The following is a 50,278-nucleotide window of genomic DNA, read 5'->3' on the forward strand; positions in this document are numbered from 1 at the left end:
TCCGAATTCCTGCAGACCGGGGGAATCGATCAGATGGCTGTCGGCATCAAGGTGGTACAGCGCAGCATGGGTGGTGGTGTGGCGGCCGGCATCCAGCGCCTCGGAGATCTCACCGACACGGGCGGCGGCTTCCGGTAGCAGTGCATTGGTGATGGTGGATTTGCCCATGCCGGATTGTCCGACAAGAACACTGGTGTTGCCATGCAGCAGCGGGCGCAGTGCGTCGGCACCCTGTTTGGCACTGATGGTCACCAGTTGGTAGCCCAGTGCACGATACGGCTGCAGCTTTTGCAGCCAGGCATCGGTTTCCGGCAGGTCACTCTTGTTGACCACGATGATGGGTTCAATATCCGCGGCTTCTGCCGCCAGCAGGCAGCGGCCCAGCAGTTCTTCGCTGGGGCTGGGGACGGCGGCGGTGACAAAGAAAATACGCGTCACGTTGGCCGCGATCAGCTTGGTGCGCCAGTCGTCCTGGCGGTAGAGCAGGCTGTGGCGGTCATGGGTGCCCTCGATTACCGCCTGCTCGTTGTTGAGCACGGTGATGTCCACATTATCGCCACAGGCGTAATCCACGCGCTTGCCGCGGCTGGTGCAGTCGTAGGTGCGGTCACCGCTTTCCACGATGAAGCGGCGGCCATAGGAACGGATGATCTGACCGGCCTGCTTCATGCGCGGCCAACCAGTGCCTGGGTTTTCGCCGCGCAGATGAAATCGTTGAGGGTCAGGCCGCCGGCATCGTGGGTGGAGAAGCGCACCTCGGCGCGGTTGTAATGCACCGACATGTCCGGGTGGTGGTCTTCGGCGTGGGCGATCCACGCCAGCGCGTTAACAAAGGCCATGGTCTTGTAGTAGTCGGCAAAGCCGAAGGTCTTTACCAGTTCGATGCCGTCCAGCTGCCAGCCCGGCAGGTGGCCCAGCAATTCGGCAACGGTTTCCTGGCTGAGTGAATGTTGGCCGTGTTGTGGCTCGCAATGCATGTCGAGCAGGTTCATGGGTTGGTTCCTTGCAGGTGGGCGATACGCAGGCTCGCCGGTGGATGAGAGTCGTAAAACGCGGAATGCAGTGGGTCTGGGGTCAGGGTGCTGGCATTGTCACGATAGAGCTTGGTCAGCGCGCTGACCAGCGCGTCGGCATTGCTGTGGCGGGCGGCAAATTCATCCGCTTGGTACTCGTGGCGGCGCGACAGCATGCTGGACAGCGGGTGCAGCAAAAAAGTGAACACCGGCATGCACAACAGGAACAGTAGCAGGGCGGTGGCCGCAGTCATCTCGCTGCTGCCGAGGCCCAGGTAGAACGCAGGCTGGTACAGCAACTGCGCAAACAGCCACAGGAACAGCAGCGAGCTGGCAAACGTCAGCAGAATGCGACTGCGGATGTGACCATGATGGAAATGTCCCAGCTCGTGCGCCAGCACGGCTTCGATTTCCTCGGGCTCCAGCTGCTCCAGTAAGGTGTCAAAAAACACGATGCGCTTGGATTTGCCCAGCCCGGTGAAGTAGGCATTGCCGTGGCTGGAGCGGCGCGAGCCGTCCATCACGAACACACCGTTGCTGGCAAAGCCGCAGCGCGCCAGCAGCTGGGTGATACGCGCGAGCAGCTCGCTGTCGGCCAGCGGGGTAAAGCGGTTGAAGCGTGGCGCGATCAACGTAGGGTAGGCCCACACCATCAGCAGGCTGAAGCTGCACCAGGTCAGCCAGGTCCACAGCCAGAAGTAATCACCACCATGCTGGATCAGCCATAGCACCGCAGCCAGTATCGGCGTGCCGACCAGCAGCGACAGCAGCAACCCCTTGAGCAGATCGCTAATGAATAGTCGCGCATCGACCTTGCTGAAACCGAAACGGCGTTCGATGACAAAAGTGCTATACAGCGACAGCGGCAGCCCCACCATGCCCATGACCAAGGTGCACAGCCCGATGGTGCCCAGCTGTGCCAGCATGCCGTCCCCCAACAGGTTGGTCGCAAGACGACTGGCCAGCTCGATGCCGCCGCCGACGGTAAGCGTCAGCAGCAGCAAGCCATCCAGTAGGCTACCCACCATGCCGACACGCACGCGGGCGCAGGTATAGTCGGCGGCTTTCTGGTGCTGCTCCAGCGTAATGCTGGCTGTAAATGCGGCGGGTACGGCGCCGCGGTGGCGACGAATGTGACTGATATGGCGAGAAGCCAGCCACCAGCGCAGCCAGCTGCTCAGCAGCAGCGCCAATAGCAGACTCCAGGTAAATGCATTCATCAAGTTGTTTGCCCTGTCGCGGTCAAATCGCGGAAAATGGGCGCATTTTGAAAGACGCCGACTTATGCCGCAAGATCAAAACAACCTCATCTGGCTCGACATGGAAATGACGGGCCTTAATCCGGACAGCGATCGCATCATCGAAATCGCCATCATTGTCACCGACTCCCAGCTCAATACTGTGGCCGAATCGCCGGTTATTGCCGTGCATCAGCCGGACACGGTGCTGGACGCGATGGACGACTGGAACAAGAACACCCACGGCAAATCCGGTCTTATCGACCGCGTCAAGGCATCCACCGTGGACGAGGCCAAGGCCGTCGAGCTACTGCTGACCTTCCTGCAGGAGCACGTGCCGTCCGGCAAATCGCCGATGTGCGGCAATTCCATCTGTCAGGACCGCCGCTTCATGGCGCGCTGGATGCCGCAGCTGGAGACTTACTTCCATTATCGCAACCTGGATGTGTCCACGCTGAAGGAACTGTGCCGCCGCTGGAAGCCGGAAATTGCCAAGGGCGTGGTAAAGAAGGGCAAGCACGAGGCGCTGGCCGACATTCAGGAATCCATCGACGAGCTGCGTTACTACCGCGAGCATTTCCTCAAGGTATAAGCGCAGCACATGATCACTGAACGAACCCATCCCATCAACGAATCGCCGGTGTGGGCGCGCTTGCACCAGCACCAGCGCGCCACCCGTCACGTGCATATGCGCGAGCTGTTCGCGCAGGACCCGCTGCGCTTCGACCGCTATTCGCTGCAGCTCGATGGTCTGCTGCTGGATTACTCCAAGAACCGCATCACCGACCGCTCGCTGGAGTTACTGCTGGAGCTGGCCGATGCGGCCAACCTGGGGCAGTGGCTGCAGTGGATGCGTAGTGGCGAGCGTATCAATGTCAGCGAAGGGCGGGCGGTGCTGCACACTGCGCTGCGCCTGCCATCCGATGCCAGCCTGCCGCTGGGTGGCGTGGACGTGGTGCCGCAGGTACATACTGAGCTGGATCGCGTGTTTGCCTTTGCCGAGCGAGTACGCAGTGGTGACTGGCTCGGTTTTGATGGCCAGCGCATTCGCCGGGTGGTGAATATCGGCATCGGCGGCTCCGACCTGGGGCCGCTGATGGTGGCCGAGGCGCTGAAGCCGTATGCGCAGCCTGGGCTGACGGTGGACTTTGTGTCCAATGTTGATGGTCAGCATCTGGCGCAGGTGCTGGCGCAGTGTGACCCGGCCACTACGCTGTTCATCGTCGCCTCTAAATCGTTTGCCACGCCGGAGACGCTGCTCAATGCGCAGGCGGCACGGCGCTGGTTGGTGGCGGCGGCCGGAGAGGTAGCGGTGCCGCGGCATTTTGTCGCCGTGTCTACCAATGCTGCCGCGGTGCGGGCGTTCGGCATAGATACGGCCAATATGTTCGGCTTCTGGGACTGGGTGGGTGGGCGCTACTCGGTGTGGTCGGCCATCGGCTTGCCGGTGGTGCTGGCCATCGGTGCAGATCACTTTCGTGACTTTCTCGCCGGCGGCGCGCGCATGGATGCGCATTTCTTCGAAACGCCGTTCGAGCGCAACATGCCGGTGCTGCTGGGGCTGATCGGAATCTGGTACAACACCTTCTACGGCGCGCACACACACGCCATCATGCCCTACGACCACGGCCTACGCCGGCTGCCGGCGCATATCCAGCAGCTGGACATGGAATCGAACGGCAAGCGGGTGGGGCGTTGCGGTGAGCGCCTGGATTTCGATACCGGTCCGGTGATCTGGGGTGAGGAGGGTGTCAACAGCCAGCATGCCTTCTTCCAGCTGCTACATCAGGGCACGCGGCTGGTGCCGTGCGATTTCATCGTGGCGATGAATAGTCACTATCCGCTCGATGGTCAGCACCAGGTGCTGGTGGCCAACTGTCTGGCGCAGACCGAAGCGCTGATGCGCGGCAAAACCGAGGCCGAGGTGCTGCAGGAACTGGCAAATGTCCATGGCGACGAGCTGGATATGCTGCTGCCGCAAAAACTGTTCCCGGGCAATCAGCCATCCAACACCATCGCACTGGATCAAGTGACACCGTATACCCTGGGCATGCTGCTAGCGCTGTACGAGCATAAGGTATTCGTGCAGGGCGCCATCTGGGGGGTGAATTCCTTCGACCAATGGGGGGTGGAGTACGGCAAGCAACTGGCCGGCCGCCTGCAGGCAGAGATGGCCGCCGGCGGTGGTGGCGTGCACGATGCGTCCACTATGGGGCTGATGCGGCACTATCTGGAGCGCAAGCATGGATAAATGGCAATTGGCTGCCCAGCTTGGGGCGCAACTGCAGGCCTGCGGCCAACGTGTTACTACCGCGGAATCCTGCACTGGTGGCGGCGTGGCGGCGGCGATCACCGAGATCGCCGGTAGCTCCGCCTGGTTCGATATGGCGGTGGTCAGTTACAGCAATGAAGTGAAGCAGCGCGTGCTGGGGGTGCCGGAGGCTTTGCTGCAGCAGCATGGCGCCGTCAGCGAACCGGTGGCGGCCGCCATGGCGCAAGGAGCGCTCACGTTGGCCGCGGCGGACTGGGCGCTGGCGGTATCCGGCGTGGCCGGCCCAGCTGGCGGCACGGCAGAAAAACCGGTGGGCATGGTGTGTTTTGCCATTGCCGGCACCGTTCTTGCTAAACCGATGACATGGACGCAACACTTTGCCGGTGATCGCCACGCGGTGCGGGAGCAGTCCGTTTGTGCGTTGTTGTCGGCACTCTTGCAACAGTTGGCCGCGCACTGAGCCGGCGTGGCGTGGGTTGCACGGGCCTGTTCCATCGGCCGGTTTGGCAAGCGTAAAAATCCACTGATAACTTTTGGTGCTATGCGTATAATCACGCCCCTGCCTGAAATTTGCACAGTGCAAGGCGGCGTGCCGATCGGCTGCTGATGCAAATTCACTGCGCCTGAAGCCGTGTTGTGGCGATGCTTTGTCGTTACCATGGTCCGGCCAATTCAAACGATACGCACATTGGGAGAAACATCTCATGCAGATTGCCAAGAAACGGGGCTTCGCCATTGCCGCTGCTGCCATGATGGCCGCAGCTTCCTCCAGCTTCGCTTTTACTCCGGCGGTGGTTTACGACCAGGCCGGCAAATTTGACAAGAGCTTCAACGAAGCTGCCTACACTGGCGCTGAGCGCTTCAAGAAGAGCACTGGCGTGGCTTACCGCGAGGCGCAGATCGCCAACGAAGCGCAAAAAGAGCAGGTGCTGCGCAACCTGGCACGCAAGAACATCGACCTGATCGTTGCCGTGGGTTTCTCCTTCACTCAGGCGGTGCAGACCGTTGCTGCCGAGTTCCCGAAAGTGAAGTTTGCCATCGTCGATGACGTGGCGAAGGGTGCCAATGTGCAGTCGGTTCTGTTCAAGGAACAGGAAGGCTCTTACCTGGTAGGCATGGCAGCCGCGCTGGCCTCCAAGTCGCACAAGGTTGGTTTTGTCGGTGGCATGGATGTGCCGCTGATCCGCGCCTTCGGCTGCGGTTACACCCAGGGCGCGCGCGCGGCTGATGGCAAGGTGGAAGTGGTTTCCAACATGACTGGCACCACCCCGCAGGCCTTCAACGATCCGGCCCGTGGCGGCGAACTGGCGCGTAGCCAGTTTGACCGTGGGGTAGATGTGGTCTTCCACGCTGCCGGCGGTACCGGCATGGGCGTGCTGCAGGCAGCCAAGGACAAGAGCAAGCTGGGCATCGGCGTCGATTCCAACCAGAACCACCTGTTCCCGGGCTTCGTGCTGACTTCCATGCTCAAGCGCGTGGATAACGCCGTGTACGACCTGTTCATGGCCGGCAAGAACGGCACCTGGAAGCCGGGTATCGTCACCATGGGTCTGAAAGAAGGCGGTGTGGATTGGGCGCTGGATGCCAACAACCGCAAGCTGATCAGCAAAGACATGGAAAGCAAGATCAACCAGGCCAAGAAAGACATCATTTCTGGCAAGGTGAAGGTTGTTGACTATCGTGCGGCCAACAGCTGCCCGGTGAAGTAAGCCCAAAACGTCTGATTTCCAGATAGGTTGCGCGGCAAGCAGATTTCGGCCTGCTTGCCGCGCTTTCATGCGCTTGATTTTTGTAGCGCGTCATATCTGGACTGCATTTTGACCGAAAGCACACATATATGGCCGAACTAGCCATCGAACTCATTGGCGTCAACAAGCACTTTGGTGAAGTGCACGCCAACAAGAACATCAGCTTCGGAATCCGCAAGGGCTCCATTCACGGCATCATCGGTGAAAACGGGGCGGGCAAGTCCACCCTGATGAGCATCCTCTACGGCTACTATCAGGCGGATTCCGGTGCCATCAAGATCAACGGTACTGAGCAGCGCATCCGTTCCAGTCAGGACGCGATCGCCAAGGGTATCGGCATGGTGCATCAGCACTTCATGCTGGTAGACCCGTTTACCGTGCTGGAAAACATCGTACTGGGTGCCGAAGAGGGCATCAGCCTGGATAGCAGCCTGGCCGCTGCACGCAAACATCTGGCCGATCTGAATCGCGACTACGGCCTGCAGGTGGACCCGGATGCCGTCGTGGGCGAGCTGGGCGTGGGCAGTCAGCAGCGGGTGGAAATCCTCAAGGCGCTGTATCGCGGCGCCGATGTGCTGATCCTGGATGAACCGACCGCGGTGCTCACCCCGCAGGAGGCCGACGACCTGTTCCGCATCCTGCGTTTGCTGAAGCAGCAGGGCAAGACGGTGATCCTAATCACCCACAAGCTGCGCGAAGTGCTGGACATCACCGATGCCGTCACCGTGATGCGCGCGGGTGAAATCGTAGGTCAGGTGATCACGGCCGAGGTGAACAAGGAAGGCCTGGCCGATCTGATGGTTGGCCGCAAGGTCAACCTGCAATTGAACAAGACGCCAGCCAAGCCGGGCAAGGTGGTGCTGGCGGTCAGCGGGCTGAACCTTACCGACGAGCGTGGCGTAGCCTTGCTGAAGGACATCAATTTCGAACTGCGCGCCGGTGAAATCGTCGGCATCGCCGGCGTGTCCGGCAATGGCCAGTCCGAGTTGCTGGAAGTGCTGTCCGGCATGCGCGAAGCCAGCGCCGGCTCGGTGCGCTTTAATGGCACCGAGCTGACCACGCTGAAAACACACGAACCGAAAGCGGCGGCCTATCGCCAGCTGGGTATCGCCCACGTGCCGGAAGACCGTTCGCGCGAGGGGCTGGTGAAGGATTTTTCCACCTTCGAAAACGCCATCCTGGGTTATCACAACGATCCGTCCATCCGCCGCGGTGGCCTGTTCAACCGAAAAGCCATCGTCGAGCGTTGCCGTCGGTTCATCGAAGAGTTCGACGTTCGCCCAGCGCTGACGCATCGCCGCATCGGCCTGTTTTCCGGCGGCAACCAGCAGAAGGTTATCCTGGCGCGTGAAATCCACTGCAACCCGGAGCTGATGCTGATCGGTCAGCCGACACGTGGCGTGGATATTGGGGCGATCGAGTTCATTCACAAACGCCTGATGCAGCTGCGCGACGAAGGCAAGGCGCTGCTGCTGGTGTCGGTGGAATTGGACGAAATCATGGCGTTGAGCGACCGCATCATTGTCATGAATGCCGGCGCGATTTCCGGTGAGTTGCCGGCGGCGGAAGCCACCGCTACCTCGCTGGGTTTGTTGATGGGGGGGCATAAATGAGCCAGCCTGCCAATCTGCCGCGTTGGGCGGCACTGTGGCTGATGCCGGTTTTGAACCTGTTCGCGGCGCTACTGGTGTCCGGGCTGGTGATTGCACTGATCGGTGAGGATCCGGTCGAGTGTCTGAAACTGATGATCAACGGTGCGTTCGGTTACCCGGAAGGCATCGGCTACACCCTGTTCTATACCACCAGCTTCATCTTTACCGGTCTGGCGGTGGCGGCGGCGTTTCATGCCGGCCTGTTCAATATCGGCGGCGAAGGCCAGATGTACCTGGCCGGCCTGGGGGTGACGCTGGTATGCCTGCAGTTTGGCGGCTTGCCCGGCTGGCTGCTGATTCCACTGGCCATGTTGGCCGCAATGGTGTTTGGCGCCGGCTGGGCGTTTGTGCCGGCCTATCTGCAGGCCAAGCGTGGCAGCCACATCGTGGTGACCACCATTATGTTCAACTTCATCGCCAGCTCGCTGATGACCTGGCTGCTGGTGGACAAGCTGCGTATGGAAGGCTCGCAGACGCCTGCGACCGTGGAGTTTGCCAAGTCGGCGTGGGTGCCGATGCTGCACGAGCTGCTGGCGCCGCTGGGGTTTGCCCTGCCGAATACGCCGCTGAATGCCACTTTCTTCCTGGCCTTGCTGGCATTGGTGCTGTTCTACCTGGCGGTGTGGCATAGCCCGCAGGGTTTTGTCACCCGTACTGTCGGCCTTAACGAAAAGGCCGCGCGCTACGCCGGCATTCCGGTGGACAAGGTGATTATCGCGGTAATGTGCGTATCTGGTGCGCTGGCTGGGCTGGCGGCCATCAACGAGCTGCTGGGCTCCACCCACCGCATGAACATGGGCTTTACCAACGGCATCGGCTTTGCCGGCATCGCGGTGGCACTGATGGGGCGCAATCATCCGGTGGGCATCCTGCTGTCGGCGCTGCTGTTTGGCGCGTTGACCCAGGGCGGGCTGGATCTGTCGTTCGAGAAGCCGGTGATCACCCGCGAGATGATCATCTTCACCCAGGGCCTGATCATCCTGTTCTGCGGCGCGCTGGAAAACCTGTTCCAGACCCCGCTGTCGTTTGCGTTCAAACGCCTGCTGAAAAAGTAAGGAGACACTCATGGACATGTTTTTTAGTGTGCTGGATGCCACCTTGCGCGTCAGTACGCCGCTGGTGCTGGCGGCGCTGGCCGGCCTGTTCTCCGAGCGCTCCGGCATTGTCGATCTGGCGCTGGAGGGCAAGATGTTGGCCGCCGCATTTGCTGCTGCCTGCGTGGCCTATCTGGCGCAGTCGCCGTGGGCGGGTCTGGGGGCCGGTATCGTGGCCGGCATGCTGGTGGCGCTGCTGCACGGGGTGGTGTCGATCAGCTATAACGGCAACCAGCTGATTTCGGCGGTGGCGATCAACATGATGGTGTCCGGCGTGACGCCGGTGCTGGCGCTGGCCTGGTTCCAGCAGGGCGGCCGTACCCCGACGCTGGATGACGGCGCGCGCTTTACCGCGCTGCAGCTGCCGTTTGCCGACAGTATCGCGCAGAGTGCGTTGCTGAAAACCATCCTGGGTCACAACGTGCTGGTTTACATCGCGGTGGCGGTGATCTTCGTGGTGAGCTGGGTGGTGTACAAGAGCCGCTTTGGCCTGCGTCTGCGCGCGGTGGGTGAAAATCCGCATGCCGCTGATGCCGCCGGTATCAGTGTCAAGGCGGTGCGCTACATTGCCCAGCTGATCAGCGGCGCGCTGTGCGGCATCGCCGGTGCCTATCTGGTGCTGGCGCAGACTGGCGCCTTCATTCAGGACATGACCGCCGGCAAGGGTTATCTGGCGCTGGCGGCGCTGATCTTCGGCAAATGGCGGCCGTGGGCGGCGGTGTCTGGTTGTCTGCTGTTCGCGTTTACCGATGCTATCCAGATCCGTCTGCAGGGCGTGGCGCTGCCGGTGATCGGCAGCATTCCGGACGCCTTCATCCAGGCAATTCCGTATGTGCTGACCGTGGTGCTGCTGGCCGGCTTCATGGGGCGTGCGGTGGCACCGAAGGCGATTGGCATCCCATTCGTGAAGTCGCGCTGAGTTGCGGCCAACGTTGCTGCAAAAACGGCGCCCAAGGGCGCCGTTTTTTGTTGCCGGCTATTCTTCGCTCGACGACTTCTTGCGCGCACGCGGGTGGGCGCCGTCGTACACCTTGGCCAGGTGCTGGAAGTCCAGGCTGGTATAGATCTGGGTGGTGGCCAGGTTGGCATGCCCCAGCAGCTCCTGCACCGCGCGCAGGTCGCCGGACGATTGCAGCATGTGACTGGCAAACGAGTGGCGCAGCATGTGCGGATGCACGTGCTGCTCGCTACCGTTGCGCAGCGCCCAGGCTTCCAGCCGGCGCGCCAGCTGCCGGCTGCTGATACGACTGCCGCGGCGCGACAAGAACAGCGCCTCCTCACCGTCGGCCGGTTGCCGCAATGGCAGCCAACGCTGCAAGGCGACCACCGCCTGTTTGCCGATGGGCAGAATGCGCTCGCGGTTGCCCTTGCCCTGTACCTTGACCAGTGCTTCGAGCAGGTCGATATCGGCGAGATTCAGCGCCACGGTTTCCGCCAGACGCAGGCCGGAGGAGTACATCAGCTCGAAGATGGCCTGGTCACGGATGTCGTGCTGGTCTTCGGCCGGGCTGTCCAGCAGCTGCATGGCGCTGTCCACGCTCAGCACCTTGGGCAGACGCTTGCCGGCGCGCGGCGCCCGCAGGCCGGCGCAGGGGTTGGCCGCGACCCAGTCGCGGCGCACCATCCAGTCGTACAGGCTGCGCCAGGTGGACAGCATGCGCGCCAGGGTGCGCGGCGACAGTTCTTCGCGCCGTAGTTGCCCCAGCGCACGCTGAATCTGCGGGCCATCCACGTTGGCGGGTACGGTGTCCGCCAGTAGTTCGGCCAGCCGTGTCAGGTCGCGACGGTAGGCCAGCCGGGTGTGCTCGCTGCGTGCGGCCAACCTTAGCTGGTCATCGAAGGCGTCGATCAGCCCCTGCCAGTGCGCTTCCATCAGTTGCGACGAATCCGGGCCATCTGCATCAGGCGCTCGAACAGGTGCAGGTCCTGCTCGTTTTTCAGCAGCGCGCCAGCCAGCGGAGGCAATTGCTGTTGCTCGTGCTGCTGGCGCAACTCGTCCGCGCTAACGGTTTCGTGCTGCAGCAGCTTCAGCCAGTCCAGCAGCTCGGAGGTGGACGGCTTTTTCTTGAGTCCGGGCAGCTCGCGAATGCCGGTAAAGACTTCCAGCGCGCTTTTCACCAGTTCCTGCTGGATGTCGGGGTAGTGCACATCGATGATGGTTTGCAGCGTGCCGCGATCCGGAAAGCGGATGTAGTGGAAGAAGCAGCGGCGCAGAAAGGCGTCCGGTAGTTCTTTTTCGTTGTTGGAGGTAATGATGATGATGGGGCGCTGGCGGGCGCGCACGAATTCCTGGGTCTCGTGCACGAAGAACTCCATCTGGTCCAGCTCGCGCAGTAGGTCGTTGGGGAATTCGATGTCGGCCTTGTCGATTTCGTCGATCAGCAATACCGGCGCGCTGTCGGCCTCGAATGCCTGCCACAACTTGCCCTTGATGATGTAGTTGCGGATGTCGTGCACGCGCTCGCTGCCCAGTTGCGAGTCACGCAGGCGCGACACGGCATCGTATTCGTACAGGCCATGCTGCGCCTTGGTGCTGGACTTGATCGGCCAGATGATCAGCTCTTTGCCCAGTGCCCGTGCCAGCTCTTCTGCCAGCATGGTCTTGCCGGTGCCGGGCTCGCCCTTGATCAGCAGTGGGCGCTGCAGGGTGATGGCGGCGTTGACCGCCAGCATCAGGTCGTCGGTGGCAACGTATTGATCGGTGCCGCTAAAGCGAGGGTTCATGCGGGTTGGCCTTGTCTTGTTATGGTGTTGCGGTAATGCAAACAGCCGCCATCGGGCGGCTGTTGTCTGGCAGCTGGCTCAGCCTTTGCTGAGCTCGGCCTGCAGGTCATCCAGTGAGATGTGCCAGTGCGTCATCATGTGGCGCAGCAGCAGCATTTCGGAATCGCTGATTTCCTTGTCGGCCTTGCAGATGTCCAGCGCCAGGGCGCAGCACAGTACGTGCTTGTTGCGCTCGGTCACCGCATCCAGGATGTTGCTGATGCGCTCGCCGCTCAGCAGGTGGATGGTGCCGTCGTCCTCGGCCTCGTCGGAGATGTCGTCACAGTACTCCATCAAGACATTGATGAAGTCCTTGCGCGCCAGGCCGACCAGTTGGTAAACGTGCAGGCTCTCCAGCGTTTCAATCTCGCGGGGGTCCATGTTGCCGTCGGTAATCATGAACATGGCCAGAATGCGGGCAATGGCTTCCGGGCTGTTGGGCGCGTATTTTTTCATGGCGCGGCTCCTGTATGTTGTTCTTCGAAACGCAGGAGGAATCCTGCAGGAATGGGGGCAATCTTGCGGGCTTGATAGTCGAAGAAAACGATGCCTGTTTTCAATCTTGCCACTTCTTTACCGGTCGCACCATCGCTGACCAGGTAGAAAATATCACAGCCATACGGGTTGAAATCAATCAGCCCCAGCTGAAAGCGCAGGGTGTCGCCGTGGAAGGCTTCCGCGCGGTAAACCACTGCGGCATCAGTCATGATGATACCCCTGCCGTCGATGTCCAGTTCGGAAAAACCGTGTGCCTTGAGCAGGCGCAGACGTGCTTCGTGTGCCAGGCGCAAAATGGCATCGTTGCCGAGGTGGCCGCCATAGTTGATGTCGCCGATGTGTACCTGGATTTGCGTATCGAAAATAAATCGCGTCGGCAGGTCCAGTTTGATGCGTGCCATGGGGTTCTCGCATGCGGAAATTCTGAGCCCGGCCATACTGCCTATACAGTTAACGTTTATCAATGCCTTTGTGCTGTATTGCGCTAGACTGGGACTGTGTCATGGTCAGCAGGAAGCGAGGGGGATATGTATCAGCGAATTTTGGTACCGGTAGACGATAGCGCCACATCGGCGCTGGCGTTGATGGAAGCCTGCAAGCTGGCGAAGGAAGTGGGCGCGGCGATGAGGCTGGTGCACGTGGTGGACTTGGCGCAGTTTGGCTGGGGTGGCGCGGAATTTCTGGATGCTGCCGAACTGCAAGGCTCGATCAAGCAGGCAGGCGAGCAGGTATTGGCGGCCAGTCGCAGCAAGGTGGAGGCGCAAGGGTTGGCCGCAGAGTCTGCCATTCTGGAAAGCTGGGGTGATCGCATTGCCAGCGTGATCGTAGAAGATGCCAATAAGTGGGGCGCGGATCTGCTGGTGATGGGGACACATGGCCTAGGTGGCTTGATGCATCTGTTGATGGGTAGCGTGGCGGAAGGTGTGCTCAAACAGGCTGATGTGCCGGTGTTGCTGGTGCGCAACCCCACGACCGACTGACTGGCTGCGCGGTTAAAACCATAAAAAAACACCCGCGGTTGCGGGTGTTTTGTCTGCTGCCAGCGATCAGGCTTCGGTGCTGTCTGCCACCACGTCGCCCTGAGCTTCCATGCGGGCGCGTACGGCCTTGCGCAGGCTCTTGTACAGGTCCGGGTGGGTTTCTTTCAGGTATTCAACGATTTCGAAGTCTTCACGGCGAACTTTGGACAGATCGATTTGTTCGACATGCACCAGACGCAGCAGTTCACGTACCGGTTTTGGCATGTTGCGGCCACTTTCGTAGCGGCTGCCGCCAGATTGGGTAACACCGATACGGCTCCAGAATTCCTGCTGGTTCAGGCCCAGTTTGCGACGGATTTCCCGTGGGTTCGCAATTTTTTCAAACAGTTTCATGGCGTTCCTCGCTGCATGTTTGTTTTGAAATCGGAGGATTAAGTCCGAGTGACGATTCAAGTAAAACCAGTGGGCGCGGAGTCATTGCTCCAAGCCCTTGTGTAATGCATATGATAGCAGGATTTCAGTTTCGCAAAAACGAAAATGCTCATCGAATTATCGATAGATTTTGATCGACACTTGGGGCTTGCTCAGATTTTATGAAACGAGCAACTTGGGAACGACTGAGAGGGTAGGGGTGGCGAGCCTGAACCCCGGCACTTGCACTAAATAGCTGTGGCTGCTTCCTTCCGGACCTGACCAGGTTCACTACCGTACAATGCGGGGGGGCCCGCCATAGAGAGACCGAATAATACCCGTTGCCGCCGTGCTTGCCAAGCCTGCGGGGGATTTTCTTTGCCGGCAGCCGGCATGGCGGCGTTTGCAGCGGGCGGGCAATTGGTTATGCTGAGCTTCTGTCTTGTGCCTGCCGGGTTGCTGCCATGTCATCTGTTCCTTCTTCCGCTTCGCTTGCCATTCTGGCGCGCCTGCTGTCATTCGATACCACCAGCCGGGAATCCAACCTGGCCTTGATCGACTGGGTGGTGGACTACCTGGCCGGCCATGGCGTTGCGGCCAAGCTGACCCATAGTGATGACGGTAGCAAGGCCAATCTGTATGCCGCAATCGGCGATGCCTCGCTGCCGGCTATCATCCTGTCGGGGCACACCGACGTAGTGCCGGTAGATGGCCAAGTCTGGCAGTTCCCGACATTTGCGTTGACGCAGGCCGATGGCAAGGTTTACGGCCGTGGCAGTGCCGACATGAAAGGCTTTATCGCCTGCGTGCTGGCCCAGGTGCCGCAATGGGTCGCGCTGGCGCAGTCCCAGTGCTGGCATCGCAGCCTGGGGATTGCACTTTCTTATGATGAGGAAGTCGGTTGCCTGGGGGTTGGCCGTCTGATTGCAGACTTGCAGGCGCGGCAGGTGCCGGTAGCCGGCTGCATTATCGGCGAGCCTACCGGCATGCGTCCGGTGATCGCCCATAAGGGCATCGCCCATTATCGCTGCCGTGTGCAGGGGCGGGCGGCGCATTCCTCGCTTACGCCGCAAGGGGTGAATGCCATTGAATACGCCGCTCGGCTGATTACCCATATCCGCAAGCTGGCCGACACCGAGGCCTCGTTCGGCAACCGTCACCCCTTGTATGACGTGCCGTTTACCACACTGCAGACCGGGCTGATCACGGGTGGCAATGCGGCCAACATCGTGCCCAAGAGTTGCGAATTCGTGTTTGAGGTACGCTGGTTGCCGGGGGATCAGCATGAGCGCTTTGTCAGCTCCGTACGCGACTACGCGGTCAATCTGCTGCAGGAAATGCGTGAGGTGGCCCCGGAGGCCGATATCAGCTTTGAGCAACTGGTGAACTGCCCGCCATTCCAGTCAGAAGATGGCGGCGAGATTCGCGAACATGTTGCGGTCTTGTGCGGTTGCCAAGGGGGCGATGCGGTGGCCTATACCACCGAGGCCGGACGCTTCCATGAGGCGGGAATTGCCTGCGTGGTGTGCGGCCCAGGCTCCATTGTGCAAGCGCACCGGCCGGACGAGTTTGTCGAGCTATCACAACTGGCGGCTTGCGAAGCCTGGCTGGCGGCATTGCAGGCGCGCGTAATCGCCGCGGTTTAACATTTACAAACTGCTTTACGACACTTGTTGTGCGCTGCAGAATCCGCGTTCCCTTGCCATGCGCAAGGTGGTTGTCCTTGCCGCCACAAGCGGCAAAGGGCGGAGATCGGTTTTCTGTGGGACCTGTAAATGAGCAAACAGACACGACCCGCGTCCAATGAGGCGACGGGCAATTCGCGTGACGGTTTTACTTCCAGCTTTGGCGTGTTGGCCGCCACCCTGGGTTCGGCGGTCGGGCTGGGCAATATCTGGAAGTTTCCCTACGTAACCGGCGCCAATGGCGGCGCCGGTTTTCTGGTGGTGTATCTGCTGGCGACCTTGCTGGTGGGGCTGCCGGTAATGATCGCCGAGATCACCCTGGGCCGCAAAGCCCGTGCCGATGCGGTGACCACTCTACGCACGCTGGCGCCCGTCGGGCAATGGTGGTGGCTGGTGGGCTTGTCTGGCGTGGTGGCGGCCTTCCTCATCATGTCGTTCTACTCCGAAGTGGCGGCGTGGGTGTTTGCCTACGTATTTAAAGCCATGCGCGGCGACATTCTGTCCAGCGACCCCAAGGTGACATCCGCGGCATTCGGCGCGCTGATCAGCGACCCGTGGCAATCGCTGTTGTGGCAGTGGGGTGTGCTGCTGCTGATCGGCGGCATTCTGGTCTGCGGCGTGGCCAAGGGGATTGAGGCCGTCACCAAGAAACTGATGCCGTTGCTATTCATCCTGTTGCTGGTGATCTGCGCGCGCAGCCTGCTGCTGCCGGGCGCTGCCGCCGGCCTGTCTTTCCTGTTTACGCCGGACTGGAGCAAGCTCAGTGCCAGCGTGGTGCTGGTGGCCATGGGGCTGGCGTTCTTCAAGCTATCCATCGGCATGGGTACCATGATTACCTATGGCAGCTACTTCCGTGACCAGCAGAACGTACCTGCCACCACGGTGCGGGTAATGGCGGCCGACCTGTTTGTGTCGATGCTGGCCGGCATCGCCATTTTCCCGGCGGTGTTCAGCTTTGGCTTCCAGCCGGCGGCCGGGCCGTCGTTGCTGTTCATCACCATTCCGGCCGTGTTTGCCAGCATGCCGTTCGGCCACCTGTTCATGGTGCTGTTCTTCGTGTTGTCGGCGGTGGCCGCTACCGGTGCCATGCTGTCATTGCTGGAGGTGCCGGTGTCGGTGATGGTTGGCCGCTTTGGCATCAGCCGCCCGCGCGCCACGATGCTTAATCTGCTACTGCTGGCGCTGGTGGGGGCAAGCTGCGCGTTGTCCAACAACGTGCTGGCCGATGCCAAGCTGTTTGGCATGACTTTCTTTGACCTGTTCGACTACCTCAGCTCCAACATCCTGCTGCCATTGGGCGGCATCTGCATCTGCCTGTTCGTCGGCTGGGTGTGGGGTAAGGCGCAGTTGGCCGCAGCGCTGAGCAATCAGGGTGTGCTGGCCAATGGCAAGGTGGTGGCGGTAGTGTACCTGCTGTTGAAGTACATTACCCCGGTGCTGATTGCACTGGTGATGCTCAAGGGGCTGGGCTGGCTGTAAGACCGGCTTGTAACGGGAGGCGGAGATGAAACCGACAGCAAAGACGACAGGTTGGCTGGGGGCCGTGCTGTTGTTGTGCTTGCTGTTGTGGGCGGCCTGGCCCGGTTTCCGCCAGAACATGCTGTTTCCGCCGGACCGTGACGGTGACTTGATCCGTGATGATGTTGGCCAGAAGATCGCCACGCGTTTTGCGGCCAACCCGGCTGCCAATGCCGCCACCCGACAGCTGGCACGTGCCTGGCAGCTGTCCGCGCTACGCGACGAGGCCGACTGGCCGCAAACGCAACACCAAGTGCGGCGAGCGGTCAGTTGTGTGCTGAGCGATGCTGTGCTCGGGCGGGCGCACATGTCGGCGGAGACCATGTACCACTTCATGCATGAGTTGCATGCCGCAATGTTCGACACCCCGGCCAGACTGGCACGCTGGCAGCGCTTTGAGGTCGCCACCGTCGGCATGCCGCACGAAGACCTGCCGCTGAACCCCTGCGTGTTTGACCCGGCCGCACTGGCCGGCTAACGGAGCAAGTGATGCAACAAATTATCGCCATTACCGGACATGGGCAAACGCCCGTCATCGACTACCCCCGGCCGGAGCGACTGCTCGACGGCAATCCCCGTCGCGAGACCTGGAATGTTTTCGATAGCCATGATGGCGCGGTGGCGGCCGGAGTCTGGGCGTGCGAAACGGGCGCCTGGTGCATTGCCTTTGCTGACAACAAGGACGAGTTTTTCTGTGTGATCAGCGGCCGGGTAAGGCTGAGCAACCAGCAGGGCGAGGCATGGGAAGTCGGGCCCGGCGAGGCGGCGGTGATTCCCGGTGGTTTTTGCGGGGTATTTCAGGTGCTGGAGCCGGTGCGCAAGTATTACGTTATCGTCGAGCGCCCCGTCTGATCGGGGTGGTCTCTATCCGCAGCCACAAAGCATGCGGCCAACCTTCCCGTTGGGCAAGGTTGGCCGCATGCTTTTGGTGTCGCGTTAATCGGGTTCCGGGTCGTAGCGGGCGTCCGGGTCCACCGGCGGCGGGGCAAAGCCGTTGATGTCCTTTTCTTCGCGTGCCAGCAGCAGAATCAGCGCCGCGTTCAAGGTGCCAAACCCCCAGGCGATCAGGAAAAAGACTGAATAGGCGGTGAGCTTGTCTTCGAACAGTCGCGCGCCGTGCAGGCTGAGTTCGTGCGGGTCGAATACCGAGAAGAAGCAAGTGGTGGCCAGGGCAGCGGTGATGAATGCCGGCCACAGGGTGAGAATACGTTTATGCAGCATGTCTGCCTCCCGGCTGGGTTTCTTTTACTGTAGCCAGTGACGGCATGAAAGCAAAAAAGCCGCGCAGTGCGCGGCTTTGCTGCCATTACTCAGGTTTATTTAACCTTGTTGGCGTACATGAAGTTTTCCATCTTGCTTTCGGCCAGATTGAACCAGCCATGCTGCAGGGTGCGGAATTTCTTCCATTCGGTATAGATTTTCTTGAAGTCCGGGTTGCTGGCGGCCTCCTGCTCGTACAGCGCAAAGGCGGCCTTCTGCGCGGCTTTCAGCACGTCGGCCGGGTACTGGTGCAGCTTGGTGCCTTTTTGCAGCAGGCTGACCAGCGCCACCGGGTTCTTGGCATCGTACTCGGCCTGCATGCTGACATTGGCCTCGGCCGCGGCGGCCTCGAACGCGGCCTTGTACTCTGGCGGCAGCTTGTCCCACTCTTTCTTGGATACGTAGAACGACACGTTCGGACCCGGTTCCCAGAAGCCAGGGTAGTAGTAGTGCTGCGCCACCTTGTAGAAACCGAGCTTCTCATCGTCATACGGGCCGACCCATTCGGTGGCGTCGATGGTGCCTTTTTCCAGTGCTGGGTAGATGTCACCACCGGCCAGGGTCTGCGGGATGGCACCCAGCGCTGCCATGATTTCGCCGCCAAAGCCCGGAATGCGCATTTTCAGGCCCTTGAGGTCGGCCAGCGATTTCACTTCCTTGCGGAACCAGCCGCCCATCTGGGTGCCGGTATTGCCGCCGGGGAAGTTGACGATGTTGTACTTGGCAAAGAACTCGCGCAGCAGCTTCATGCCGCCGCCGTAGTACAGCCAGGCGTTTTGCTGTCGCGACGTCAGGCCGAACGGTAGGGTGGTATCGAAGGCGAAGGTCTTGTTCTTGCCCACGTAGTAGTAGCTGCAGGTATGGCCGCACTCGACGGTGCCGTTCTGTACCGCATCCAGCACCTGGGTGCCGGGCACGATCTCGCCACCCGGGAATACGCGAATCTGGAATTTGCCACCGGTCAGCTCGCTGACACGACGCGACAGCTGTTCGGCACCGCCGTAAATGGTGTCCAGGCTTTTGGGGAAGCTGGAGGCCAGGCGCCAGCGAATGGCTGGGCCATCTGCGGCGATTGCGGCGCCGGATACACCGGCAGTGGCCAGGCCGACGGCCCCGGCTTTCTTCAGAAACGAACGTCTTTCCACAGCGATCTCCTTTGTGTTGTGTCTACTGCTGTTTTCACGGGCGTGTGCGGCCCGAATCTCTCTGTTGTTGTGTCGGGTGGCTTTGCGGCCAACGTTGGGGTTGACCGCAAAGCCTTATTGCTTGCCGGTCAGCTCCTGCAGCAGGTCATTGCTCTGGTCGCTGCCGGTGCCGGAGGCCTCGGCCGGGCTGGCTGGCTGTTCCAGTGCATCCGGCAAGATGGCACCGCTGCCACCTTCCATCTGTTGCATGATGGCGGCCGCATCGTCGGCATTGGTTTTCACCTCGGCATGCAGCGCGTTGGTCACCAGCCCCGGGAAGGCGATCAGCAGGCCAACCATCACCAGCTGCAGCAACACATAGGGGATGGCACCCCAGTAGATGTCGGTGCTCTTGACCTCTTTCGGCGCCACGCTGCGCAGATAGAACAGCGCAAAACCAAATGGCGGGTGCATGAACGAGGTCTGCATGTTCACGCCCAGGATCACGCCGAACCAGATCAGGTTGATGTCGAGGCTGTGCGCCACCGGTGCCAGCAGCGGAACCAGAATGAAGGCGATTTCGAAGAAATCCAGGAAAAAGGCCAGGAAGAACACCATGATGTTCACGGTGATCAGGAAGCCGGTGGCGCCGCCGGGCAGGCTGGTGAGCAGGTGCTCCACCCACTTGTCACCATCCACGCCCAGGAAGGCAATGCGGAACACGCGGGCGCCGATCAGGATGAACACCACGAAGGTGGACAGCTTGACGGTGGAATCCATTGCCTGCTGCAGCAGCTTCAGGTTCAGCTTGCGATTCAGCAGGGCCAGGATGATGGCGCCCACCGCCCCCATGGCGCCGCCTTCGGTAGGGGTGGCGATGCCGAGGAAGATGGTGCCCAGCACCAGGAAGATCAGCAGCAGCGGCGGAATCATCACCAGCACCACGCGCCGTGTCAGCGCCAGCCCGTGCAGGGTGCGCGCCTCCGGTGGCAGCGCCGGCACCCACTGCGGTTTGATCAGGGAGACGGCAAAGATGAACGCGGCGTAGAACACGGTGAGCAGCAGGCCAGGAGCCATGGCACCGGTGTACATGTCGCCCACCGAGGTGCCCAGCTGGTCGGCCAGCACGATCAGCACCAGCGACGGCGGGATGATCTGCGCCAGCGTGCCGGAGGCGGCGATCACCCCGGTGGCGATGCGCGTGTCGTAGCCGTAGCGCAGCATGATGGGTAGCGAGATCAGCCCCATGGAGATCACCGATGCTGCCACCACGCCGGTGGTGGCGGCCAGCAGCGCGCCGACGAAGATCACCGCGTAAGCAATGCCGCCGCGTACGCTGCCGAATAGCTGGCCGATGGTGTCCAGCATCTCCTCCGCCATGCCGGAGCGTTCCAGAATCAGCCCCATGAAGGTAAAGAACGGAATCGCCAGCAGCGTGTCGTTCCGCATGATGTCGTACACCTGGTTGGGCAGCGCTTGCAGCAGCTCCGGACGCAACAACTCAAAGTGAATGCCGATCCAGCTGAACAGCAGACCCACCGCGGACAGGGCGAATGCCACCGGGTAGCCGATCAGCAAAAACACGATCAGCGAGCAGAACATGATTGGTGCCATCAGTTCGAGGTTCATACGTGTTCCTCCTGATGTGGATCGGCTTTGCCGATGGTCGGGTCGGCGGCTTGTCCGGCCAGAAACGCCAGTCGTTTGATGATTTCCGAGATGGCCTGCGCCAGCAGCAGGCTGAAGCCCAGCGGAATCAGCAGGAAGGCCGGCCAGCGGATCAGGCCGCCGGCATCGGACGACATCTCGCCGCTCACCCAGGCATCAAGAAACATCGGCCAGCCGAACTTGATCAGCAGCAGGCAGGTCGGCACCAGGAACAGCAGGGTGCACACGATATCCACCATGGCGCGGCCGCGCGGCGACAGCTTGCTGTTGAGCAGGTCGATGCGGATGTGCTCGTTTTTTTGCAGGGTATAGGCGGCGGCCAGCAGGAACACGGCCGAGAACAGGTACCACTGGATTTCGAGGAAAGCGTTGGAGCTGATGTTGAAGGCTTTGCGGACAACGGCATTGCCGGCGCTGATGAGCACGACGACGAGCACCAGCCAGGAAGCGGCCTTGCCCACGCGTGCGGTGATCGCGTCAATAAGACGCGACAATGCAAGCAGTGATTGCACTGTAATCTCCTCTGTGTTGTGTGTTCGAGCTCTTTGGCTCTTGTGGTGGCTTCTCCGGGCTCACCATCCTTCAAGATGCCAGCCGCTTGGCGCGGTGGTCTTTAAGGACTAACTAATGAAAACACAGCACAGATGGCTTGCAAAGCACATTGGAATAGGGGATTACCCTTGGTCTTGCGATTTGATTCGCGCCAGACGTATGCGCAGCGCGTTATCGGTGGTGTCGATGGCGGCAATGCATAAGCGTTCAGCCAGCGGCTTGCCCAGCAGTGGCTGTTGCAGCCAGCGCGCCACCGCCGGCAGCTGTTCCAATAACACGCTGGCGCGACCATCCTGCAACACCAGCCATTGCAGCGGTGCGGCCAACCTTTGCAGCGCACGCAGCCCCAGGCCGCTTTCCAGGCCAAGCTGCATCAATTTGCCCAAGGCGCGACCGGCCAGGGTGGCGTCGCGGTTTTCACCCTGCAAGGTGAAGTCGATGTCGATGCGGCGTTGCGGCCAATCCACCGGGGCGAAGCGGAACTGAATGCGCAGCAGACGGCGGCCGGGTTTCTTCAGCAATAGCTGCAGCTCGCCACCTTGCGGGGTGAATTGCAGGTCATGCACGCTCAGTTCGTCGCTATCAATGGCGGCCTGCAGGCGGGGCAGTAGCAGCGCTGCCGGCAGGGCGATACCATCGCGATGCAGGGCGGGCAGGCTGGCGTTGAGGGTTTGCCAGCGCTGACGCCAGCCAGGAGCGGCGCTCATTAGTCGAACAGGGTGCGTGCGCCCTGATAGCGGGCGGCAAAGTAGCTGTTGTCCAGCCGTTCGACACGGATGGTGCTGTTACTGCGCGGTGCGTGCACGAACTTGCCGTCACCAATGAAGATGCCCATGTGTGAAAACGGTCTGCCCAGGGTGTTGAAGAACACCAGATCACCCACCCGCAGCTGGTTGTTACCGACCGGGCGCGCCAGACTGGCAATCTGCGCCGCGTTGTGCGGCAGGCTGACGCCGGCGGCATTCTTGTAGATGTAGGCCACCAGCCCGCTGCAATCCAGACCGGCCTCCGGATTGCTGCCGCCGAACTGGTAGTCGATATCCAGCATGCTCATGGTGTAGAGCAGAATCTCGCGGCCAACGCCGTCGGCCTGGATGCCGGAAAGCGTTACCGTCCTGGCCGGCGGCCGCGGCTTTTTCGCCGGTGGGCTGCTGGTGCTGCACGCCACCAGCAAGGCAGCGCTCAGCAAGACGGTAAACGGCAGTTTCATCCCTGTTTTGCCTCCAGTGTTTCCCAGCGTTCCAGCTTTTCCAGCAGTGCCAGCTCGATGTCTTCGATGCGGGCCTGCCAGTCGCGGGCCTGCAGTGGGGCATCGCGGTACACGCTGGGGTCTTGCAGCTTGCCCTGCAGGTCGGCCTGTTCGCTTTCCAGGGTCGCGATTTCTTCCGGCAGGCGTTCCAGCTCGCGTTTTTCATTAAAGCTGAGTTTTTGCGTGCGGTTGCTGCGGTCGCGCTCCTGCTTTTGCGGCTCGGGGTTGGCTGCCGCCGCCTTGCGCTGAGTGTCCTGCTTCAGTGCCGCCATGCGGGCGCGGGTGTCGACCCAGTCCTGATAGCCGCCCGGGTACTCTTCCAGCCGGCCGTTGCCTTCGAAGGCAATGACCTGGGTCACCACGTTATCGAGGAAGGCGCGATCGTGGCTGACCAGAAAGACGGTGCCGCTGTAGTTGGTGATCAGGTCTTCCAGCAGTTCCAGCGTATCGATGTCCAGATCGTTGGTCGGTTCGTCCAGCACCAGTACGTTGGCCGGGCGGGTGAACAGCCGGGCCAGCAGCAGGCGGTTGCGTTCGCCACCGGACAGTGACTTCACCGGGCTGCGCGCGCGTTGCGGCGAGAACAGGAAATCTTCCAGGTAGCTCATTACGTGCTTCTTCTGGCCGGCGATTTCCACGAAATCGTTACCCTGGCTGATGATGTCGGCAACGCTGGTTTCTTCATCCAGCTGGCTGCGGAACTGGTCGAAGTAGGCCACTTCCAGCTTAGTGCCTTGCTTCACCATGCCGCTGTCGGCTTGCAGCTCGCCCAGAATCAGCTTCAGCAGCGTGGTCTTGCCCGCGCCGTTGGGGCCGATTAGGCCAATCTTGTCGCCGCGCAGGATACGGCTGGTAAAGTCACGAATCAGCACCTTGTCGCCATAGGCCTTGCTGACGTGTTCCAGCTCGGCAATCAGCTTGCCGGAGCGTTCGCCGGCATCCAGCTGAAAGTTCACCTGTCCGACGCGCTCGCGGCGCGAGCTGCGTTCGCGACGAATGGCTTCCAAGCGGCGTACGCGGCCTTCGTTGCGGGTGCGGCGCGCTTCGATGCCTTTGCGGATCCACACCTCTTCCTGGGCGTGGAATTTGTCGAAGATACGGTTTTGCTCTTCCTCGATGGCCAGCTCCTCGGCCTTGCGTACCTGATAGGCGGCAAAGTTGCCGGGATAGCTCTGCAGCAGGCCGCGATCCAGCTCCACGATGCGGGTGCAGACGTTATCCAAGAAGCGGCGGTCGTGGGTAATCAGCAGCACGCTGCCGGCAAAGTTCTTGATCAACTCTTCCAGCCACTCGATGGCGCTCATGTCCAGATGGTTGGTCGGCTCGTCCAGCAGCAGCACGTCCGGTCTGGCGACCAGCGCGCGCGCCAGCGCCACGCGCTTTTTCCAGCCGCCAGACAGGTCGCTTACCTGGGTGTCGGCATTCAGTTGCAGGTGGGTGAGGGTGGAGCTGATCAGCGCGTCGAACTGCCAGCCGTCGCGGGCTTCCAGTTGGTGCTGGATGTCGGTCATGCGCGCCATCATCGCCTCATGGTTGGCCGCAGGGTCGGCCAGCTGCTGGGTGAGGTGGTGATAGTCGACCAGCAGGGTTTTCAGGTCGCCCAGGCCTTCGGCGACGGCATCGAACACGCTGTGCCCCTCGGCAAACACCGGCTCTTGCGGCACATAGGCCACACGCAGGTCGTTCTGCTGGTTGATGCGGCCATCGTCCAGTTTCACCGCACCGGCAATGGCCTTGAGCAGCGAGGACTTGCCGGCGCCGTTGCGCCCGATAAGGGCAACGACTTCGCCGCTGTCCAGCGAGAAGTCTACGTGGTCGAGCAGGGCGTGGTGGCCAAAGGCAAGGCAGGCTTTTTCTACGGTAATCAGGGCCATGGTGCGGGCGGGGAAGGTAGGAGGACGGTAATACGGCGGATTGTATCATGCGGGGGTGGTGCGCCCTTCGCCTTGATCGGCCGTGGCTGTTACAATGCGCGCCAAACCAGACCGGGCCGCCGCGTGCGCCTGGTCCACCTGAAAGGATTGCCATGTACTTTGTTGACCGCTCGGTAGCCGTAATCAAGCCGAAAGCACCGTTCCTGACCTGGCTGAACGCTGTGCCGGACAATGACATGATCGATCTGTCGCTGGAGGCATTGCGTGCCGATTGCACGGTACTGCTGTTGCCGGAGTTCGACGAGCCGGAAGATGCGATTGCGCATATCGACGAGCTGTACGAACAGATCTTCCGCATGGAACTGGCGTCCTGGTACGAGGACGAAGCACTGTGGCCCAAGGACATGTCGCTGAAAACCTTTTGGGAATGGTTCGACGTGGAGGTGCATTCCACTCTGCTGGATACCGTCGATAGCGACATCATGAACAGCCCGGTTACCCCGGTCTGATTGTCGGGCTGCGGCCGGCATGCACCCGCAACGCATGACGCCGTTTGGCGCGACGCTGCAGTACGGCCGCCTGCTGCCAGCAGTGTTGCTGTGTGCCAGCGTCTTGTTGCTCTTGGCTGTGCTGGCACTGCCGTGGTGGCAACTGCTGTTGGTACTGGTTGGCTGGCTGCTGGCACTGGTGTACCTGCTGCGGCAGAGCGGCAGATTGGCCGCACCACTGCAGGCGTTCCGGGTCGATGCTCGCGGGCAGATGACGGTGCAGCAGCGGACTGGCGACTGGCTGCCGGTGCACTTGTTGCCAGCCAGTACTGCCCTCATCTGGCTAGTAGCGCTGCAGCTGGCGGATGAAGCGGGGCGACGCTACCAACTGCTGGTATGGCGTGGCGCGGTGGATGCGGAAGTGCACCGTGCGCTGCGTGTTTATGTTCAGTGGAGCCGCGACAGGGCGGCACCGTTACCAGACCCATCGTGAAGTAACTAGGTTGTGAAAATGACAGTACAGGCACCTGCAAACGGGGCATCGCTGGCCGAGTGGCTGGCTTATCTGGAGGCAGCCCATCCGGTGGGCATCGATATGGGGCTGACGCGTGTCGCCCGTGTCCGCGATGCGATGCGGCTGCAGCCGGAGTTTCCGCTGGTGATTGTCGGCGGCACCAATGGCAAGGGCTCGGTGTGTGCGATGTTGTCCACCATGCTGAACCGTGCCGGTTTCAAGGTGGGTACTTACACCTCGCCGCATATTTTGCGTTACAACGAGCGCGTCGCCATCGACATGCAGCCATTGCCCGATGCCGATATTGTGGCGGGCTTTGCGGCCGTGGAAGCTGCGCGTGGCGACACATCGCTGACCTATTTCGAATACGGCACCCTGGCGGCGATGTATGCCTTCATGCAGCAGAACGTGGATGTGGCCGTGCTGGAAGTAGGGCTGGGCGGCCGTCTGGACGCCATCAATATCTTCGAACCGACAGTATCGGTGGTGGTGAGCGTCGATCTGGATCATCAAGCGTATCTTGGTGACACCCGCGAGCTGGTGGGCTTCGAAAAAGCCGGCATTTACCGCGCCGGCAAGGTGGCGATCTGTGCCGACCCGAATCCGCCGCAGTCGTTGCTGGAGCATGCGGCCAACATTGGTGCTGAGCTCAAGCTGCTGGGACGCGATTTTGGTATCAGCCGTATGGAAAACCAGTGGTCGTTCCACATGGGCGCGGCGCACAAGCATGCGCTGCCGATTCCGGCCTTGCGCGGCGAGTACCAGATGGTCAATGCGGCCACGGCACTGGCGGCACTGGAGGCCTTGAAGCCGCTACTGCCGGTAAGTATCGGCGCCATCAAGCGTGGCTTGCTGGAGGTGGACTGGCCTGGGCGCTTCCAGGTGTTGCCGGGGCGTCCGTTGACGGTGCTGGATGTTGGCCACAATCCGCATGCGGCGCGCGCACTGGCTGATAGCCTGAAGCGCATGGCGTTTGCCCATAAACGCATCGCAGTGTTCTCCATGCTGTCAGACAAGGATCTACCGGCGGTAGTGAGCCTGCTGCGGGACGAGTTCGACGAGTGGCTGGTGGCCGGTCTCGATATGCCGCGTGGCCGCAGTGCCGACGACATCGCCGGCGAACTGGAAGGCATGGGCATCAAGGGTGTGTCCCGCTTCAATTCGGTGCCGGAAGCATGGGATGCCGCCTTATCGCGTGCCGGCGAGAATGATAGAATCGTGGTCTTCGGTTCGTTCCATACCGTGGCCGAAGTGATGCAACACCGTCTCCATCATCGCGCTTGAGGATAGTCGATGGCCCTTTCCACTCATGATGAACTGCTGATGCTGCGCAAGCGCGCCCGTCGCCGCCTGGTCGGCGCCATTGTGCTGGTGTCGGTATCGACCGCCGTGCTGTGGAATGTAGTGGACGCCTTGCCGGAACAGGCCATGAAGCCAGAGTCGGTAGACATTACCGGTTTGCAGACCGCGTCTGCCGCACAGGCAGTGGTGCCCAAGCCGGCAGCCGCGCCGCAGCAGGCATCGCAACCGGAAACCGAATTGCTGGCAACCCTGCCGCCGGAAGAGGCGGTAACGCTGCCACCAGCGGCCGCAACCGTACCCCTCGCAGCGGCCACGCAGCCCGCGCCAGTAGCGGCGGTGACAGAAAAGCCCAAGCCAGAACCGGCGCCAGTGAAGCCGCCAGAGGCAGCAAAGCCGCCCGCCGTGGTGAAACCGCCAGTGAAGGAGGCGCCGAAAGACACCCCCAAACCGGCGGAAAAACCCAAGCCGAAGGAAGCGCCAAAGCCGGACAGCCAGAAGGCCGACCCGATGGCCATTCTGGAAGGGCGCGATAGCGGCAAGGCGGCGGCCAAGCCGGCCAGCGAAGCCGCCAAGCCTGGCGCAGATGGCAAGCGCTTTAGCGTGCAGTTGGCCGCATTGTCCGACCCGGCCAAAGTGGATGCGCTCAAGAGCAAGTTGGCCGCAGCCGGGGTAAATGCCCGCTTCAGCAAGGTGCAAACCAGCAAGGGCGAGGTTACCCGGGTGCGGGTGGGGCCGTTCCCGTCCCGCGAAGAGGCTGATGCGGCGCTGCGCCGCCTGGCCAAGGCCGGTGTGACCGGCATCGTAGTGACACAGTAATGAATGGAGCGCAGGCATGACCTGGCTGGATTACCTGATTCTGGCGCTGATTATCGGCTCGATCGCCATTTCGCTGTTTCGCGGCCTGGCGGTGGAGCTGCTGTCGCTGGGTTCGTGGTTGCTGGCATTGTGGGCCGCGCGTACGTTTGCACCGATGCTATCCGGATTTTTGCCACTGCCCGGTGAAGGCATTCAGCTGGTGGCCGCGTTTGTCGTACTGCTATTGCTGACCTGGTTCTGTTCCTCGCTGCTGGGCAGCTCGTTGACCGTGGTGATGGAGTCCATCGGCCTGGGCGGCGTTAACCGTTTTTTTGGCGGCATTTTTGGCCTGTTGCGCGGTCTGCTGTTGGCGACTGCGGTCGTGATGGCTGGCGGCCTGAGTGACTTGCCCAAGAGCCGTGACTGGCAGAACGCGCTGTTTGCGCAGCCGTTTGAGGCCGTTGCGCTGGCCAGCCGGCCGTGGTTGCCGGACATGCTGGCGCAGAAAATGAAGTTTTCTTAGCTTTGCCATAGAGGGGTGATGACGTCATGGCGTTCTCACCCCTTGTTTTTAGTCGTGTAGTCTGGGGATTAACTATGTGTGGAATTCTTGGGGTGGTAGGTCGGACGCCCGTAAACCAGCTGTTGTATGACGGTCTGCAACTGTTGCAGCACCGCGGTCAGGACGCAGCCGGTATTGTTACGGCCAACGGCAAGACCTTTCACATGCACAAGGGCAGCGGGCTGGTGCGGGACGTGTTCCGCACCCGCAATATGCGCTCGCTGCAGGGCAACGCCGGCATCGGCCATGTGCGCTACCCCACCGCTGGCTCGGCTTCCAGTCTGGCCGAGGCGCAGCCGTTTTATGTCAACTCGCCGTTTGGCATCGTGCTGGCGCACAACGGCAACCTGACCAACACCGATGAACTGAAGTCGGACATGTACCGTACCGACCTGCGTCACATCAACACCAACTCCGATTCGGAGGTGCTGCTGAACGTGTTTGCGCACGAGATCGCCGCGCGCGTGGAAAACGCCTCGCTGACGCCGGATGCCGTTTTTGGCGCGGTGGAGGCGGTGCATCGCCGGGTAAAGGGCGCCTACGCCGTGGTGGCGATGATCGCCGGCTTCGGTCTGGTGGTGTTCCGCGACCCGAATGGTATCCGTCCGCTGGTGATGGGCAGCAATGTGGTGGATGGTCACACCGAGTACATGTTCGCTTCTGAATCCGTGGCGCTGGATTGCTCCGGCTTCAAGCTGCTGCGCGACGTCGCACCGGGCGAGTGCGTGTACGTGCCCTTCGACGGCGACATGCACAGCAAGATTTGCGCCGAGCAAACCCAGCTGGCACCGTGTCTGTTCGAGTATGTGTACTTTGCCCGCCCGGACTCGGTTATCGACGGGGTGTCGGTGTATCAGTCGCGACTGAACATGGGCGAGATGCTGGCCGAGAAGATCCGCCGGCAATTCCCGGATGTCACCATCGACGTGGTGATTCCGATCCCGGATTCCAGCCGCCAGAGTGCACTGCAGCTGGCCAATGCGCTGGGGCTGCCGTACCGCGAAGGCTTCATCAAGAACCGCTACATCGGCCGTACTTTCATCATGCCGGGCCAGGCGGTGCGCAAGAAATCGGTGCGCCAGAAGCTGAACCCGGTAGCGCTGGAGTTCACCGGTCGCAATGTGCTGCTGGTGGACGACTCCATCGTGCGCGGCACTACGTCGAAAGAAATCGTGCAGATGGCGCGTGACTCCGGCGCCAAGAAGGTGTTCTTTGCCTCGGCCGCACCGGCGGTGCGCTTCCCCAATGTGTACGGCATCGACATGCCAACCCGTGCCGAACTGCTGGCTACCGGCCGTGACGATGCACAGATCGCCGCGGAAATCGGTGCCGACGCGGTGATCTACCAGGATCTGGACGCGCTGGAGCAGGCCGTGCAGAGCGTTAACCGCGAGCTGGACGTGTTCGAGGCATCCTGCTTCAGCGGTTGCTACATTACCGGCGATATCGACGAGGCCTACCTCGACGCCATCGAAGCCGCGCGCGGCAAGGGCAAGGCGCAACCGGAAGGCGATGACCCCAGCAGCAAGCTGGTGGACCTGAATCTGAACGTTGCCGAACAAAACTTGATGTAATGTCTTTATAACGACAAGGGTTGGCCGTCGCGGCCAACCCTTGTTATCTTCGATGGTCTGTTTTCTATTGTCTGTATTGCGAGCAAACCATGTCCAGTGACGACTCTTGTCTGCCTTTCCACCCGGAAACCCTAGCCATTCGCGGCGGCCGCGAAACCAGCGAGTACCGTGAGCATAGCCAAAGCCTGCATCTGACCTCGAGCTTCACCTTTGAATCTGCCGCCCAGGCGGCTGCCATGTTCCTCGGTGAAATCGACGGTTATACCTATTCCCGTTTTACCAACCCGACGGTCAGTGCGTTCCAGCAGCGCCTGGCGATGATGGAGGGGGCGGAGCGGGCCATTGCCACCGCCAGCGGGATGGCGGCGATTCAGGCGACTATGCTGACGCTGCTCAAGACCGGCGACCATATCGTGTCGTCGCAGAGCCTGTTCGGCTCCACCATCAACCTGTTCAACGGGATCCTGGGCAAGTTCGGCGTGGAGGTTAGCTACGTCGATGCGGCCAACCAGGAAGAATGGCAGGCGGCAGTCAAGCCGAATACCAAACTGTTTTTCCTGGAGACCCCGTCCAACCCGCTGACCGACCTGGCGGACATCGCCGCGGTAGCCGATATCGCCCATGCTGCCGGTGCGCTGCTGGTAGTGGACAATTGCTTCTGCTCGCCGGCCTTGCAGCAACCGCTGCAGTTGGGCGCCGATCTGGTGGTGCATTCCGCTACCAAATACCTGGATGGCCACGGTCGCGTGATGGGTGGTGCGGTGGTGGGCAGCGACAAGCTGGTGGAACAGGTATACCTGCACGTGCGTACTGCCGGCCCGACACTAGCGCCGTTCAATGCCTGGGTATTGCTGTCTGGTTTGGAAACGCTGCATCTACGCATGGAAAAGCATGTCGCCAGCGCGCAGGCACTGGCCGAATGGCTGGAGCAGCAACCCAATGTGACCCGTGTGTTCTTCCCGGGGCTGCCGAGCCATCCGCAATACGAGCTGGCTAAGCGCCAGCAAAAGGGTGGCGGTGCGGTAGTGTCGTTCGAAGTGGCAGGTGGCCGTGAGGCTGCCTGGCGCGTGGTGGATGCGGTGCAGATGATCTCGCGTACGGCCAACGTTGGCGATGTGAAGAGCACGATTACCCATCCGGCGTCGACCACCCATGCCCGCATTACGCCGGAGGCGCGCGCCAAGGCGGGGATAACGGAAGGGCTGCTGCGGGTGGCGGTAGGTTTGGAGCACCTTGAAGATATCAAGGCAGATCTGTTGCGCGGCCTGTAGAAGAAAACAATTGTTTCAAGCAAGCGGCAGTCTAAAATGCGGACTGCCGCTTTCAATTTGGCCGTAAGGCCAGGAGCTCTCGATGCTGTTCTTGACACCCGTCAAATTAGAACGTAAGTTTCAAACACTTGTTCGAAAGTCATGATGGATAAGGCGACGCAACTTATTACCCCGATCAAGGTACAAGACACCATGGAAGCGAACAAACCAGACACCGCAACCCGCATTCTGGACGTAGCAGAACGCCTGTTTGTGGAGCACGGGTTTGAAGCAACATCGCTTCGCATGATCACCCAGCAGGCAGAAGTAAACCTGGCTGCGGTGAATTACCACTTCGGCTCCAAGGATGCGCTGTTCGAATCGGTATTCATGCGCCGTATCGGCCCGTTTGTTGCGGCCTGTCTGGCGGAACTGGATGCTATCGAACAGCCTGGGCAAGTGCTGACGGCGGAAACATTGGTCACCTCCTTTGTCCGCCCGTGTCTGGCTCTGTCAAAAGACCCCTCGAGGGGAGGGGCGCTGTTTGTCAGGCTGATGTCGCGTACGCTGGTGGAAAACCACCGTTTGCTACGCGAGGCACTGTCCCAGCAGTACAGCGTGTTTGTGCAGCGTTACAGCGCTGCCTTCCAGCGCGCACTGCCGCAGTTTGAGGCTGAAGATATTGCATGGCGCATGCACTTCGCGTTTACCGTGATGTTCAACGCTTTTGCCGGTAATGATGTGCTGAAGATTTTCGGCCGCAGTCAGGTGGTGAATGCCCGTGACCCGGATCTGATCATCAAGCACCTGGTGCCTTTTGTCGTGGCGGGGTTGACGGCGCCCATCTGATTGACTTGACAGGGTCAACACGAGGGTAAACCACAATGATATCTGCCGTAATTCTTGTCCTGCTGATCGGTGCGCTGGCCTATTTCCGCGCACCGGTTTTGCTCTGGACCATCGCGATTGCAGTCTGGCTGCTCAGCCTGCAATTTGTCTGGGGCTGCCAGGTCCCGGTTGCCGTGTGGGTTGTATTTGGCGTGATTACCGCCGTCCTTAACCTGCCGTTCCTGCGTCGTGCCGTGTTTACCGGCCCGGCCTTCTCCGTATTCAAGAAGATCACCCCTGCTATGTCCCAGACCGAGCAGGAAGCCATCAATGCCGGTACGGTATGGTGGGACCGTGATCTGTTCTCCGGCAAGCCGGACTGGCAGCGCCTGCTGTCGTTTCCGGATCCGAAACTGACTGCCGATGAGCAGGCGTTTCTGGATGGCCCGACCGAAGAACTGTGCAAGATGGTGGATGACTGGAAAATTACCCACGAACTGAAGGACCTGCCGCCGGAAGTGTGGCAGTTCATCAAGGACAAGGGTTTCCTCGGTATGATCGTCAAGAAGAAATACGGCGGTCTGGAGTTCTCCAACTATGCTCACGCCAAGGTGGTGACCAAGATCGCTACCCGTGGCGGCACCGCGGCAGTATCGGTGATGGTGCCCAATTCGCTCGGTCCGGGCGAGTTGCTGCAGCACTACGGTACCGAGGCGCAGAAAGACTACTATCTGCCGCGTCTGGCCAAGGGCATCGAAGTGCCGTGCTTTGCGCTGACCAGTCCGTATGCTGGCTCTGACGCCGGCGCCATTCCTGACTTCGGTATTGTCTGCCGTGGCTCCTATACCGATCCGCGTAGCGGCCAACGTTTTGACGACGTACTCGGCCTGCGCGTGAGCTGGGAAAAGCGCTGGATCACGCTGGCGCCGGTCGCCACCATTCTGGGCCTGGCGTTCAAGATGTACGATCCAGATCATCTGTTGGGCGACAAGGAAGATATCGGCATCACCTGCGCGCTGGTACCGACCGAACACGAGGGGGTTTGTATCGGTCGCCGCCACTTCCCGGGCGGCGCCGCGTTCATGAATGGCCCGACCTGGGGCAAGGATGTGTTCATCCCGCTGGAGTGGATCATCGGCGGTCGCGAGTATGCCGGTCAGGGCTGGCGCATGCTGGTCGAATGTCTGTCGGTTGGCCGCTGCATCTCGCTGCCGGCGATGTCGGTAGCCTCTGGCAAGGTGGCGTCTTACACCACCGGTGCCTATGCCCGTATCCGCGACCAGTTCGGCCTGTCGATCGGCAAGTTCGAGGGCGTGGATGAGGCGATGGCACGCATCGGTGGTTTTACCTATCAGATGGAAGCGTCGCAGGATCTGGCGTTGACCGGCCTGGATAGTGGCGAAAAGCCGTCGGTGCTGTCCGCCGTGCTGAAGTACCACAATACTGAACGCATGCGTAAGGCACTGAATGACGCCATGGATGTACATGGCGGCAAGGCGGTGGTGCTTGGCCCGCGCAATTACCTGGCGCGTGCCTACCAGGCCATTCCGATTGCCATTACCGTGGAAGGCGCCAACATCCTCACCCGCTCGATGATCATCTACGGACAGGGGGCAATTCGCTGTCATCCGTTCGTGCTGCGCGAAATCAAGGCGGCAATGAGCAACGACGGCGCCGAATTCGATAAGGCCATCACTGGTCATATCAACTTTGTGATCAGCAATGTGTTCCGCTCGCTGTGGATGGGTCTGACTGGTGCCAAACTCGTAGGCAGCCCGAAGGGCGGGGAAGTGGCGACTTACTATAAGCAGCTGACTCGTTTCTCCAGTGCTTTCGCGTTGTTGTCGGACATGGCAATGTTTAGCCTGGGCGGCTCGCTGAAGTTCCGTGAGAAGCTGTCTGCCCGTCTGGGGGATATGCTGTCCAATCTGTATATCGCCTCTGCCTGCCTGAAGCGCTTTGAGCGCGATGGCGCACCGAAGGAGGATCTGCCGGTGCTGAAATGGGCTGTGGAAATGGCACTGTATGATCTGCAGCAGGCGATGGATGGCTTCCTGGCCAACCTGCCGAGCCGAACGTTGGCCGCAGTGTTGCGCAAGGTCATCTTCCCGTGGGGTCTTACCCTCAAACCGGCCAACGACCGTATCGGCACCCAGGTGGCACGTAGCCTGATGGAACTGGGGCCGACCCGGGATCGCCTGACTCGCGGCATGTTTGTGTCGCAGGATGAGTCCGACCCGGTAGGCGTGCTGGTGCCGGCACTGAAGGCGATGCTGGAAACCGAGCCGGTAGAGCAGAAGCTGCGCAAGCTGGCACGCGACGGCCAGTTCAAGTCGGTTACCGCGCGCGAGCGCCTAGCGGAAGCGTTGCAGAGTGGTGTCATCACTCAGGTCGAGTTTGATGCGGTTAGCCGCGCCCGCAAGCTCAAGCGTGATGTCATCATGGTGGACGACTTCGACATGAAGCTGGAGCAGCCTGATGCAGGCTTGTTGCAGCGCCTGATTTTCTGATCCGATTAAGGCGCTAGCATTGGGGCGGCCACCCGGCCGCTCTTCTGCCGATGTCGTTTTACACTGGGTAGAACGACATCTGGAGGAGTGTGCAATGCAAGACGTAGTGCAAGGAACAAATCGACAGCCGGTTCTGCGTGTACGCGCTGAAGTGCATGGCACCAACGTGTATGGACGAGTGCACATGGGCTGGCTGATGGGGCAGATCGACCTGGCTGGCTCGGCCGTAGCTGAAAGGCTGGCTGGCGGGCAGGTGACTACCGTGGCGATAAATGCCTTTCAGTTTGCCAATCCAATTCAATTGGGGGATTTTGTCTCTATCTATGCGGACAAGCTGCGGTTGGGGCAGAAGTCCGTCACGCTCAAAATCACCGTAGAAACCGAGCGCATGAACGGTGACATTCTGCCGGTCACCGAGCTGATTTCTACCTATGTCGCTATCGATACCGATGGCCGTTCTCGCCTGATCTGAGGCGGTGTTTTCTGTGCAATTTGTGAGTGCTGTCGTACTGTGGTTTCTATGAAACGATTGTTTGGAACAAATGCTCGAAATTTCTTGAATTGGGTATCGACTCTGATACCATCTTCGACAGATCGGACAAAACAATACGATCAAGACAGCACCATAAATAACGCACAGAGGGATTAACACCATGCAACTCAAGCGCCTGACTCTTTCAGTGATGATGATGGGGGCTTCCGCTGCTGTCATGGCATCGGGCTATCACTTCGGCACTCAATCGGTAAGTTCGCAATCCACCGCCAACGCCAGTGCCGCCGAAGCTGCCGATGCTTCTACTATCTTCTACAACGCCGCCGGCATGACCAAGCTGGACGGCACTAACTTCTCTGGTGCGCTGAACCTAGTAGCGCCGAGTGTCGAGTACAGTAATGCGAGCGGCACTTACTGGAACGATGGTGATAACAACCCATCGACGCCACGCACCCAGGGCGGCGCGATCCGTGGTAGCACTAACGGCAAACTGACAGACGACTTGGTTGCCGTTCCGCACCTGTATCTGACACGCCAACTGAATAACAGACTGTTTGCCGGCTTGGGCATCTACGTGCCATATGCATCGGAAACCGAATACGACCGCACCTCCGTGTTGCGTTACAACCTGAACGCAACCGCACTGAAAACCATCGACATCAATCCGACCTTGGCTTTTAAGCTGAATGATCAGCATTCGGTGGCTGCCGGTGTGATCGCCCAGCATGCCCAGGCGTCGTTGCGCCAGTACGCCAACTTCGGTGCACCCTTCGGCAACGGCAGTCATGACGGTTTTGCGGAAGTGGATGGTGACGACTGGGGCTATGGCTATAACCTGGCCTGGATGTGGGATATCGACGGCAACACCCGTGTCGGCCTTAATTATCGTTCCAAGATCGATCACAATCTGGCTGGCACTGCGAAGTGGCAGCGCGGGACAGATATGTTCTTGGGTGCGGGCGGTGCTCCTGGTGTTGTGGCAAACCTGGTGAAATCGGTTTTCCCGGATGAAGAAGCGGCAAATATCAAAATTACCACGCCGGAGTCGCTGTCCTTGCATGCCATGCGCAAGCTGGATCCGAAGGTAACTCTGTTTGGTGACTTGACGTGGACCAAGCACTCCCGTTTTTCCACCGCTCAGTTGAAGTACGCAACCAGCAAGGCGAGTGCAAAACAGTCGGATACCACTTACCTGAATCCGGCCTGGAAGGACACTTACAAGCTCTCCTTGGGTGCCTCTTACCAGTACAGCGATGCCCTGCAACTGCGTACCGGTGTGGCCTACGACAAGTCACCAGTACCGGATGATGATCACCGCCTAGCTACTCTGCCAGACAATGACCGTATCTGGCTGTCGTTTGGTGGAGGTTATAACCTGAGCAAGGCATCTTCCATTGATCTTGCCTACAGCTATATTTTCATCAAAGATGCCAAGGCAAATGTTGATGGTCGCTGCCTGACTCAGGGTCACACTACCTGTGTTTCCAGCCAGACTACCGGCACTGCCGATTACAAATCCCATGCACAGATTCTGGGCGTTCAGTACAACTACAAGTTCTAAGCTTCATTGCAGTCTTGCGGCCAACCTTTGGGTTGGTCGCAACAACACGGTAGCGACTGCCGTGTTTTTTTAAGGGAAATGCTGAACCGTTGTTCAGCTATTTGGTCGATGCCCAGCACCGTCCATTGAAACCCTTGGCAGGCCGACCCGGAACCTATAATCCGAGAGGCCTTCACCATGTTTGTTCGTCAAGACAACCGAGGAAACCATGTCTCAAACCAAATTCATCGTACGCAAGGTTGCCGTGCTCGGCGCCGGCGTGATGGGGGCGCAGATCGCCGCTCATCTGGTTAATGCCAAGGTGCCAACCGTGCTGTTCGACCTGCCCGCCAAGGAAGGTCCGAAGAGTGCGATTGCGCTGAAAGCAATCGAGGGCCTGAAAAAGCTCAAGCCGTCCCCGCTGTCCAGCAAGGATGCGGTGAATTTCATCCAGCCGGCCAACTATGAAGAGCATCTGCACCTGCTGCAGGACTGCGACCTGGTGATCGAGGCGATTGCCGAGCGTATGGACTGGAAGGCTGACCTCTACGCCAAGGTGGCGCCGCACCTGGGGGCGCAGACCATTTTTGCGACCAACACCTCCGGGCTGTCGATCAATAAGCTGGCCGATTCGCTGTCCGCCGAATTGAAGCCACGTTTCTGCGGCGTGCATTTCTTCAACCCGCCGCGTTACATGCACCTGGTCGAAATCATCCCGTGCGTGGGTTCCGACGCAGCGATGCTGGATAACCTGGAGCGCTTCCTGGTCACCACGCTGGGCAAGGGTGTGGTGCGTGCCAAGGACACCCCTAACTTCGTGGCCAACCGCATCGGCGTGTTCTCGATGCTGGCCACCATTGCCAATGCCGAGAAGTTCGGCATCCGCTTCGATGTGGTGGATGACCTGACCGGCCCGCGCCTGGGTCGCCCGAAGTCCGCCACCTTCCGTACCGCCGACGTGGTGGGGCTGGATACCTTCGCCCACGTGGTGAAGACCATGGACGACACGCTGCCGAATGACCCGTGGCATGGCCTGTTCAAGTCGCCGGAATGGCTGCAGAAGCTAATTGCCGCCGGTGCGCTGGGTGCCAAGACCAAGGCCGGCATCTACAAGAAGGACGGCAAGCAGATGTTCGTGCTCGACCCGGTGGCGGGCGAGTACGTCGGTAGTGGCCAGAAGGGTGACGACGCGGTCAAGGACATCCTGAAGATCGCCAACCCGGCGGAAAAATTCCAGAAGCTGCGCGATAGCGAGCACCCGCAGGCACAATTCCTGTGGGCCTGCTTCCGCGACGTGTTCCATTACATCGCCTATCACCTGGGCGATATCGCCAACTGCGCCCGCGACGTGGATTTCGCCATCCGCTGGGGTTTTGGCTGGAGCGTGGGCCCATTCGAGACCTGGCAGGCTGCCGGCTGGCAGCAAGTGGCCAAGTGGATCGAGGAAGACATCGAGGCCGGCAAGTCGCTGGTTGCGGCCAACCTGCCGGCATGGGCGCTGCAGGCGGATCGCGCCGGCGTGCACTTTGCCGATGGCTCCTACGATGCCGCCGCTGGCAAACTGGTTGGCCGCAGCACGCTGGACGTGTACCAGCGCCAGCTGGCCCCGGCCAAGGTACTGGGCGAGCTGAGTGCCCCGCTGGGTGAAACCGTCTTCGAGAACGACGGCGTGCGTGCCTTCACCACTGGTGATGGCGTGCTGGTGGTGTCGTTCAAATCCAAGGCACATGCCATCGGTCCAGATGTGATCGACGGTCTGAACACCGCTATCGATATCGCCGAAGCCCGCTTCAAGGGACTGGTGATCTGGCAGACCGAGGAACCGTTCTCTGTTGGTGCCGACCTGACCTCGATGATGCCGGCGTTCATGATGGGTGACTGGGATGCCATTGACGCCACCGTGCGCCGCTTCCAGGACACCTCCATGCGTCTGCGCTACAGCCAGATTCCGACCATTGCCGCGACGCAGGGCTATGTATTCGGCGGCGGTTGCGAGTTTGCCATGCACTGCGACAAGACCGTGGCCGCGCTGGAATCGTATGTCGGCCTGGTGGAAGTCGGTGTCGGCCTGCTGCCGGGCGGTGGCGGTTGCAAGGAGTTTGCCTTCCGTGCGGCACAGGAAGCCCGTGGCGATGTGCTGGCAGCACTGAAGGATTACTTCATGGCGGTGGCAACGGCCAAGGTGGCCACCAGCGGCCACGAAGCACAGGAAATCGGCTTCTTCCGTCAGGGTGACAGCGTAGTCTTCAACGCCTACGAACTGTTGCACGTTGCCAAGCAGCAGGCGGTCGCGCTGGCCGAATCCGGCTACCGTCCGCCGATGCGTGGCGCCACCTTCCCGGTGGCCGGTCGTGCCGGTGCCGCTTCCATCAAGGGCCAGCTGGTGAACATGATGGAAGGCAACTTCATCAGCAAGCACGACTTCTTCATCTCCGGCCTGATCGCCGATGTGATGACCGGCGGTGACGTGGAGCAGGGCACGCTGGTAAACGAACAGTGGCTGCTGGATCTGGAACGCAAGGCCTTCATGACCCTGCTGAAGACCAGCAAGACCCAGGATCGCATCGCCAATATGCTGACCACCGGCAAGCCGCTGCGTAACTGATAGCAGCCAGAATATCGGCAGGCTGGCGTGGCTGAGGGGCTTGCCCGCCTGCCATCAGGAGAATTGCAAAATGGTTAAACAAGTACAAGAAGCTTACATCGTTGCGGCAACCCGCACCCCGGTAGGCAAGGCGCCGCGCGGTATGATGCGCCACGTGCGCCCGGATGACATGCTGGCGCACGTGATTACCGGCGCGCTGGCGCAGGTGCCAACGCTGGACCCGAAACTGATTTCCGACTGCGTAGTGGGCTGCGCCTTCCCGGAGGCGGAGCAGGGTCTGAACATGGCGCGTATTGGCGTGCTGCTGGCCGGTCTGCCGGATACCGTGGGCGGTATCACCATCAACCGCTACTGCTCGTCCGGCATCAACGCGGTGCAAATCGCCGCCGACCGTATCCGCATGGGTGAGGCCGACGTGGTGATCGCCGCCGGTTCCGAATCGATGTCGATGGTGCCGATGATGGGCAATAAGGTATCGCTGAACCCGGCCGTGTTCGCTAAGGACGAGAACTACGCCATTGCCTACGGCATGGGCCTGACCGCTGAAAAAGTAGCGCAGCAGTGGGGCGTGTCGCGTGAAGATCAGGATGCTTTCGCCGTAGAGTCCCATCGTCGTGCGCTGGCGGCCATCGATGGGGGTAAGTTCAAGCACGAGATCACACCGCTGGAGGTGACCTATCGCACGCCGAACCTGGAAAGCGGCGAGGTAATCAGCAAGACCCGCGTGCTGGATACCGATGAAGGTCCTCGTCGTGAAACCACGCTGGATGGCCTAGCCAAACTGAAAACCGTGTTCGATGCTAAGGGAAGCGTCACCGCCGGCAACTCCTCGCAGATGTCCGATGGTGCCGGTGCGGTGATTCTGGTTTCTGAGCGGGTGCTGAAAGAGTTCAACCTGACCCCGCTGGCACGCTATGTGACGTTCTCGGTGAAGGGTGTGCCGCCGGAAATCATGGGCATCGGTCCGAAAGAGGCGATTCCGGCCGCGTTGAAGCAGGCGGGGCTGGCGCAGGACGATCTGAAATGGATTGAACTGAACGAGGCATTTGCCGCGCAGGCTCTGGCCGTGGCGCGTGATCTGGAGCTGGATATGTCCCGGGTGAACCCACACGGCGGCGCCATTGCCCTGGGACACCCGCTGGGTGCAACCGGTGCCATCCGCACCGCCACCCTGATCCACGGTATGCGCGACGCTGGCATGCAGGGCCATGGCATGGTAACCATGTGCATCGGTACCGGCATGGGTGCGGCCGGCATCATCGAAGTGCTGTAAATGGTGTGCGGCCAACCTTACGGTTGGCCGACAAAAAAGCCCGGCAAGTTGCCGGGCTTTTTCATTGCGGCTGCCGCTTAGCTGGTGAGCCGCTCCAGGGTGTCAAACTCCACTTGCTGGCAGTCTTCGTGACTGGCGACCAGCTCCGTGATGCGGATCTGGTAGGACTTGCCATTGGCGGACAGGCTCAGCACGCCACTGCCGCTGGACAACTTGTTTGGCACCAGGAACACCCGCCGCCCGCCGCGGGTGTTGTTCTGGGTGATGTAGATGCCGTTAAACGGCGTGCTGTTGATGCTTTCGCTCAATTGCACCGGCAACGGCATATTGCCCAATAGCTCCACGCCCACCTTGGTGCCGCCCTCGCTAAGACGCTGCACCCGGCGGATGATGCCCAGCTGCGCAGGTTGGCCGCGGGTGCCAATCCAGATGGTGCGACCGATCAGCAGGCCGTCCACATCCCGCCCCAGGTAGGTCATGCCGACGCCGGCCTCGCTGGAGTCGGTGACGCGCCACTCGTCGCTGAACTGCTCATCGCCCAGCGGTACATTGCGGCTCAGTCGCAGGTGATGGGCAATGCGCTCGAAGCCGACTTCCACTTTTGCCATGCTGCTGGCGGTCAGCCGCTCGTGGCGGCGCATGGATTTGCCACCATCCTGCGACCAGCGGGTGGACAGTTTTTGCAGCAGGCCGCGCCAGGTTTCAGCCGGCATGGACGGTAGCGCCCGTTTGAAATTAGCCGGCACTTCCTGATCAAAATCGAGAATCAGGTCTGCCAAGCGGTTAACCACCGCATCGCCGGACCAGAAGCGGCAGCCTTTGCCCAGTGTGCCGCGACGCAGCAGTTGCGGCGCCGCTGGCAGATCCAGGTTGATGACATATTGGAAGTCGCTGTTGCTGGCATTCGGCGCCAGGCTGACATCGTCCACCAGCCGTGACAGCATCAGGTGGATGGCCTCGATCTCAATGGGCACCAGATTGTCGGTTTGCGCCAGATGCAGCATGGCGGCCTGAATCAGCATGCGCTCCGGGGTAATGCTCTCGGCGTCCGGCTGATACAGGGTGATCGGTTTTTGCTGGAAGCCGGCCTGCTCGATCAGGGAGTACAGCCGGTAGGCTTGCAACCAGGTAGAGCCATCGGCGTGGATGTAGCGCAGCGCGCTCCAGCGGATCAGGCTGAGCTGGTGGTGCAGGGCGCGCCCGGCGGCCAGCTCCAGCGTCGGCGTCATCTGTGGGGTTTTGCTGTTCTGGCTTTGCCGCAGGCACAGCTGGTAACCGTTGGTCAGCTCGGTCCAGTAGGCCAGAATGGTCGGCAGATAGGTGCGGGCACGCGGCACGCCGGCCAGGTAGTCCAGGCACAGATGATGGTGGATGGAGGCAGAGTGCGTGTCCACATACAACAAGGTGTTGATGCGGTCCTTGAAGGTAACGCTGACATCCTTGTTGATGCGTGCCACGGCCTTGATGATTTCTACCAGCGCAGGTCGGCTGTCCATGGTCGGCAGGGTGTTTACCAGCCGGGTCGCTGACTCGGTGGTATCTGCGCTGGGTCTTCTGCCGCCGGAGACGGCGCGGAATATGGCTTTCAGGTCGATCATGGGGCGTTTTTCACCGTCGGCTCTGGCCTATGTCTGCATGGTAGATGAAGACTGTTGCTGCTTGGCATAAAACTATGTGGCCCGTGCTCAGAAAAACATTCTGGCGAGTCCGGCACCTGGGTCCTGTTCGCGCATGAAGGCTTCTCCCACCAGGAAAGTATGTACCTGATTGTCACGCATCAGGGCGACATCTTGCTGAGTGAGGATGCCACTTTCGGTAACGGCGATGCGATCCGCGCCAATGACCGGCAACAGTCGCAGGGTAGTGTCCAGATTTACTTCAAAAGTGCGCAGATTGCGGTTGTTGACGCCAACCAGTGGTGTTTTCAGATGCAGTGCGACTTCCAGCTCATGCTCATCGTGCACCTCCACTAGTACCGCCATGCCCAGTTCGTGCGCCAGCGCTTCGAAATCCTGCATCTGTGGCAGCGACAAGGCGGCGGCAATCAGCAGGATGCAGTCGGCGCCAATGGCTCCGGCTTCCACGATCTGATACTCGTCCACCATGAAGTCCTTGCGCAGTACCGGCAACTGGCAGGCGCCGCGGGCTGCCACCAGGTAGTCTTCATGCCCCTGGAAGTAGGGGGCATCGGTCAGCACCGACAGGCAAGCGGCGCCGGCAGCGGCGTAACTCTGTGCGATAGCGGCCGGGTCGAAATCGGCGCGGATCACACCCTTGCTGGGACTGGCCTTTTTCACTTCCGCGATTACTGCCGGCAGGCCCTGGGCGTGCTTGGCGCGTATGGCGCCGACAAAGTCGCGGCAGTCGCTGCGACGCGCTTCGGCTTCGCTACGCAAGCTGCTGAGCGAGCGTTGCGGACGGCGCTGGGCGACTTCCTGGATTTTGGTGGCGCAGATTTTGGTAAGGATGTCAGACATAGCCAAGCTTTCAGTCGCCGCCACGGGCGGGCAAATAGTTATCGAAAAATCCTAGCAGACGTTGCGGTAGCCAGTCGAGCCGGCCGGGAAACGGGCCGGTGGCGAAGCCGACGTGTCCGCCACGCTCCGGCAACTCCAGTGTCACCGCCGGGCTGACTTCGTCGGCAGCGGGCAGGGCGCTGGGGGGTAAAAACGGGTCGTTACGCGCATTCAGCAACAAGGTTGGCCGCATGATGCTGCCCAGTACCGGCTTGCTGCTGGCGCGGGCCCAGTAGTCTCGCACATCGCGATAGCCGTGCAGCGGCGCGGTCACGATATTGTCGAACTGGGCAAAGGTGCGGGCGCGGCGCACGGCTTCGGCATCGAACAATTGCGGATGATGTTGCAGCTGACGCAGCGACTTGGGTTTCAGGGTGCCAAGGAACATGCGGGTGTACAGCCACTTGCCCAGCCCGCGATCCAGCCGGGTGCTGGCAGCGGCAAGATCCAGCGGCACCGAAATCGCCGCGGCGGCCAGCGGCAGCGCCGCGCCGCCCCATTCACCAAGGTAGTGCAACAACATGCTGCCACCCAGCGAGACACCGGCGGCAAACAGCTGCGGCTGCTCGGTGGCCAGGCGCTGCAAGATCCAGTCTATTTCGGCCGAGTCACCTGCGTGATAGGCGCGTGGCTGGCGGTTTTCCAGGCCGCCACAGCCGCGAAAATGCGGCACCGCGCCGTGCCAACCACGGGCTTGTACTTCACGCATCAATGCAATGGCATAGTGGCTGTGACTGCTGCCCTCCAGGCCGTGAAACAACACCACCAGCGGCGTGCCCGGCTGGCCATCGACACGGTCGACAACAATTTCACCGCCATCAGGCGTTGGCCATACTTCACGCCGATAAGCCGGCACCTGCTGCCGGATGAACAGCGCTGGCCAGATGGTGTCGGCATGGCTGCCGTGCAACCACCGCGGAGCCTGATAGCGCATCAGGCCTGTGGTTTGATCGCGGATTTCGGACGGAAAGCCTTGACGACCTCCGGCCGGGTTTCGACATACGGGCCGCCAATCAGGTCCAGGCAGTAGGGTACGGCGGCAAAAATGCCGGGCACTGTAACGCTGCCTTCTTCGCGCAGGCCTTCCAGCGTTTCGCGGATCGCCTTGGGCTGCCCCGGCAGGTTGAGAATCAGGCTCTGCTTGCGGATAACACCGACCTGGCGCGACAGGATGGCAGTCGGCACAAATTTCAGGCTGATCTGGCGCATCTGCTCGCCAAAGCCGGGCATCACGCGGTCGGCGACGGCCAGGGTGGCTTCCGGTGTCACATCGCGCGGCGAAGGCCCAGTGCCGCCGGTGGTCAGTACCAGGTGGCAGCCTTCCTCGTCCACCAGCTGCTGCAGCGTGGCTTCGATTTGCGGCTGCTCATCCGGAATCAGGCGGGTAACCGTTTCGAACGGGGAGGAGATCGCCAGCGCCAGCCAGTCCACTAGCGCAGGGATGCCCTTGTCTTCGTAGACGCCCTGACTGGCGCGATCGGAAATGGATACCAGCCCGATTTTCAGTGTCATGCCTGTTCGTCCTCGCTATCGAAGTCTTCTTCTGCCGCATTTTTCTGCTTGCCCTGCTGCGGGATCAGATCCTTGACCATCTGGAACAGCAAACGCGCTGCCTTGGGGGCCTTTTCCTCGCTGCGTTCCTTGCGGGCATTGCGCACGGTGGTGCGCAGCTGCTGCACGTCCACGTCCGGAAATTCAGTAATGAACTGCTGCACATGCTTGTCGTCTTCCAGCATGCGTTCACGCCAGCGTTCCAGCAGATGCAGCCAGTTGGTGTGGGCGCTGGCGTCGCCACGCAGCGCGGCCAGTTTTTCTTCGATCGGCGCCGGGTCGATGCCGCGCATCAGTTTGCCGATGTACTGCAGCTGGCGGCGCTTGGCGCCGTTAGCGTTAAAGCGCTGGTAGTCCAGTACGGCAACCAGTAGCTGCTCGTCCAGCTCCATTTTCTTGAGCTTGGCGGCCGGCAGTTCGGTCAGCTCGCGGCCCAGATCCTGCAGGGCTTCGCTGTCGCGCTTGAGCTGGGATCGGCTGGGCGGCAGACCGTTTTCGTCTTCGTTAAGGTAATCAGTAGCCATTGGTAAAGCTTGCTTAAAGTGTCAAGCTGGTATGATACCGGAAATCACCTCTGCACGGCCGCCTGAGCAAGGCGTGTGACGTGCTTCACGCGGAAAACGGATATGTCAGAACAGATTTTTTCTTACAGCGAATCGGACCTGGAAAACATCGTTGGCCGCATGCTCGACCTGGCGAGCAGTGGTGGCGCGACGGCGGCGGAAGTTGATGTGTCGGAAAGCTGCGGCCAGAACGTGTCGGTACGGCTGGCAGAAGTGGAAACCATCGAATACAACCGCGACAAGGGTGTCTCGCTGACGGTGTACATCGGCCAGAAGAAAGGCCACGCCAGCACTTCCGATTTCTCCGACAAGGCGCTGGCCGACACGGTGGCCGCGGCACTGAATATCGCGCGCTACACCGCCGAGGACGACTGCGCCGGCCTTGCCGACCCAGCGTTGCTGTTCAATCCGGCCAATGCTCGCGATCTGGATCTATACCATCCGTGGGCGTTGCCGGTAGAGCGCGCCATCGACATCGCCCGCGAATGCGAAGACGCCGCCCGCTCGGTGGATGCGCGTATCAGCAACTCGGAAGGCGGCAGCGTATCCAGTCACGTCAGCCGGCATTGCTACGCCAACAGCAATGGTTTTGTCGGCAGCCAGTCCACCTCGCGCCACAGCCTGTCGGCGGCGGTGGTGGCGGCCGGTGGCGACAGCATGCAGCGCGATTACTGGTACAGCAGCGCCCGCCACCCGGACGACTTGCTGGCCGCCGCCGAGGTTGGCCGCATCGCCGGCGAGCGCACGGTGCGCCGCCTGGATGGCCGCCGGGTGAAAACCGGGCAGTACCCGGTGCTGTTCGAAGCGCCGGTGGCCGGTGGCCTGCTGTCCAGCCTGGTGCAAGCGGTAAGCGGCGGTAGCCTGTATCGCAAATCCAGCTTCCTGATGGATTCACTGGGCACCCAGGTGGCGGCGCCGATGCTGAATGTCAGCGAAGACCCGTTCGTGTTGCGCGGCCTGGCCAGCGGCTGTTACGACGAAGAGGGCGTGGCCACCCAGCAGCGCGAGCTGGTCAGCAACGGCGTGCTGCAAGGCTATTTCCTGGGCAGTTATTCCGCGCGCAAACTGGGCATGCAAAGTACCGGCCACGCCGGCGGCGCACACAATCTACTGGTGCGGCCAACCTTGAGCGGTGGCCTGCCGGCACTGCTGCAACGCATGGGCACCGGCCTGCTGATAACCGAGCTGATGGGGCACGGCGTCAATATGGTGACCGGTGACTACTCGCGCGGCGCCAGCGGCTTCTGGGTGGAAAACGGCGTGGTCGCCTACCCGGTGGAAGAGTTCACCATTGCCGGTAATTTGCGCGACATGCTGCTGCACATCGATGCCATCGGCGACGACATCGATCGTCGCGGCAGCCGTTACATGGGCTCGGTGTTGCTGGGAAAAATGATGGTGGCCGGCGAAGCCTGAATGTCATGCCCGGCCTGCTGATAAGCGGGCCGTTTTAACTCCTGATGCTGTTCCATAATGAGAAAAAACAGGGGAGGGATCATGACAAAGCCTGCAGTTGGACTGGTGCTGGCTGGTGGCGGGGCACGGGCCGCATATCAGGTAGGGGTGTTGATGGCGGTGGCGCACATGCTGCCGCGCAACGACGGCAATCCATTCCCCATTATCAGCGGCACTTCGGCCGGGGCGATCAACGCCGTGGGGCTGGCCGCAGGCGCCATGCACTTTCGGCGTGCGACCGCCTTTCTGGCCAAGATGTGGAAAGGGCTGCACGTAACCGATGTCTACCGTGCCGACTGGCCCTTTTTTGCTCGCGCCTTTCTGCAATGGGGTGGTTCAGTATTTACCGGCGGCAAACTGGTGCACAACCCGGCCAGCTTTCTGGACAGCGCGCCGTTGCGCGACCTGCTCGGTCGCTCGGTGCAGTTTGCCGGGGTGTCGCAATCCATTGAGCGTGGCGATCTGCGCGCGCTGTCGTTAACCGCCTCCTGCTATACCACCGGGCAGTCCGTCAGTTTTTTTGAGGGTGCTTCGGACATTGACGAGTGGAGCCGGCATCAGCGGCTGGGCGTGCGGGAGCGCATCGGTGTGGACCACCTGATGGCGACCTCGGCCATCCCGCTGATTTTCCCTGCCGCCACCATCGACGGGCGCTTCTATTGCGACGGCGCCATTCGGCAGATGGCACCGTTGTCGCCGGCGCTGCATCTTGGCGCCGAGCGCCTGTTTGTCATCGGATTGCACTCTGCGCAGCGGCAGCGCGCCGAACGGCGGATGCAGTCCGACCGCCCGACGCTGGCCACGATTTTCGGCCATCTGCTCAACAGCGTGTTTTTCGATAGCATGGAAGCAGACATGGAGCGCCTGACACGGGTGAATCACACGGTGTCACTGATTGATGAGCACGTACGCAGCAGCGGCCGTACCCAGTTGAAGCGGGTGGAGGTTTTCAATATCTCGCCCAGCGTGTCGCTGGAGGCTATTGCCTTCAAGCATGTTCGCAGCTTTCCACCGGCCATGCGCTTTCTGCTGCGTGGTGCCGGGGCGATGCGCCAGCGTGGCTCGGTATTGGCCAGTTATCTGCTGTTCGAACCGGCGTACTGCAAAGAACTTATCGAGCTGGGTTATCGCGATGCCATGACGCGCCAGGTCGAGATTTTGAATTTTTTGAAGAACTGACGGTCTGTATTGCCGGCAACAAGATCAATGTAATGCGTTAAAGGGGAAACATGAAACTGAGTCAACGGCAGGGATTTGCCGCAATTGCGGTGGTTTGTGCGGCGGCGATGGGTTATGCGCTGTATGCGCAGCATGTATTGGGGCTGGAGCCATGTCCGCTCTGTATCTTTCAGCGGGTAGGCATCATCGCGACCGGGATACTGGCGGCACTGTTTGCCTTGATCAACCCCCGCCAATGGGCGGCCAAGTTGGCCGCATTGCTGGTCGGGCTGGCAGCGTTGGCAGGCGGGGCGGTGTCGGCATGGCACGTTTACCTACAGCACCTGCCCAAGGATCAGGTGCCGGCTTGCGGCCCGGGGCTGGATTTCATGCTGGAAACCTTGCCGCTGTCGCAGGTGCTGGCCACGGTATTCAAGGGCAGCGGCGAATGCGCGGAAATTAACTGGGTGTTTCTGGGACAGTCGATGCCGCTGTGGACCGGGCTGCTGTTCTTGGCGCTGATTGCTGCTGCACTATGGAATGGCTGGCGCAAGGCGTAAGCCTCCGGTCGCCAGTTGCCTGGCGGCTGCACTGGCACCTAATAAAAACACCCCGCGAGATGCGGGGTGTTTTTATTAGCGCAACGGTTCAGTTGGCCGCATTTTGTTGCGCTGTTGCCGGATAGCGCTGGGCGATTGCCGCTTCGAATTGTCGGCACATGTCCTCATCGGACAGTGCATTGTCCGCCAGTAGTTCATTGCCATCCACCACGCGAATCACGGCTGCCAGCGTGGCTGGATAGTCCTGCGGGTAACGGCGCGTTTTCGCTGCGGCCATGCTGCCTTGCGCACTCTGCCACGCTTGCGCGCTGCTCTGGTTGCAGGCATACGCCAGATGACGGGCACTGAAGCCTTCACCGGTCAGACTACGCAGCGTGGCATCGTGGTTGATGCTGTTGCCGGGTGCCCAGTAGTGCTGTGCCAGCAGTGGGCCGATGGCCGGGTTGTCCGCCAGGTAGCCAAAGCGCTGCAGGAAGTAAGCACGGGTCTGATAGACCGCCATATTGGCCAGCAGGTAGCCGTGATAGGCGGCGGCGGACTCCTGATTGAGCAGGTGTGGAATAGCCAGCAGCGGGCGCGGGCTGTCCACGCCCAGAATCTGTTGCTCGGTGCCGCGTGCCAGTGCCAGTACGTTGGCCGCAGTCAGCTCGCTGTCACTCAGCTGGTACAGCGCGCGTTCAAAGTAGCCAACTACGGCCAGCATCCGTTCATTAAAGGCGCGAAACGGCTGGCTGCTCTCGATGCGGGCTCGAATCAGCTCATCCGGCATGGTTTCGCCGCTGGCCTTGACGGCATAGCGTTTCAACCAATCGGCATCGTCCAGCAGGCTATCGCAAAACATCGACTGTGTTTCGGCATACGCCATCGAGGTGGGAGCGAACTCCTGCGAGAAGCAGGGTGAATTCTGGGTGACGTTGGCAAAGTGCGCAGCGTGCCCGCCTTCGTGGAATAGGGTGTTGATGGCTCGGTGGCCGCTACCCACCTGGTCCGGCTTGGCTTCGGCGGTAAAGTTGATCTGCCCGGCAATCCAGTTGCCGTTACGATCGTAAAAAGTGGGGATTGGGCCATGGCAGAAGCCGTTCTGGTATTTTCCCTTGCGCTCCAGCAGGTCCAGCTGCAGCGTGGCGCCGCGATAGGTGATGCCCAGACGGCGGAAGCTTTGCACCCAGCGGCGCAGCGCCTGCGAAAAGGGCAAGTATGGATCCATCTGACGGACCACATCGCCGCTCATGTGGTAGCGTATGTTCCACGGCAGCGTGGCCTCGGCACCATGCTGCGCCTGTAGCTGCGTCAAACCACGCTGATTGGCGTCGCGAGTGCCCACCTCGAAGTCATCCAGAATGGTAAACAGCTGCACCGAGCTCATCTGCTCGTTTTTGTGCACCTTGTAGTCAAAGTAGTTGGCGAACCCCAGTGCGCGGGCCAGTCGGTTGCGCAGGCGCACGATCTCGATAAAACCATTATCCAGCACCCACTGTTCCAGCTGGCGGAAGGCGTCGTAAGAGCTCTTGCGCCACTCGGCGCAGCTGTTCAGGCTGATATTGGTCGCCAACATGCCCAGTGTGGCGTCCTCTTCCTCGCCCAGTTCGTTGCGGTGCCGCAAGACCAGCTCGCGCTTGCGGGCGAACAGTGCCGCCTCGGCGTCGATCAGTTCTGCCATTAGCTGGCGAGCAACATCGTTGTCGATGATGTTGGCTTCAAACAGCGCCAACCAGCCCTCCAAACCATGCAACAGCGCATCACGCTCGGTGCTGGCGGGCAGCGCGCGGGCGGCGGCCAACTGTTCGCGGGTCTGCGCCAGCTTTTGCGGACTGGAGATGAAATCCTTGAATGCCTGTTCGGCGCGGGCAAAGCCGGCGTGATCGTCGCTGGTGGCCATATAGGTGGCCCAGAACAGGTCTTCCTTGGTCTTGTGAATCTGCAGGTAATCCTGGTTCAGCTGATCAAAGAATGCTTGCGGTGTGGTCATGATGTTTTCTGAGGCTAGTGGCTAGGTTGCTAGCTTACGCCAAAGACATGACTTGTTCTGTTGCCGGCTGGTGATTTGCCCGAAAGGGCAGGTGAAAAGCAAAAAGCCTTTCCATGAGAAAAGGCTTGCATGATGTTGGCGGAGCGGACGGGACTCGAACCCGCGACCCCCGG

49 protein-coding genes and 1 other RNA gene (1 of these 50 only partly in view) are annotated in these 50,278 nt (G+C 60.8%); 28 read left to right on the plus strand and 22 right to left on the minus strand.

Annotation, left to right across the window (positions count from 1 at the left end; genetic code table 11):
* The 3 genes in view from rsgA to ABNW52_RS08780 are tightly spaced (each overlapping or abutting the next) and all read right to left on the minus strand, a layout consistent with a single transcriptional unit that may run on beyond the window.
* Positions 1-669, minus strand: partial view of a ribosome small subunit-dependent GTPase A gene (gene rsgA, locus ABNW52_RS08770; protein ID WP_349586506.1) — the 5' portion only. Its footprint begins 201 nt before the window's first position; 669 of the gene's 870 nt are visible here — the first part of the coding sequence; it begins with the start codon at positions 667-669; the stop codon falls past the left edge of the window.
* Positions 666-992: a 4a-hydroxytetrahydrobiopterin dehydratase gene (locus ABNW52_RS08775; RefSeq protein WP_349586509.1), complete on the minus strand. Its 327-nt coding sequence runs from the start codon at positions 990-992 to the stop codon at positions 666-668. The genes rsgA and ABNW52_RS08775 overlap by 4 nt, the downstream gene beginning before the upstream one ends.
* Complete coding sequence (locus tag ABNW52_RS08780) at positions 989-2,233, minus strand: M48 family metallopeptidase (RefSeq protein WP_349586512.1); 1,245 nt, start codon at positions 2,231-2,233, stop codon at positions 989-991. Before ABNW52_RS08780 ends, ABNW52_RS08775 begins: the two co-directional genes overlap by 4 nt.
* 64 nt (positions 2,234-2,297) lie before the next feature.
* Here ABNW52_RS08780 and orn point away from each other — a divergent pair, with 64 nt between their 5' ends.
* From orn to ABNW52_RS08815, 7 genes are all read left to right on the plus strand, one after another.
* Positions 2,298-2,843: an oligoribonuclease gene (orn, locus tag ABNW52_RS08785; protein WP_349586515.1), complete on the plus strand. Its 546-nt coding sequence runs from the start codon at positions 2,298-2,300 to the stop codon at positions 2,841-2,843.
* Positions 2,844-2,852: 9 nt separating this feature from the next.
* A complete protein-coding gene (gene pgi / locus ABNW52_RS08790) occupies positions 2,853-4,502 on the plus strand; it encodes a glucose-6-phosphate isomerase (RefSeq protein ID WP_349586518.1) in 1,650 nt (549 codons plus the stop codon).
* Complete coding sequence (locus tag ABNW52_RS08795; RefSeq protein WP_349586521.1) at positions 4,495-4,983, plus strand: CinA family protein; 489 nt, start codon at positions 4,495-4,497, stop codon at positions 4,981-4,983. The genes pgi and ABNW52_RS08795 overlap by 8 nt, the downstream gene beginning before the upstream one ends.
* A gap of 244 nt (positions 4,984-5,227) precedes the next feature.
* Positions 5,228-6,232, plus strand: coding sequence for a BMP family lipoprotein (locus tag ABNW52_RS08800; protein ID WP_349586524.1), 1,005 nt, complete (start codon positions 5,228-5,230; stop codon positions 6,230-6,232).
* 128 nt (positions 6,233-6,360) lie between these two features.
* The gene (locus tag ABNW52_RS08805) at positions 6,361-7,884 is read left to right on the plus strand and encodes an ABC transporter ATP-binding protein (RefSeq protein WP_349586527.1); all 1,524 of its coding nucleotides are present in this window, start codon (positions 6,361-6,363) and stop codon (positions 7,882-7,884) included.
* A complete protein-coding gene (locus tag ABNW52_RS08810; protein WP_349586530.1) occupies positions 7,881-8,978 on the plus strand; it encodes an ABC transporter permease in 1,098 nt (365 codons plus the stop codon). Before ABNW52_RS08805 ends, ABNW52_RS08810 begins: the two co-directional genes overlap by 4 nt.
* Positions 8,979-8,988: 10 nt before the next feature.
* The gene (locus tag ABNW52_RS08815) at positions 8,989-9,936 is read left to right on the plus strand and encodes an ABC transporter permease (protein ID WP_349586533.1); all 948 of its coding nucleotides are present in this window, start codon (positions 8,989-8,991) and stop codon (positions 9,934-9,936) included.
* A 57-nt stretch (positions 9,937-9,993) separates the two neighbouring features.
* Here ABNW52_RS08815 and xerC read toward each other — a convergent pair whose 3' ends face one another.
* From xerC to ABNW52_RS08835, 4 genes are all read right to left on the minus strand, one after another.
* Positions 9,994-10,890 (minus strand): tyrosine recombinase XerC, encoded by an 897-nt coding sequence (gene xerC / locus ABNW52_RS08820; RefSeq protein WP_349586536.1) that lies wholly within the window; start codon positions 10,888-10,890, stop codon positions 9,994-9,996.
* The gene (locus ABNW52_RS08825; protein ID WP_349586538.1) at positions 10,890-11,741 is read right to left on the minus strand and encodes an AAA family ATPase; all 852 of its coding nucleotides are present in this window, start codon (positions 11,739-11,741) and stop codon (positions 10,890-10,892) included. The genes xerC and ABNW52_RS08825 overlap by 1 nt, the downstream gene beginning before the upstream one ends.
* A gap of 78 nt (positions 11,742-11,819) precedes the next feature.
* Positions 11,820-12,236 (minus strand): hypothetical protein, encoded by a 417-nt coding sequence (locus ABNW52_RS08830; RefSeq protein ID WP_349586541.1) that lies wholly within the window; start codon positions 12,234-12,236, stop codon positions 11,820-11,822.
* The gene (locus tag ABNW52_RS08835) at positions 12,233-12,679 is read right to left on the minus strand and encodes a thioesterase family protein (protein ID WP_349586543.1); all 447 of its coding nucleotides are present in this window, start codon (positions 12,677-12,679) and stop codon (positions 12,233-12,235) included. Before ABNW52_RS08835 ends, ABNW52_RS08830 begins: the two co-directional genes overlap by 4 nt.
* Positions 12,680-12,805: 126 nt before the next feature.
* On the opposite strand from ABNW52_RS08835, the gene ABNW52_RS08840 reads away from it, so the two are divergent.
* On the plus strand, positions 12,806-13,258 hold the full coding sequence (locus ABNW52_RS08840; protein ID WP_349586546.1) for a universal stress protein: 453 nt from the start codon (positions 12,806-12,808) through the stop codon (positions 13,256-13,258).
* A 66-nt stretch (positions 13,259-13,324) separates the two neighbouring features.
* Here ABNW52_RS08840 and ABNW52_RS08845 read toward each other — a convergent pair whose 3' ends face one another.
* Both ABNW52_RS08845 and ffs read right to left on the minus strand, forming a co-directional pair.
* A complete protein-coding gene (locus tag ABNW52_RS08845; RefSeq protein WP_349586549.1) occupies positions 13,325-13,651 on the minus strand; it encodes a helix-turn-helix domain-containing protein in 327 nt (108 codons plus the stop codon).
* A 237-nt stretch (positions 13,652-13,888) separates the two neighbouring features.
* An RNA gene (ffs, locus tag ABNW52_RS08850) (signal recognition particle sRNA small type) lies at positions 13,889-13,987 on the minus strand.
* A 146-nt stretch (positions 13,988-14,133) separates the two neighbouring features.
* On the opposite strand from ffs, the gene argE reads away from it, so the two are divergent.
* From argE to ABNW52_RS08870, 4 genes are all read left to right on the plus strand, one after another.
* Positions 14,134-15,315, plus strand: coding sequence for an acetylornithine deacetylase (gene argE / locus ABNW52_RS08855; protein ID WP_349586551.1), 1,182 nt, complete (start codon positions 14,134-14,136; stop codon positions 15,313-15,315).
* 129 nt (positions 15,316-15,444) lie between these two features.
* Complete coding sequence (locus ABNW52_RS08860; RefSeq protein ID WP_349586553.1) at positions 15,445-16,833, plus strand: sodium-dependent transporter; 1,389 nt, start codon at positions 15,445-15,447, stop codon at positions 16,831-16,833.
* Positions 16,834-16,858: 25 nt separating this feature from the next.
* Positions 16,859-17,350 carry a hypothetical protein gene (locus ABNW52_RS08865; protein ID WP_349586556.1) on the plus strand — a complete coding sequence of 164 codons (492 nt, stop codon included), beginning with the start codon at positions 16,859-16,861 and terminating at the stop codon, positions 17,348-17,350.
* An 11-nt stretch (positions 17,351-17,361) separates the two neighbouring features.
* The gene (locus ABNW52_RS08870) at positions 17,362-17,724 is read left to right on the plus strand and encodes a cupin domain-containing protein (RefSeq protein WP_349586559.1); all 363 of its coding nucleotides are present in this window, start codon (positions 17,362-17,364) and stop codon (positions 17,722-17,724) included.
* 84 nt (positions 17,725-17,808) lie between these two features.
* Here ABNW52_RS08870 and ABNW52_RS08875 read toward each other — a convergent pair whose 3' ends face one another.
* The 7 genes from ABNW52_RS08875 to ABNW52_RS08905 form a co-directional block, all read right to left on the minus strand.
* A complete protein-coding gene (locus ABNW52_RS08875) occupies positions 17,809-18,093 on the minus strand; it encodes a hypothetical protein (RefSeq protein WP_349586562.1) in 285 nt (94 codons plus the stop codon).
* Positions 18,094-18,188: 95 nt separating this feature from the next.
* Entirely contained in the window at positions 18,189-19,277 is a 1,089-nt protein-coding gene (locus ABNW52_RS08880) for a TRAP transporter substrate-binding protein (RefSeq protein ID WP_349586565.1), read from the minus strand.
* Between the two features lie 114 nt (positions 19,278-19,391).
* Complete coding sequence (locus tag ABNW52_RS08885; protein ID WP_349586568.1) at positions 19,392-20,885, minus strand: TRAP transporter large permease; 1,494 nt, start codon at positions 20,883-20,885, stop codon at positions 19,392-19,394.
* Positions 20,882-21,436: a TRAP transporter small permease subunit gene (locus tag ABNW52_RS08890; RefSeq protein ID WP_349586570.1), complete on the minus strand. Its 555-nt coding sequence runs from the start codon at positions 21,434-21,436 to the stop codon at positions 20,882-20,884. The genes ABNW52_RS08885 and ABNW52_RS08890 overlap by 4 nt, the downstream gene beginning before the upstream one ends.
* A 162-nt stretch (positions 21,437-21,598) precedes the next feature.
* Complete coding sequence (locus ABNW52_RS08895; protein ID WP_349586573.1) at positions 21,599-22,183, minus strand: hypothetical protein; 585 nt, start codon at positions 22,181-22,183, stop codon at positions 21,599-21,601.
* Entirely contained in the window at positions 22,183-22,686 is a 504-nt protein-coding gene (locus tag ABNW52_RS08900; protein WP_349586576.1) for a C40 family peptidase, read from the minus strand. The genes ABNW52_RS08895 and ABNW52_RS08900 overlap by 1 nt, the downstream gene beginning before the upstream one ends.
* The gene (locus ABNW52_RS08905; protein WP_349586578.1) at positions 22,683-24,599 is read right to left on the minus strand and encodes an ATP-binding cassette domain-containing protein; all 1,917 of its coding nucleotides are present in this window, start codon (positions 24,597-24,599) and stop codon (positions 22,683-22,685) included. The genes ABNW52_RS08900 and ABNW52_RS08905 overlap by 4 nt, the downstream gene beginning before the upstream one ends.
* A 152-nt stretch (positions 24,600-24,751) precedes the next feature.
* On the opposite strand from ABNW52_RS08905, the gene ABNW52_RS08910 reads away from it, so the two are divergent.
* The 13 genes from ABNW52_RS08910 to ABNW52_RS08970 all read left to right on the plus strand — a co-directional run bounded on the left by ABNW52_RS08910 (position 24,752) and on the right by ABNW52_RS08970 (position 40,333).
* On the plus strand, positions 24,752-25,108 hold the full coding sequence (locus ABNW52_RS08910; protein WP_349586581.1) for a hypothetical protein: 357 nt from the start codon (positions 24,752-24,754) through the stop codon (positions 25,106-25,108).
* A 19-nt stretch (positions 25,109-25,127) separates the two neighbouring features.
* Positions 25,128-25,580, plus strand: coding sequence for a protein YgfX (locus ABNW52_RS08915; protein ID WP_349586584.1), 453 nt, complete (start codon positions 25,128-25,130; stop codon positions 25,578-25,580).
* An 18-nt stretch (positions 25,581-25,598) separates the two neighbouring features.
* Positions 25,599-26,885 (plus strand): bifunctional tetrahydrofolate synthase/dihydrofolate synthase, encoded by a 1,287-nt coding sequence (gene folC / locus ABNW52_RS08920; RefSeq protein ID WP_349586587.1) that lies wholly within the window; start codon positions 25,599-25,601, stop codon positions 26,883-26,885.
* A 9-nt stretch (positions 26,886-26,894) separates the two neighbouring features.
* On the plus strand, positions 26,895-27,719 hold the full coding sequence (locus ABNW52_RS08925; protein WP_349586590.1) for an SPOR domain-containing protein: 825 nt from the start codon (positions 26,895-26,897) through the stop codon (positions 27,717-27,719).
* Positions 27,720-27,735: 16 nt separating this feature from the next.
* Positions 27,736-28,221 carry a CvpA family protein gene (locus ABNW52_RS08930; RefSeq protein ID WP_349586593.1) on the plus strand — a complete coding sequence of 162 codons (486 nt, stop codon included), beginning with the start codon at positions 27,736-27,738 and terminating at the stop codon, positions 28,219-28,221.
* 74 nt (positions 28,222-28,295) lie between these two features.
* Complete coding sequence (gene purF, locus ABNW52_RS08935) at positions 28,296-29,834, plus strand: amidophosphoribosyltransferase (RefSeq protein WP_349586595.1); 1,539 nt, start codon at positions 28,296-28,298, stop codon at positions 29,832-29,834.
* A gap of 89 nt (positions 29,835-29,923) precedes the next feature.
* Complete coding sequence (locus ABNW52_RS08940; RefSeq protein ID WP_349586598.1) at positions 29,924-31,105, plus strand: O-succinylhomoserine sulfhydrylase; 1,182 nt, start codon at positions 29,924-29,926, stop codon at positions 31,103-31,105.
* Positions 31,106-31,297: 192 nt separating this feature from the next.
* Positions 31,298-31,933, plus strand: coding sequence for a TetR/AcrR family transcriptional regulator (locus ABNW52_RS08945; protein WP_349587117.1), 636 nt, complete (start codon positions 31,298-31,300; stop codon positions 31,931-31,933).
* Between the two features lie 35 nt (positions 31,934-31,968).
* Positions 31,969-34,422 carry an acyl-CoA dehydrogenase gene (locus tag ABNW52_RS08950; protein WP_349586601.1) on the plus strand — a complete coding sequence of 818 codons (2,454 nt, stop codon included), beginning with the start codon at positions 31,969-31,971 and terminating at the stop codon, positions 34,420-34,422.
* Positions 34,423-34,516: 94 nt separating this feature from the next.
* On the plus strand, positions 34,517-34,894 hold the full coding sequence (locus ABNW52_RS08955) for an acyl-CoA thioesterase (protein WP_349586604.1): 378 nt from the start codon (positions 34,517-34,519) through the stop codon (positions 34,892-34,894).
* A 181-nt stretch (positions 34,895-35,075) separates the two neighbouring features.
* Positions 35,076-36,476: an OmpP1/FadL family transporter gene (locus ABNW52_RS08960; RefSeq protein ID WP_349586605.1), complete on the plus strand. Its 1,401-nt coding sequence runs from the start codon at positions 35,076-35,078 to the stop codon at positions 36,474-36,476.
* A gap of 208 nt (positions 36,477-36,684) precedes the next feature.
* Positions 36,685-39,060, plus strand: a complete 2,376-nt coding sequence (locus ABNW52_RS08965) for a 3-hydroxyacyl-CoA dehydrogenase/enoyl-CoA hydratase family protein (protein WP_349586608.1) — start codon at positions 36,685-36,687, stop codon at positions 39,058-39,060.
* A gap of 70 nt (positions 39,061-39,130) precedes the next feature.
* Entirely contained in the window at positions 39,131-40,333 is a 1,203-nt protein-coding gene (locus ABNW52_RS08970; RefSeq protein ID WP_349586610.1) for an acetyl-CoA C-acyltransferase, read from the plus strand.
* A 77-nt stretch (positions 40,334-40,410) separates the two neighbouring features.
* Here the strand turns inward: ABNW52_RS08970 and ABNW52_RS08975 are convergent, their stop codons facing one another.
* The 5 genes from ABNW52_RS08975 to yjgA form a co-directional block, all read right to left on the minus strand.
* Positions 40,411-41,931: a PilZ domain-containing protein gene (locus tag ABNW52_RS08975; RefSeq protein WP_349586611.1), complete on the minus strand. Its 1,521-nt coding sequence runs from the start codon at positions 41,929-41,931 to the stop codon at positions 40,411-40,413.
* 87 nt (positions 41,932-42,018) lie between these two features.
* On the minus strand, positions 42,019-42,810 hold the full coding sequence (trpC, locus tag ABNW52_RS08980; RefSeq protein ID WP_349586613.1) for an indole-3-glycerol phosphate synthase TrpC: 792 nt from the start codon (positions 42,808-42,810) through the stop codon (positions 42,019-42,021).
* Between the two features lie 10 nt (positions 42,811-42,820).
* Positions 42,821-43,783: a YheT family hydrolase gene (locus ABNW52_RS08985; protein WP_349586616.1), complete on the minus strand. Its 963-nt coding sequence runs from the start codon at positions 43,781-43,783 to the stop codon at positions 42,821-42,823.
* Positions 43,783-44,361: a molybdopterin adenylyltransferase gene (gene mog / locus ABNW52_RS08990; RefSeq protein ID WP_349586618.1), complete on the minus strand. Its 579-nt coding sequence runs from the start codon at positions 44,359-44,361 to the stop codon at positions 43,783-43,785. The genes ABNW52_RS08985 and mog overlap by 1 nt, the downstream gene beginning before the upstream one ends.
* Entirely contained in the window at positions 44,358-44,924 is a 567-nt protein-coding gene (gene yjgA, locus ABNW52_RS08995; protein WP_349586620.1) for a ribosome biogenesis factor YjgA, read from the minus strand. Before yjgA ends, mog begins: the two co-directional genes overlap by 4 nt.
* A gap of 102 nt (positions 44,925-45,026) precedes the next feature.
* Between yjgA and pmbA the strand changes: the two genes are divergently transcribed.
* From pmbA to ABNW52_RS09010, 3 genes are all read left to right on the plus strand, one after another.
* On the plus strand, positions 45,027-46,379 hold the full coding sequence (gene pmbA / locus ABNW52_RS09000; protein ID WP_349586623.1) for a metalloprotease PmbA: 1,353 nt from the start codon (positions 45,027-45,029) through the stop codon (positions 46,377-46,379).
* 81 nt (positions 46,380-46,460) lie between these two features.
* Positions 46,461-47,597 (plus strand): patatin-like phospholipase family protein, encoded by a 1,137-nt coding sequence (locus ABNW52_RS09005; protein WP_349586626.1) that lies wholly within the window; start codon positions 46,461-46,463, stop codon positions 47,595-47,597.
* Between the two features lie 50 nt (positions 47,598-47,647).
* Positions 47,648-48,136 (plus strand): disulfide bond formation protein B, encoded by a 489-nt coding sequence (locus tag ABNW52_RS09010; RefSeq protein ID WP_349586628.1) that lies wholly within the window; start codon positions 47,648-47,650, stop codon positions 48,134-48,136.
* A gap of 88 nt (positions 48,137-48,224) precedes the next feature.
* Here ABNW52_RS09010 and ABNW52_RS09015 read toward each other — a convergent pair whose 3' ends face one another.
* Positions 48,225-50,105 (minus strand): M3 family metallopeptidase, encoded by a 1,881-nt coding sequence (locus tag ABNW52_RS09015; RefSeq protein ID WP_349586630.1) that lies wholly within the window; start codon positions 50,103-50,105, stop codon positions 48,225-48,227.
* Positions 50,106-50,278 lie beyond the last annotated feature (173 nt).

Source organism: Vogesella oryzagri, assembly GCF_040148885.1.
Lineage (GTDB): Bacteria > Pseudomonadota > Gammaproteobacteria > Burkholderiales > Chromobacteriaceae > Vogesella > Vogesella oryzagri.

What these genes read in the sequence shown, in the direction of transcription:
- ABNW52_RS08775 (WP_349586509.1), bottom strand. Translation starts at nt 992, where the DNA reads ATGAACCTGCTCGACATGCATTGCGAGCCACAACACGGCCAACATTCA.
- ABNW52_RS08780 (WP_349586512.1), bottom strand. Translation starts at nt 2,233, where the DNA reads ATGAATGCATTTACCTGGAGTCTGCTATTGGCGCTGCTGCTGAGCAGC.
- orn (WP_349586515.1), top strand. Translation starts at nt 2,298, where the DNA reads ATGCCGCAAGATCAAAACAACCTCATCTGGCTCGACATGGAAATGACG.
- pgi (WP_349586518.1), top strand. Translation starts at nt 2,853, where the DNA reads ATGATCACTGAACGAACCCATCCCATCAACGAATCGCCGGTGTGGGCG.
- ABNW52_RS08795 (WP_349586521.1), top strand. Translation starts at nt 4,495, where the DNA reads ATGGATAAATGGCAATTGGCTGCCCAGCTTGGGGCGCAACTGCAGGCC.
- ABNW52_RS08800 (WP_349586524.1), top strand. Translation starts at nt 5,228, where the DNA reads ATGCAGATTGCCAAGAAACGGGGCTTCGCCATTGCCGCTGCTGCCATG.
- ABNW52_RS08805 (WP_349586527.1), top strand. Translation starts at nt 6,361, where the DNA reads ATGGCCGAACTAGCCATCGAACTCATTGGCGTCAACAAGCACTTTGGT.
- ABNW52_RS08810 (WP_349586530.1), top strand. Translation starts at nt 7,881, where the DNA reads ATGAGCCAGCCTGCCAATCTGCCGCGTTGGGCGGCACTGTGGCTGATG.
- ABNW52_RS08815 (WP_349586533.1), top strand. Translation starts at nt 8,989, where the DNA reads ATGGACATGTTTTTTAGTGTGCTGGATGCCACCTTGCGCGTCAGTACG.
- xerC (WP_349586536.1), bottom strand. Translation starts at nt 10,890, where the DNA reads ATGGAAGCGCACTGGCAGGGGCTGATCGACGCCTTCGATGACCAGCTA.
- ABNW52_RS08825 (WP_349586538.1), bottom strand. Translation starts at nt 11,741, where the DNA reads ATGAACCCTCGCTTTAGCGGCACCGATCAATACGTTGCCACCGACGAC.
- ABNW52_RS08830 (WP_349586541.1), bottom strand. Translation starts at nt 12,236, where the DNA reads ATGAAAAAATACGCGCCCAACAGCCCGGAAGCCATTGCCCGCATTCTG.
- ABNW52_RS08835 (WP_349586543.1), bottom strand. Translation starts at nt 12,679, where the DNA reads ATGGCACGCATCAAACTGGACCTGCCGACGCGATTTATTTTCGATACG.
- ABNW52_RS08840 (WP_349586546.1), top strand. Translation starts at nt 12,806, where the DNA reads ATGTATCAGCGAATTTTGGTACCGGTAGACGATAGCGCCACATCGGCG.
- ABNW52_RS08845 (WP_349586549.1), bottom strand. Translation starts at nt 13,651, where the DNA reads ATGAAACTGTTTGAAAAAATTGCGAACCCACGGGAAATCCGTCGCAAA.
- argE (WP_349586551.1), top strand. Translation starts at nt 14,134, where the DNA reads ATGTCATCTGTTCCTTCTTCCGCTTCGCTTGCCATTCTGGCGCGCCTG.
- ABNW52_RS08860 (WP_349586553.1), top strand. Translation starts at nt 15,445, where the DNA reads ATGAGCAAACAGACACGACCCGCGTCCAATGAGGCGACGGGCAATTCG.
- ABNW52_RS08865 (WP_349586556.1), top strand. Translation starts at nt 16,859, where the DNA reads ATGAAACCGACAGCAAAGACGACAGGTTGGCTGGGGGCCGTGCTGTTG.
- ABNW52_RS08870 (WP_349586559.1), top strand. Translation starts at nt 17,362, where the DNA reads ATGCAACAAATTATCGCCATTACCGGACATGGGCAAACGCCCGTCATC.
- ABNW52_RS08875 (WP_349586562.1), bottom strand. Translation starts at nt 18,093, where the DNA reads ATGCTGCATAAACGTATTCTCACCCTGTGGCCGGCATTCATCACCGCT.
- ABNW52_RS08885 (WP_349586568.1), bottom strand. Translation starts at nt 20,885, where the DNA reads ATGAACCTCGAACTGATGGCACCAATCATGTTCTGCTCGCTGATCGTG.
- ABNW52_RS08895 (WP_349586573.1), bottom strand. Translation starts at nt 22,183, where the DNA reads ATGAGCGCCGCTCCTGGCTGGCGTCAGCGCTGGCAAACCCTCAACGCC.
- ABNW52_RS08900 (WP_349586576.1), bottom strand. Translation starts at nt 22,686, where the DNA reads ATGAAACTGCCGTTTACCGTCTTGCTGAGCGCTGCCTTGCTGGTGGCG.
- ABNW52_RS08905 (WP_349586578.1), bottom strand. Translation starts at nt 24,599, where the DNA reads ATGGCCCTGATTACCGTAGAAAAAGCCTGCCTTGCCTTTGGCCACCAC.
- ABNW52_RS08910 (WP_349586581.1), top strand. Translation starts at nt 24,752, where the DNA reads ATGTACTTTGTTGACCGCTCGGTAGCCGTAATCAAGCCGAAAGCACCG.
- ABNW52_RS08915 (WP_349586584.1), top strand. Translation starts at nt 25,128, where the DNA reads ATGCACCCGCAACGCATGACGCCGTTTGGCGCGACGCTGCAGTACGGC.
- folC (WP_349586587.1), top strand. Translation starts at nt 25,599, where the DNA reads ATGACAGTACAGGCACCTGCAAACGGGGCATCGCTGGCCGAGTGGCTG.
- ABNW52_RS08925 (WP_349586590.1), top strand. Translation starts at nt 26,895, where the DNA reads ATGGCCCTTTCCACTCATGATGAACTGCTGATGCTGCGCAAGCGCGCC.
- ABNW52_RS08930 (WP_349586593.1), top strand. Translation starts at nt 27,736, where the DNA reads ATGACCTGGCTGGATTACCTGATTCTGGCGCTGATTATCGGCTCGATC.
- purF (WP_349586595.1), top strand. Translation starts at nt 28,296, where the DNA reads ATGTGTGGAATTCTTGGGGTGGTAGGTCGGACGCCCGTAAACCAGCTG.
- ABNW52_RS08940 (WP_349586598.1), top strand. Translation starts at nt 29,924, where the DNA reads ATGTCCAGTGACGACTCTTGTCTGCCTTTCCACCCGGAAACCCTAGCC.
- ABNW52_RS08945 (WP_349587117.1), top strand. Translation starts at nt 31,298, where the DNA reads ATGGAAGCGAACAAACCAGACACCGCAACCCGCATTCTGGACGTAGCA.
- ABNW52_RS08950 (WP_349586601.1), top strand. Translation starts at nt 31,969, where the DNA reads ATGATATCTGCCGTAATTCTTGTCCTGCTGATCGGTGCGCTGGCCTAT.
- ABNW52_RS08955 (WP_349586604.1), top strand. Translation starts at nt 34,517, where the DNA reads ATGCAAGACGTAGTGCAAGGAACAAATCGACAGCCGGTTCTGCGTGTA.
- ABNW52_RS08960 (WP_349586605.1), top strand. Translation starts at nt 35,076, where the DNA reads ATGCAACTCAAGCGCCTGACTCTTTCAGTGATGATGATGGGGGCTTCC.
- ABNW52_RS08965 (WP_349586608.1), top strand. Translation starts at nt 36,685, where the DNA reads ATGTCTCAAACCAAATTCATCGTACGCAAGGTTGCCGTGCTCGGCGCC.
- ABNW52_RS08970 (WP_349586610.1), top strand. Translation starts at nt 39,131, where the DNA reads ATGGTTAAACAAGTACAAGAAGCTTACATCGTTGCGGCAACCCGCACC.
- ABNW52_RS08975 (WP_349586611.1), bottom strand. Translation starts at nt 41,931, where the DNA reads ATGATCGACCTGAAAGCCATATTCCGCGCCGTCTCCGGCGGCAGAAGA.
- trpC (WP_349586613.1), bottom strand. Translation starts at nt 42,810, where the DNA reads ATGTCTGACATCCTTACCAAAATCTGCGCCACCAAAATCCAGGAAGTC.
- ABNW52_RS08985 (WP_349586616.1), bottom strand. Translation starts at nt 43,783, where the DNA reads ATGCGCTATCAGGCTCCGCGGTGGTTGCACGGCAGCCATGCCGACACC.
- mog (WP_349586618.1), bottom strand. Translation starts at nt 44,361, where the DNA reads ATGACACTGAAAATCGGGCTGGTATCCATTTCCGATCGCGCCAGTCAG.
- yjgA (WP_349586620.1), bottom strand. Translation starts at nt 44,924, where the DNA reads ATGGCTACTGATTACCTTAACGAAGACGAAAACGGTCTGCCGCCCAGC.
- pmbA (WP_349586623.1), top strand. Translation starts at nt 45,027, where the DNA reads ATGTCAGAACAGATTTTTTCTTACAGCGAATCGGACCTGGAAAACATC.
- ABNW52_RS09005 (WP_349586626.1), top strand. Translation starts at nt 46,461, where the DNA reads ATGACAAAGCCTGCAGTTGGACTGGTGCTGGCTGGTGGCGGGGCACGG.
- ABNW52_RS09010 (WP_349586628.1), top strand. Translation starts at nt 47,648, where the DNA reads ATGAAACTGAGTCAACGGCAGGGATTTGCCGCAATTGCGGTGGTTTGT.
- ABNW52_RS09015 (WP_349586630.1), bottom strand. Translation starts at nt 50,105, where the DNA reads ATGACCACACCGCAAGCATTCTTTGATCAGCTGAACCAGGATTACCTG.